The organism is Enterobacter cloacae complex sp. P15RS (assembly GCF_014895905.1).
GTDB lineage: Bacteria > Pseudomonadota > Gammaproteobacteria > Enterobacterales > Enterobacteriaceae > Enterobacter > Enterobacter quasihormaechei.
The window spans coordinates 1-57671 of record NZ_JADBQL010000023.1 but is presented as its reverse complement, the minus strand read 5'-3'; the positions used below and the strand labels follow the sequence as shown (position 1 = coordinate 57671).

The 57671-nt window shown below is 54.9% G+C and carries 49 protein-coding genes, 4 tRNA genes, 1 pseudogene and 1 other annotated feature (1 of these 55 running past the window's edge); of the genes and pseudogenes, 26 read left to right on the top strand and 28 right to left on the bottom strand.

What is annotated here, in order from left to right:
* Positions 1-265 carry the 3' end of a substrate-binding domain-containing protein gene (locus IM267_RS14750; protein ID WP_193033682.1) on the top strand. It extends 527 nt beyond the left edge of the window, so the window shows 265 of its 792 coding nt (coding positions 528-792); its start codon lies off the left edge, out of view; it ends in the stop codon at positions 263-265.
* Here the strand turns inward: IM267_RS14750 and IM267_RS14745 are convergent.
* A complete protein-coding gene (locus IM267_RS14745) occupies positions 237-1139 on the bottom strand; it encodes a LysR family transcriptional regulator (protein ID WP_063868391.1) in 903 nt (300 codons plus the stop codon). The two genes, IM267_RS14750 and IM267_RS14745, sit on opposite strands and share 29 nt — an antisense overlap.
* A 265-nt stretch (positions 1140-1404) precedes the next feature.
* On the opposite strand from IM267_RS14745, the gene mtfA reads away from it, so the two are divergent.
* Positions 1405-2202 (top strand): DgsA anti-repressor MtfA, encoded by a 798-nt coding sequence (gene mtfA / locus IM267_RS14740; protein ID WP_003859539.1) that lies wholly within the window; start codon positions 1405-1407, stop codon positions 2200-2202.
* A 3-nt stretch (positions 2203-2205) separates the two neighbouring features.
* On the opposite strand, the gene IM267_RS14735 is transcribed toward mtfA, so the two are convergent.
* A complete protein-coding gene (locus IM267_RS14735; protein WP_193033681.1) occupies positions 2206-3405 on the bottom strand; it encodes an MFS transporter in 1200 nt (399 codons plus the stop codon).
* 138 nt (positions 3406-3543) lie between these two features.
* Here IM267_RS14735 and IM267_RS14730 point away from each other — a divergent pair, with 138 nt between their 5' ends.
* From IM267_RS14730 to IM267_RS14705, 6 genes are all read left to right on the top strand, one after another.
* Positions 3544-5286 carry an IucA/IucC family siderophore biosynthesis protein gene (locus IM267_RS14730; RefSeq protein WP_193033680.1) on the top strand — a complete coding sequence of 581 codons (1743 nt, stop codon included), beginning with the start codon at positions 3544-3546 and terminating at the stop codon, positions 5284-5286.
* Positions 5286-6233: a GNAT family N-acetyltransferase gene (locus IM267_RS14725; protein ID WP_193033679.1), complete on the top strand. Its 948-nt coding sequence runs from the start codon at positions 5286-5288 to the stop codon at positions 6231-6233. The genes IM267_RS14730 and IM267_RS14725 overlap by 1 nt, the downstream gene beginning before the upstream one ends.
* Positions 6230-7972, top strand: coding sequence for an aerobactin synthase IucC (gene iucC / locus IM267_RS14720; protein WP_370551740.1), 1743 nt, complete (start codon positions 6230-6232; stop codon positions 7970-7972). The genes IM267_RS14725 and iucC overlap by 4 nt, the downstream gene beginning before the upstream one ends.
* The gene (locus IM267_RS14715; RefSeq protein ID WP_193033678.1) at positions 7969-9294 is read left to right on the top strand and encodes a lysine N(6)-hydroxylase/L-ornithine N(5)-oxygenase family protein; all 1326 of its coding nucleotides are present in this window, start codon (positions 7969-7971) and stop codon (positions 9292-9294) included. Before iucC ends, IM267_RS14715 begins: the two co-directional genes overlap by 4 nt.
* A gap of 26 nt (positions 9295-9320) precedes the next feature.
* Positions 9321-11510: a TonB-dependent siderophore receptor gene (locus IM267_RS14710; RefSeq protein ID WP_193033677.1), complete on the top strand. Its 2190-nt coding sequence runs from the start codon at positions 9321-9323 to the stop codon at positions 11508-11510.
* Positions 11511-11677: 167 nt separating this feature from the next.
* Positions 11678-11753, top strand: a tRNA-Asn gene (locus IM267_RS14705).
* Positions 11754-11852: 99 nt separating this feature from the next.
* Here the strand turns inward: IM267_RS14705 and cbl are convergent.
* Together cbl and nac are read right to left on the bottom strand one after the other, a co-directional pair.
* Complete coding sequence (gene cbl, locus IM267_RS14700; RefSeq protein ID WP_193033676.1) at positions 11853-12803, bottom strand: HTH-type transcriptional regulator Cbl; 951 nt, start codon at positions 12801-12803, stop codon at positions 11853-11855.
* A 96-nt stretch (positions 12804-12899) separates the two neighbouring features.
* Positions 12900-13817 carry a nitrogen assimilation transcriptional regulator NAC gene (gene nac / locus IM267_RS14695; protein WP_063450207.1) on the bottom strand — a complete coding sequence of 306 codons (918 nt, stop codon included), beginning with the start codon at positions 13815-13817 and terminating at the stop codon, positions 12900-12902.
* A gap of 320 nt (positions 13818-14137) precedes the next feature.
* On the opposite strand from nac, the gene IM267_RS14690 reads away from it, so the two are divergent.
* Positions 14138-14213 (top strand) — tRNA-Asn (locus tag IM267_RS14690).
* Positions 14214-14297: 84 nt separating this feature from the next.
* Here IM267_RS14690 and ldtA read toward each other — a convergent pair.
* The 3 genes from ldtA to IM267_RS14675 form a co-directional block, all read right to left on the bottom strand.
* Positions 14298-15230: a L,D-transpeptidase gene (gene ldtA / locus IM267_RS14685; RefSeq protein ID WP_193033675.1), complete on the bottom strand. Its 933-nt coding sequence runs from the start codon at positions 15228-15230 to the stop codon at positions 14298-14300.
* A gap of 63 nt (positions 15231-15293) precedes the next feature.
* Entirely contained in the window at positions 15294-17987 is a 2694-nt protein-coding gene (locus IM267_RS14680; RefSeq protein WP_193033674.1) for a cation-transporting P-type ATPase, read from the bottom strand.
* Between the two features lie 47 nt (positions 17988-18034).
* A complete protein-coding gene (locus IM267_RS14675) occupies positions 18035-18466 on the bottom strand; it encodes a universal stress protein (RefSeq protein ID WP_063868381.1) in 432 nt (143 codons plus the stop codon).
* A gap of 472 nt (positions 18467-18938) precedes the next feature.
* Between IM267_RS14675 and IM267_RS14670 the strand changes: the two genes are divergently transcribed.
* Genes IM267_RS14670 through IM267_RS14660 form a run of 3 tightly spaced genes read left to right on the top strand, consistent with a single transcriptional unit; the run spans position 18939 to position 24048 of the window.
* Complete coding sequence (locus IM267_RS14670; RefSeq protein ID WP_193033673.1) at positions 18939-20024, top strand: efflux RND transporter periplasmic adaptor subunit; 1086 nt, start codon at positions 18939-18941, stop codon at positions 20022-20024.
* Positions 20024-23086 carry an efflux RND transporter permease subunit gene (locus tag IM267_RS14665; protein WP_193033672.1) on the top strand — a complete coding sequence of 1021 codons (3063 nt, stop codon included), beginning with the start codon at positions 20024-20026 and terminating at the stop codon, positions 23084-23086. The genes IM267_RS14670 and IM267_RS14665 overlap by 1 nt, the downstream gene beginning before the upstream one ends.
* Positions 23083-24048, top strand: a complete 966-nt coding sequence (locus IM267_RS14660) for an acyltransferase (protein WP_063868378.1) — start codon at positions 23083-23085, stop codon at positions 24046-24048. Before IM267_RS14665 ends, IM267_RS14660 begins: the two co-directional genes overlap by 4 nt.
* On the opposite strand, the gene pagP is transcribed toward IM267_RS14660, so the two are convergent.
* Positions 24045-24620, bottom strand: coding sequence for a lipid IV(A) palmitoyltransferase PagP (gene pagP, locus IM267_RS14655; protein ID WP_193033671.1), 576 nt, complete (start codon positions 24618-24620; stop codon positions 24045-24047). The genes IM267_RS14660 and pagP overlap by 4 nt on opposite strands.
* A 256-nt stretch (positions 24621-24876) precedes the next feature.
* On the opposite strand from pagP, the gene shiA reads away from it, so the two are divergent.
* Positions 24877-26187, top strand: coding sequence for a shikimate transporter (shiA, locus tag IM267_RS14650; protein WP_063868376.1), 1311 nt, complete (start codon positions 24877-24879; stop codon positions 26185-26187).
* Positions 26188-26268: 81 nt separating this feature from the next.
* Complete coding sequence (locus IM267_RS14645) at positions 26269-27723, top strand: AMP nucleosidase (protein WP_063450216.1); 1455 nt, start codon at positions 26269-26271, stop codon at positions 27721-27723.
* 131 nt (positions 27724-27854) lie between these two features.
* Here the strand turns inward: IM267_RS14645 and IM267_RS14640 are convergent.
* A tRNA-Asn gene (locus tag IM267_RS14640) sits at positions 27855-27930 on the bottom strand.
* 103 nt (positions 27931-28033) lie between these two features.
* Positions 28034-29517: pseudogene (gene emmdR / locus IM267_RS14635) on the bottom strand (multidrug efflux MATE transporter EmmdR).
* A 161-nt stretch (positions 29518-29678) separates the two neighbouring features.
* Here emmdR and IM267_RS14630 point away from each other — a divergent pair.
* Positions 29679-29754 (top strand) — tRNA-Asn (locus IM267_RS14630).
* Positions 29755-29893: 139 nt separating this feature from the next.
* Here the strand turns inward: IM267_RS14630 and IM267_RS14625 are convergent.
* From IM267_RS14625 to dacD, 4 genes are all read right to left on the bottom strand, one after another.
* A complete protein-coding gene (locus tag IM267_RS14625; protein ID WP_063450218.1) occupies positions 29894-30229 on the bottom strand; it encodes a DUF496 family protein in 336 nt (111 codons plus the stop codon).
* Positions 30230-30376: 147 nt separating this feature from the next.
* Entirely contained in the window at positions 30377-31435 is a 1059-nt protein-coding gene (locus IM267_RS14620; protein WP_193033670.1) for an FUSC family protein, read from the bottom strand.
* A 91-nt stretch (positions 31436-31526) separates the two neighbouring features.
* On the bottom strand, positions 31527-32000 hold the full coding sequence (gene sbmC, locus IM267_RS14615) for a DNA gyrase inhibitor SbmC (protein ID WP_193033669.1): 474 nt from the start codon (positions 31998-32000) through the stop codon (positions 31527-31529).
* A gap of 117 nt (positions 32001-32117) precedes the next feature.
* On the bottom strand, positions 32118-33290 hold the full coding sequence (gene dacD, locus IM267_RS14610; protein ID WP_146024376.1) for a serine-type D-Ala-D-Ala carboxypeptidase DacD: 1173 nt from the start codon (positions 33288-33290) through the stop codon (positions 32118-32120).
* A gap of 191 nt (positions 33291-33481) precedes the next feature.
* Here dacD and sbcB point away from each other — a divergent pair, with 191 nt between their 5' ends.
* Complete coding sequence (sbcB, locus tag IM267_RS14605; RefSeq protein WP_370551738.1) at positions 33482-34918, top strand: exodeoxyribonuclease I; 1437 nt, start codon at positions 33482-33484, stop codon at positions 34916-34918.
* Between the two features lie 122 nt (positions 34919-35040).
* Here the strand turns inward: sbcB and plaP are convergent, their stop codons facing one another.
* The 4 genes from plaP to IM267_RS14585 form a co-directional block, all read right to left on the bottom strand.
* Positions 35041-36399 (bottom strand): putrescine/proton symporter PlaP, encoded by a 1359-nt coding sequence (gene plaP / locus IM267_RS14600; RefSeq protein WP_003859499.1) that lies wholly within the window; start codon positions 36397-36399, stop codon positions 35041-35043.
* A complete protein-coding gene (yoeI, locus tag IM267_RS14595; protein WP_099458931.1) occupies positions 36389-36451 on the bottom strand; it encodes a membrane protein YoeI in 63 nt (20 codons plus the stop codon). Before yoeI ends, plaP begins: the two co-directional genes overlap by 11 nt.
* Positions 36452-36670: 219 nt before the next feature.
* The gene (locus IM267_RS14590) at positions 36671-37600 is read right to left on the bottom strand and encodes a LysR substrate-binding domain-containing protein (RefSeq protein ID WP_193033668.1); all 930 of its coding nucleotides are present in this window, start codon (positions 37598-37600) and stop codon (positions 36671-36673) included.
* Positions 37601-37641: 41 nt separating this feature from the next.
* Positions 37642-38466, bottom strand: coding sequence for an SDR family oxidoreductase (locus IM267_RS14585; RefSeq protein WP_193033667.1), 825 nt, complete (start codon positions 38464-38466; stop codon positions 37642-37644).
* A 173-nt stretch (positions 38467-38639) separates the two neighbouring features.
* Between IM267_RS14585 and hisL the strand changes: the two genes are divergently transcribed.
* The 9 genes from hisL to hisIE all read left to right on the top strand — a co-directional run bounded on the left by hisL (position 38640) and on the right by hisIE (position 45856).
* Positions 38640-38690 carry a his operon leader peptide gene (gene hisL, locus IM267_RS14580; RefSeq protein ID WP_099516347.1) on the top strand — a complete coding sequence of 17 codons (51 nt, stop codon included), beginning with the start codon at positions 38640-38642 and terminating at the stop codon, positions 38688-38690.
* Positions 38666-38789 (top strand) — a sequence feature (His leader region). (Overlaps the previous gene by 25 nt.)
* Before the next feature lie 45 nt (positions 38790-38834).
* Complete coding sequence (hisG, locus tag IM267_RS14575; protein WP_006811208.1) at positions 38835-39734, top strand: ATP phosphoribosyltransferase; 900 nt, start codon at positions 38835-38837, stop codon at positions 39732-39734.
* 5 nt (positions 39735-39739) lie between these two features.
* Positions 39740-41044 (top strand): histidinol dehydrogenase, encoded by a 1305-nt coding sequence (hisD, locus tag IM267_RS14570; protein WP_193033666.1) that lies wholly within the window; start codon positions 39740-39742, stop codon positions 41042-41044.
* Complete coding sequence (gene hisC / locus IM267_RS14565; RefSeq protein WP_193033665.1) at positions 41041-42102, top strand: histidinol-phosphate transaminase; 1062 nt, start codon at positions 41041-41043, stop codon at positions 42100-42102. Before hisD ends, hisC begins: the two co-directional genes overlap by 4 nt.
* On the top strand, positions 42099-43166 hold the full coding sequence (gene hisB / locus IM267_RS14560; protein WP_193033664.1) for a bifunctional histidinol-phosphatase/imidazoleglycerol-phosphate dehydratase HisB: 1068 nt from the start codon (positions 42099-42101) through the stop codon (positions 43164-43166). The genes hisC and hisB overlap by 4 nt, the downstream gene beginning before the upstream one ends.
* Positions 43166-43756: an imidazole glycerol phosphate synthase subunit HisH gene (gene hisH, locus IM267_RS14555; protein WP_193033663.1), complete on the top strand. Its 591-nt coding sequence runs from the start codon at positions 43166-43168 to the stop codon at positions 43754-43756. The genes hisB and hisH overlap by 1 nt, the downstream gene beginning before the upstream one ends.
* Positions 43756-44493 carry a 1-(5-phosphoribosyl)-5-[(5-phosphoribosylamino)methylideneamino]imidazole-4-carboxamide isomerase gene (hisA, locus tag IM267_RS14550; RefSeq protein WP_193033662.1) on the top strand — a complete coding sequence of 246 codons (738 nt, stop codon included), beginning with the start codon at positions 43756-43758 and terminating at the stop codon, positions 44491-44493. Before hisH ends, hisA begins: the two co-directional genes overlap by 1 nt.
* Positions 44475-45251: an imidazole glycerol phosphate synthase subunit HisF gene (hisF, locus tag IM267_RS14545; protein ID WP_193033661.1), complete on the top strand. Its 777-nt coding sequence runs from the start codon at positions 44475-44477 to the stop codon at positions 45249-45251. Before hisA ends, hisF begins: the two co-directional genes overlap by 19 nt.
* Positions 45245-45856, top strand: coding sequence for a bifunctional phosphoribosyl-AMP cyclohydrolase/phosphoribosyl-ATP diphosphatase HisIE (gene hisIE, locus IM267_RS14540; RefSeq protein WP_193033660.1), 612 nt, complete (start codon positions 45245-45247; stop codon positions 45854-45856). Before hisF ends, hisIE begins: the two co-directional genes overlap by 7 nt.
* A gap of 38 nt (positions 45857-45894) precedes the next feature.
* Here the strand turns inward: hisIE and wzzB are convergent, their stop codons facing one another.
* Complete coding sequence (gene wzzB, locus IM267_RS14535; RefSeq protein WP_131637796.1) at positions 45895-46875, bottom strand: LPS O-antigen chain length determinant protein WzzB; 981 nt, start codon at positions 46873-46875, stop codon at positions 45895-45897.
* A 193-nt stretch (positions 46876-47068) separates the two neighbouring features.
* Here wzzB and IM267_RS14530 point away from each other — a divergent pair, with 193 nt between their 5' ends.
* Positions 47069-48073: an NAD-dependent epimerase gene (locus IM267_RS14530; protein WP_193033659.1), complete on the top strand. Its 1005-nt coding sequence runs from the start codon at positions 47069-47071 to the stop codon at positions 48071-48073.
* A 47-nt stretch (positions 48074-48120) separates the two neighbouring features.
* Here IM267_RS14530 and ugd read toward each other — a convergent pair whose 3' ends face one another.
* The 9 genes from ugd to IM267_RS14485 form a co-directional block, all read right to left on the bottom strand.
* A complete protein-coding gene (gene ugd / locus IM267_RS14525) occupies positions 48121-49287 on the bottom strand; it encodes a UDP-glucose 6-dehydrogenase (protein WP_003859477.1) in 1167 nt (388 codons plus the stop codon).
* Between the two features lie 239 nt (positions 49288-49526).
* The gene (gene rfbA / locus IM267_RS14520) at positions 49527-50408 is read right to left on the bottom strand and encodes a glucose-1-phosphate thymidylyltransferase RfbA (protein WP_193033658.1); all 882 of its coding nucleotides are present in this window, start codon (positions 50406-50408) and stop codon (positions 49527-49529) included.
* Complete coding sequence (gene rfbB / locus IM267_RS14515; RefSeq protein WP_193033657.1) at positions 50409-51494, bottom strand: dTDP-glucose 4,6-dehydratase; 1086 nt, start codon at positions 51492-51494, stop codon at positions 50409-50411.
* Positions 51495-51582: 88 nt separating this feature from the next.
* Positions 51583-52989: an NADP-dependent phosphogluconate dehydrogenase gene (gene gndA / locus IM267_RS14510; protein WP_063868360.1), complete on the bottom strand. Its 1407-nt coding sequence runs from the start codon at positions 52987-52989 to the stop codon at positions 51583-51585.
* Positions 52990-53162: 173 nt separating this feature from the next.
* The gene (gene pssE / locus IM267_RS14505) at positions 53163-53630 is read right to left on the bottom strand and encodes a PssE/Cps14G family polysaccharide biosynthesis glycosyltransferase (protein WP_193033656.1); all 468 of its coding nucleotides are present in this window, start codon (positions 53628-53630) and stop codon (positions 53163-53165) included.
* Complete coding sequence (gene pssD, locus IM267_RS14500) at positions 53627-54109, bottom strand: PssD/Cps14F family polysaccharide biosynthesis glycosyltransferase (RefSeq protein ID WP_226848103.1); 483 nt, start codon at positions 54107-54109, stop codon at positions 53627-53629. Before pssD ends, pssE begins: the two co-directional genes overlap by 4 nt.
* Position 54110: 1 nt before the next feature.
* The gene (locus IM267_RS14495; RefSeq protein ID WP_193033654.1) at positions 54111-55331 is read right to left on the bottom strand and encodes a hypothetical protein; all 1221 of its coding nucleotides are present in this window, start codon (positions 55329-55331) and stop codon (positions 54111-54113) included.
* Positions 55322-56383 carry a glycosyltransferase family 4 protein gene (locus tag IM267_RS14490; RefSeq protein ID WP_226848101.1) on the bottom strand — a complete coding sequence of 354 codons (1062 nt, stop codon included), beginning with the start codon at positions 56381-56383 and terminating at the stop codon, positions 55322-55324. Before IM267_RS14490 ends, IM267_RS14495 begins: the two co-directional genes overlap by 10 nt.
* Positions 56361-57671 (bottom strand): WzyE family oligosaccharide polymerase (locus IM267_RS14485; protein ID WP_226848100.1); only part of this gene is annotated, 1311 nt, incomplete at its 5' end. The genes IM267_RS14490 and IM267_RS14485, both read right to left, overlap by 23 nt.

Below are 57671 nucleotides of genomic sequence, written 5' to 3'. Positions count from 1 at the left end.
GGCGTCTGAGGTGGCGAAAGGGAAATACGACCTCGGCTTTCAGCAGGTCAGCGAACTTCTGCCGGTACCCGGGGTGACGTTTGTGGGCAAGCTGCCTGACGACATGCAGTACATTACTCGCTTCGCCGGCGCCGTGACCCAGAGCGCCGACCATCCTGAACGGGGGAAAGCGCTGCTGGCCTTTCTCTCTTCCCCGGATGCAGCACCGATCGTGACGGCAACCGGCCTACAGCCCGTTAGCGCAGATCGCGATACTGCTCGGTGATCAGCGCTTCCAGTTCGGCAGCAATATAGGACTGGATCCGCCCGCGACGGCGAATCAGCCCCACGGTCCGCCTGACCTCGGGCTCGGTTAAAGGGACCGACGTCAGGAGCGAATGCTCGGCGCGGGGCATCGACATGGCGGGAACGGCGGCAATGCCGATCCCGGCTTCAACCATCCCCAGCATGGTCGTCACGTGCCGCGTTTCGCAGATGCTGGGGCGCTCGGGTCGAATATGCCCGACCCGCTGGTCAAGAAGATTGCGGTTGCCGGACGTCTTATCCAGACCGATATAATCCTGCTGATAAAAAGCCTGCCACGTCAGGCTTTTTCTTTTGGCAAGCGGACTGTCGCGCCGGCAGGCGGCGACGTAGACGTCCTCCACCAGCGGGACACATTCGATGTCGGGCTGCAAATTCTGGGCGAAGCAGATACCAAAATCCGCCTGTCCGCGGGTGACGGCCTCGATAACATTCCCGGCGCTGCTGTCGATCAGCTTTATGCGCACGCGGGGGTAGCGAGACTGAAAGCGACGGATCACGTCCGGCATAAAGTAACACGCGGCTGACGGCACGGTCGCCACGGTGATCAGCCCCGTGCGCTCCTCGCTGGCTTTATCGATATCCGAAAGCATGGACTCCACGTCGGCAAGCAGTTGTCCGCACCGGTCGGCAAAGGTCTGACCATACAGGGTCAGCGTGACGCGCCGGGTGGTTCTGTCGAAAAGCTTTGCCCCCAGCGCAGCCTCCAGCTTTTCAATTCTGCGACTCAGTGCCGACTGGGAAAGGCAGATAGACTCTGCCGCAAGGCGGAAATTGCCATATTCCAGCAGCGCGCGGAAGGCGTAGAGATCGTTGAGGTCAAAATTGACGGGCATACGGACGAGATCCTTAAGCACATAGGGTGAGAAGAGGTTTATCATAGCCGCGCACGACATACTTCACAAAATGAAGGGGATACCCCTAAAGCGCTATCAACCAGACGGCACATAGTGATAGTTTATGCGGGCTGGATTCCTCTTAAACAGGCTGCCCGTCTGCAAACTGCCGAAGAGGAGTGTCATACTGCTATACAGAGTATGTTGGCATGCTAACAGCCCCTGACCTTTCCATTTTGTTCACGTGCGAGTAACGAGCAAAGCGATGATTAAGTGGCCCTGGAAAACGAACGACGCTGGTCGAAATATGGCGCTGCCCTGGGATGAGGCTCTGGCGATCCCCGTGCTGGCGAATCTCTTGCCTGAAGAGCAATCAAAGCTGATTCAGCTGGCAGAGCGTTTTTTACAGCAAAAACGTCTGGTACCGCTACAGGGCTTCGAGCTCGACCCGCTTAAAAATTCGCGCATCGCCCTGCTCTTCTGCCTGCCGGTGCTGGAGCTGGGCATCGAATGGCTGGATGGCTTCCACGAAGTGCTGATCTACCCGGCACCGTTTATCGTTGATGACGAGTGGGAGGATGACATCGGCCTGGTGCACAACCAGCGTATGGTGCAGTCCGGACAAAGCTGGCAGCAAGGGCCGATCATCCTCAACTGGCTGGATATTCAGGACTCGTTCGATGCCTCGGGCTTCAACCTGATTATTCACGAAGTGGCGCATAAGCTGGATACCCGCAACGGCGATCGCGCCAGCGGCGTGCCGCTGATCCCGCTGCGTGAAGTCGCAGGTTGGGAGCATGACCTGCACGCGGCGATGGAAAACATTCAGGATGAGATAGACCTGGTGGGTGAGAGTGCGGCCAGCATTGATGCCTATGCGGCGACCGATCCCGCCGAATGCTTTGCGGTGCTGTCCGAGTATTTCTTTAGCGCACCCGAGCTTTTCGCCCCTCGCTTCCCGGCGTTGTGGCAGCGTTTTTGCCAGTTTTACCAGCAGGATCCGCTCCAGCGTCTGCGGCAAAGCGAGGACGCTGCGAGCACGTCCTCACATCCGTTCCACTAATGTTTAAGGGGTACGATCCGTTGATCGTACCCACACGCTCACCGCGAGAAACAGCACCGCCATTCCCCATGCGGCAGTAATCAAAAACTGCTCACCGTACAAGCGCGTCACCACGGGCACCAGCAGCGCGCTCGCCCCGTACCCCAACGTATGGCTGGTGGCAATTACCCCTGCGCCTTTGCCCGTCGTCAGCCGATCGTTAAGCAAAAGCTGGTAACCCGGCGTGGCCATGGCGGCACCCAGCGAGGTGATGACAATGCCCACGTAGAACAGGGCTACGCTTGCAAGGCACATCAGCCCAAGCCCCGCCACCATCAGAACTGCGGCAATGAAGAGTAAAACCCTCGGGCTAAAATGCTGCGGGCGCACCACCAGAAACTGTGCCGCCAGGGTCGCCAGCGCGGCCAGGCTCAGCAGCATCGCGACATGATGGCTGATTTGCACGGCATCGCCATTGAAGAGCGGGTGGAGATGGGGCGATAAGCCAAGCTGCATCAGGCTGACCAGCGCCGCCAGCAGCAGCGCCAGCGCCAGGAAAGGCAGCATCGAGGCCTGTAACCGCGTCGACTGATGCGCCACCGGCGGCAGCGGCGGATCCGCGGCCTCGCGCAGCACCAGCAGCAGCGCGATAAGCGGTGCCAGCGCCATCAGCCAGAGCGGTGCGACCGGACTGACGCTGAGCATCAGCGCGGCCAGCGGCGGCCCCAGCAGACGCCCGAGACTAAGGCCAGAGCTTATCGTCGCCAGCGCCGCCATTCTTTTATCCAGCCCGGCACGTTGAATGGCCCACGTCTGGGCCGCAGGCACCAGCCCCGAGACCGTCAGGCCGTACAGCATGCGCGACAGAATCAGGCCCGCCATTCCCCAGAAGGCATTCAGCGCGCCGTGCGCCATCGCCCAGACCACCAGCGCCATCACCACGAAGCTCACCAGATAGCCGCCTAACGAGGCCAGCATAACGATCTTGCAGCCGCGCCGCTCGCTCTGGCGTCCCCACCAGGGCGATGCGGGTAAAAAGAGCATCGAGCCGAACATCAACAGCCCGGCCCAGACGGAGAGCGAAAAACCGGTCATTGATACCAGCTGCGGCAGCATGACCAGCAAACCGTTTTGTCCGATGCCCAGTAAACCGGCGCCCAGCGCCAGGGGCCAGTTGGCCTTCGGGGCAATATCATCAGTCAGATTATTAATAGAGGCGCGCATAGAATTGTGAAGATAATGTCAATAAATGTGTGGAAATTATGAAGTTTATGAAAACAAATATTGCAAAAATAGTTGCGGCTGTAAACAGAATGAATATCATAACGAGAATTATTATCAGTCATGGAATGAGGTACATCTATGCGTGCTCTGCCCCGCTCCGCCGGTACAGATGTTGCGGCCCAGTGTTTTTTGAACGCGCTGCTGCGCGAAACGAAGGACTGGCATTATCTTCCCGCAACCCGTGCGGATGAGTTATCGCAGATTCATATCCCGCTCTCCCCAACCCAGGCCATTCGGGTTCCGGTACGCTATTTCTCCCCCACGCAGCATCACCAGTATTGTTTCCCGGCCACGCTGATTCAGGCCGACAGCGACGGTGGTGACGCGGTCACATTTCATCAACTGATTGATTTCATTCTGCAAAAACCGTCGGTCAACGGATCTCTGGATGCCAATACGCTGGCGCGCTTCAGGCAGCGCGTGCTGGAAAGCCATACGCATACCTGGCAGGCCATTGATTTACGCCACAACTGGGCCAACCTGCGCGATAAGCCGCTGACCTTTGCCGAAGCGGAACAGGCGCTGCTGGTCGGCCACGCGTTTCACCCGGCACCTAAGTCGCACGAGCCGTTTAACGACGCCGAGGCGCGCCGCTATTTGCCGGATTTTGCCTCCCGCTTCCCGCTGCGCTGGTTCGCGGTTGAGAGTAAGCAGATTACCGGCGATAGCCTGAATGTCTCCCTGCGGGAGCGGCTGCTGCGCTTTGCGGCGCAGAGCGCCCCGGCGCTGCTTGGCCACTTCACCGATACCCGCTGGCTGCTGCCGATGCACCCGTGGCAGGCTGACTGTCTGCTGGAACAGCCCTGGTGCCAGCGTCTGGTCGAAAAAGGTGCCCTTCAGGACCTGGGCGAAGCGGGCGCGCAGTGGCTGCCCACCAGCTCCTCCCGCTCGCTGTACAGCGAAACCAACAGCGACATGATTAAATTCTCCCTGAGCGTGCGCCTGACCAACTCCGTGCGCACGCTGTCGGTGAAAGAGGTTAAGCGCGGAATGCGCCTGGCGCGACTGGCGAAAACGGAACGCTGGCAGGGGCTCCAGGCGCGCTACCCGACCATGCGCGTAATGCAGGAAGACGGCTGGGCGGGCCTGTGCGATGAGCACGGCGTCGTTCAGGAAGAGAGCCTGATGGCCCTGCGCGTCAACCTGCTGTTCCCTACCCCTGAAACGCAAACTAACGTGCTGGTAAGCCTGACGCAGGCCGCACCGGACGGCGGCGACAGCCTGCTGGCGGCGGCGGTTCGCCGTCTGAGCGCGCGTCTGGATCTCCCGCTTGCCCAGGCCGCGCGCTGCTGGCTGGATGCCTACTGCGACCGCGTATTACTCCCCCTGTTCAGCGCCGAGGCGGACTACGGCCTGGTGCTGCTGGCGCACCAGCAAAATATCCTCGTTGAGATGCAGCAGGATTTTCCCGTCGGGCTGATCTACCGTGACTGCCAGGGCAGCGCATGGACCGAAGGGGCCGACGCGTGGCTGAAAGAAGCGGGCGAAACCGACGTGGAAAACCGCTTTGGCGACAGCCAGCTGCTGCGCTACTTCCCGTACTACCTGCTGCTGAACTCCACCCTTGCCGTGACCGCCGCCCTCGCCGCTGCCGGCTTCGACAGTGAAGAGAGCCTGATGTCCCGCGTGCGGGACGCGCTGGCCGACCTGCGCAAAAGGGCGAAGCAGACCCGCTGCCTCGATTACGTGCTCGACAGCCCGACCTGGAACTGTAAGGGCAACTTCTTCTGCTACCTGCACGATCGCAACGAAAACACCATCGCCGATCCGGCGGTGATCTATTTCGACTTTAGCAACCCGTTTTATAAGGAGAAGGCGTGATGGCCATTGCGAATATCGTCCATTCCGGCTACGGCTTCCGCTGCACGTCTACGGAAAAAAACCTGCCGCTGACCCTGGGTCTTGACGGCAGCGCGGTCCTTGATCGTCTGGCCGGGATCCCGGACGGCTGGCTGGTGGAGGCGCTCGACCAGCTGTTTGTTGCCGCGCCCGCCCTGACGGGCATTACCCTGCCGTGGGCCGCCTGGCAGGATGAACCCCAGGCGCAGGCGCTGTTTAGCCTCGCAAGCGGGGATTATCTGGCGCGTGAACGTTTCTGGCAGCTGCCGCTGTGGCTGAAAGGGGAACGTCCGCAGGCGAGCGGCGGCATGCAGTTTGACGAGAGCCGCCAGCTTTATTTCCCGCTGCGCCCTCACCGCCCGCAGGGTGAAGTCTATCGCCGTTACGATTCGCAGATTAAGCGCACCCTGAGTTTCCGCGTGGCAGACGTGGCGCTGGACGGCGAGCGTTTTACCCGCTGGATGAATACCCCGCGCGTGAACGCCTTCTGGGAGATGGCCGGTCCGCAGGCCGAACAGGAAAATTACCTGCGTCGCCAGCTCGACTCGTCGTACTGCTATCCGGTGATCGGCTGCTTTGACGATGAACCGTTCGGCTATTTTGAACTCTACTGGGCGCCAGAAGACCGTATTGGCCGCCACTACCGCTGGCAGTCCTTTGACCGTGGGCTGCACATGCTGGTCGGGGAAGAGCACTGGCGCGGGGCGCAGTATATCCGCAGCTGGCTGCGCGGGCTGAGCCACTATCTGTATCTCGATGAACCGCGCACAACGCGTATTGTCGCCGAGCCGCGCTTCGACAACCAGCGTCTGTTCCGCCACCTGTCGTCCGCCGGTTTCGACACGGTGAAGGAGTTTGACTTCCCGCACAAGCGCTCTCGTCTGATCATGAGCGAGCGTCACCGCTTCTTTCATGAGGTGGAACTGTGAACGCGCTCTGGCAGAAAGTGAACCGCGAGATGGTGGCAAAAATCCTCGCTGAACTGGAATACGAACGCACCCTGCGCGCCGAGCCGGTTTCGGCGGACGGCTGGCGCATCGCCATGGGCAGCGCGTCATGGCAGTTCCGCGCCACGCGTGGGATCTGGGGCTGGCTGCATATCGACCCGGACACCCTGACCACCGCCAGCGGCGCGGCGGTCGAAGCGGAAAGCGCGCTGCTGCAACTCGCCACCGTGCTGGAGATGAGCGACGCGCAAACGGCGGAGCACATGGAAGATCTCTACGCCACGCTGCGCGGCGACATGCAGCTGGTGCAGGTGCGCGAAGCGCTGGATGCCGATGCGCTGATCCAGCTCGACCCGGACGAATTACAGTGCCTGATGCGCGGTCACCCAAAGTTTATCTTCAACAAGGGACGCCGCGGCTGGGGGCTGGATGCGCTACGCCAGTACGCGCCGGAATATCGTGGTCGCTTTCGCCTGCACTGGGTAGCCGTGCAGCGCGAGCGTCTGGTCTGGAGCAGCGACGCCGATTGCGACATTAACGCCCTGCTCGCCAGCGCCATGGACGATGCCGAGCGCGCCCGGTTCGACGCCTGCTGGCAGGCGCTGGAACTGGACGACCGCTGGCTGCCCGTGCCGCTGCATCCGTGGCAGTGGCAGCAAAAAATTGCCATTCATTTCCTGGCGCAGCTCGCGCGCGGCGAAATGGTCGAGCTGGGCGAGTTTGGCGATGAGTATCTGGCGCAGCAGTCCCTGCGCACGCTGACTAACGCCAGCCGTCGCGCACCGTATGACATCAAGCTGCCGCTGACCATCTACAACACCTCCTGCTACCGCGGTATTCCGGGCAAGTACATTGCCGCCGGTCCGCTGGCCTCGCGCTGGTTACAGCAGCAGTTCGCCAGCGATGCCACGCTGATTCGCTCCGGGGCGCAGGTACTTGGCGAACCCGCCGCCGGCTATCTGTCACATCCGGGTTATGCCGCATTGCCTGAGGCGCCGTACCGCTATCAGGAGATGCTGGGCGTGATCTGGCGCGAGAACCCATCCTGCTATTTACAGGACGGCGAACAGGCGGTGCTGATGGCGGCGCTGATGGAAACCGACAACCAGGGGCGCCCGCTGATTGACGCGTGGATCAAACGCTCGGGCTTAACCGCTGACGCATGGCTGGACAGGCTGTTTGAGGCGACGGTGATCCCCTTCTATCACCTGCTCTGCCGCTACGGCGTGGCGCTGATCGCTCACGGCCAGAACGTCACGCTGGTGATGAAAGACGACGTTCCACAGCGCATCCTGCTGAAGGATTTTCAGGGCGATATGCGCCTGGTAGACGAAGATTTCCCGCAGGCGCAGAGCCTGCCGGAACAGGTAAAAGCCGTCACCGCGCGCCTCAGTGCGGATTACATCATCCACGACCTGCAAACCGGCAACTTTGTTACGGTGCTGCGCTTTATTTCGCGCCTCACCCTGCAATGCGGCGTGAGCGAAACGCGTTTCTATCAGATCCTGGCGCAGGTGCTGCACCGCTATATGGCCGCCCATCCGGATCTTGCAGCGCGCTTCGCGAAGTTCGACCTGTTTAAGCCGCAGATTATTCGCGTGATCCTCAACCCGGTCAAACTGACCTTCTCTGAACACGACGGCGGCAGCCGCATGCTGCCGAACTACGTCTGCGATCTTGATAACCCTCTTTTTCTGGTCTCCCAGGAGTCAGCGCAATGAAAACGTATGATTTCATCGGCATCGGTATCGGTCCGTTCAACCTCAGCATCGCCGCGCTGGCAGAGGGGCTGGACGGTTTTAGCTCGCTGTTTCTTGAACGCAAGCCGCACTTCTCCTGGCACCCGGGGATGATGGTGCCGGACTGCCATATGCAGACCAGCTTCCTGAAGGATCTGGTCAGCGCCGTGGAGCCGACCAACCGCCACAGTTTCCTGAACTACCTCGTTCAGCGTAAGAAGTTCTACCGTTTTCTGACCACCGAGCAGCGCACCGTCTCTCGCGAGGAGTTTGCCGACTACCTGTGCTGGGCGGCGGATAACCTGACGAATCTGGCCTTCAGCCAGCAGGTGCAGCAGGTCAGCTTTGATGAGCAAAACGGCCTGTTTGAGGTGGTGACCCAGCGGGATCGCTTCCTTGCGCGCCACGTCTGCGTGGGGATTGGTAAGCAGATCAATCTGCCCGAGTGCGTCACCGCGCAGGATGATACCTGCTTCCACGCCAGCGAGATGATGCTGCGCACGCCGGATTTAGCGGGCAAACGCGTCACCGTTGTCGGCGGCGGCCAGAGCGGTGCGGATCTGTTTTTGAATATCTTCCGCGGGGAATGGGGCCAGCCGCTGAGCCTCAACTGGGTATCGCGCCGCAACAATTACAACGCGCTGGATGAGGCCGCGTTTGCTAACGAGTATTTCACGCCGGAGTATGTGGACAGCTTCTCCACGCTCGATGACGACGCGCGTCGTCAGATGTTGCAGGAACAGAAGATGACCTCCGACGGGATCACCACGGAGTCGTTACTGGCCATTTACCGCGCCATGTACCACCGTTTCGAAGTGTTGCGCGAAAAACCCTGGGCGCACCTGCTGCCGTCCCGCTCGGTGACGGCGCTGACGCGCCTGGAAAACGGGCAGCGCCTGAGCATACAGCATCATCTCGACGGCGGGCGTGAACAGCTGGAGAGCGACGTGGTGATTTTCGCCACCGGCTACCGCGCCGTGCAGCCCGCGTTTCTGGCCCCACTCTCTTCCCGACTGCGTCTGGATGAGGATGACGCCTTCTGCATCAACAACGATTTCACCCTTGAATGGGACGGCCCGCAGCGCAACCGCCTGTTTGCCGTCAACGCCGGGATGCACCGTCTCGGTATTGCCGAACCCCAGCTCAGCCTGATGGCCTGGCGCGCGGCGCGAATTCTGAATCGCGCTCACGATGACGAGCCGTTTGAACTGGCAACCACCCCCGGCGTTATCCACTGGCGAAGCACCACCAGCCCGGAGAGCAGCCAGGTTTTTAAATCATTAATGAAGACCACCGAGTACTGACACACACATTCAGGATCAACATAACAATGAAACGTTCTCATCTTTGGGTTTTAAATCCGTGCCTGCTTGCCATGCTTTCTACCTCTGCGTGGGCGGAAGAACAAAAGGAAGAAGATATTGTGGTCTCCGCCAGCCGTGCCCACCGCAGCGTGGCAGAGATGGCGCAGACCACATGGGTTATTGAGCGGGCGGAAATTGAGCAGCAGGTCCAGGGCGGGAAAGAGATTAAAGACGTGCTGGCCCAGCTGATCCCCGGCATGGACGTCAGCAGCCAGGGACGTACCAACTACGGCATGAACCTGCGCGGTCGCTCCATGATGGTGATGGTGGACGGCGTGCGCCTGAACTCATCCCGCAGCGACAGCCGCCAGCTCGACTCTATCGATCCGTTTAACATTGACCGCATCGAAGTGATCTCCGGCGCTACCTCGCTCTACGGCGGCGGCAGTACCGGCGGGCTGGTGAACATCGTCACCAAAAAAGGCCAGCCGGAGACCGAAGTCGAGTTCCAGACCGGAGCAAAAAGCGGATTTAACAGCCATAACGACCATGATGAGAACGTTTCTGCCGCCGTGAGCGGCGGTAACGATAACGCGTCTGGCCGTCTGTCGGTCTCGTATCAGCGCTACGGCGGCTGGTATGACGGCAACGGCGACGAAGTGATTATCGATAACACCCAGACCGGCTTGCAGTATTCCGACCGTATCGACGTGATGGGAACAGGCACCATCAACATCGACGATCATCAGCAGCTCCAGTTAACCACGCAGTACTACAAGAGCGAATCCGACGGGAAACATGGCCTGTTCCTCGGGGAGAATTTTGCTGCGGTCACGGGCGATGCCAAAGCCTATAACAAAGACAACCTGAACTCTGACCGTATCCCGGGCACAGAGCGTCACCTGATTAACCTGCAATACTCGAACACCGACTTCTGGGGCCAGGATCTGGTTGCGCAGATTTACTACCGTGATGAGAGCCTGACCTACTACCCGTTCCCGACGCTGAGCAAAGGCGCGGTAACCAGCATTGGCGCATCCCAGCAGAAAACCGATTTTTATGGCGGCAAGCTGACGCTGAACAGCAAGCCGATGGATGACCTGACGCTTACCTGGGGCGTGGATGCCGACCATGAAACGTTCGACGCCAACCAGCAGTTCTTCGACTTAAGCAAAGCGGCGGCGAGCGGCGGCATGGAGCTGGACAACGCCTACAACGTGGGCCGTTATCCGGGTTACAGCATCACTAACCTCGCGCCGTTCCTGCAAGCCAGCTATGACATTGACGCCATCACCCTGAGCGGCGGCGTGCGCTACCAGTACACCGAAAACAAGGTGGATGATTTTGTCGGTTACGCCCAGCAGCAGGCTATTGCCACGGGCAAAGCGACCTCCGCAGACGCGGTGCCGGGCGGGAAAACCGATTACAACAACTTCCTGTTTAACGCCGGGATCCTTGGACGTCTGACCGAACAGCAGCAGCTGTGGTTTAACTTCTCTCAGGGCTTCGAGATCCCGGATCTGGCGAAGTACTACGGTTCCGGCACCTATCAGCTGGTGGATGGTCACTATCGTCTGCAAAACAGCGTGAACGTGAACGACTCGACGCTGGACGGGATTAAGGTCAGCGCCTACGAGCTTGGCTGGCGCTTCACCGGCGATAACCTGCGTACGCAGGTGGCGGCCTACTACTCGCTCTCGGATAAAACCATCACCATCAACAAGAGCGACATGACCATCAACCTGGAAGACGACAAACGTCGTATCTACGGGGTTGAAGGCCAGGTGGACTATTTCTTCACCGACAGCGACTGGAGCACCGGGGCGAACTTTAACGCCATCAAGTCCGAAACGCGTGAAAACGGGAAATGGGAGAAGCTGACGGTCGACAGCGCCAGCCCGTCGAAAGCCAGCGCATGGGTCAACTGGGCGCCGGGCGACTGGGCCCTGCGCGTGCAGAGCACTCAAACCTTCGACGTGTCGGATGCCGACGGTAAGAAGATCGATGGCTATAACACCATTGATTTCCTCGGCAGCTACGCCCTGCCGGTGGGGAAAGTCAGCTTCAGCGTGGAAAACCTGCTGGACAAAGACTACACCACCGCCTGGGGCCAGCGCGCACCGGGGCTGTATAGCCCAACCTACGGCGCACCGGGTCTATATACTTACAAAGGCCGTGGACGTACGTTTGGTCTGAACTACTCCGTTCTGTTCTGATCCTTCGCGCCGCCTGCCTGCGGGCGGCGCAATTCGCTGTGCAATTTGAAAGCAAATTTGCTATTAAATCATCGGTTTGCTGAAATTGTCGGCAAACGAACAAAAACGTCGTTTTCCCCTTTGACAAGGCGCACGCAGGTCGATAATATTCGCCTCGTTCACACGATTCCTCTGTAGTTCAGTCGGTAGAACGGCGGACTGTTAATCCGTATGTCACTGGTTCGAGTCCAGTCAGAGGAGCCAAATTTGAAAAGCCTGCTTTTATAGCAGGCTTTTTGCTTTTGTGGGTTCGGTAAATTTGCCGGGTGGCGGCTGCGCCTTACCCGGCCAGCTGATTAGCGACTAAATCTGATAATCAATCGCCACTTCTTCCGGCTCCATCACCTGACGTTTGATCTCATCCACGGAGAGCCCCGCATTGCAGAGCTCGATAAATCGCCACACGTAGTTGCGCTGAAGTTGCCCGCGTTTCAGCCCCAGCCAGACGGTATTCGCGTCGAACAGGTGACGCGTATCCAGACGCACCAGATTGTCGGCTTCACGCTCTGCGCCAGACTGCTCGGCCACCAGGCCAATCCCCAGCCCTAGCTCGACGTAAGTTTTGATCACGTCTGAATCCTGTGCGCTCAGCACCACGTCCGGCGTGAGCCCTTTACGCTTGAACGCTTCATCAATGCGCGAGCGTCCGGTAATGCCCTGCCGGTAGGTAATCAGCGGCCATTTGACGATCTCTTCCAGCGTCAGTGGTGAAACCTGGTTCAGGGGGTGATCGGCGGGTAACAGCAGGCTGTGATGCCAGCGGAACCACGGGAATGCCACCAGCAGCGGGTCATTGCTCAGCCGCTCGCTGGCGATACCGATATCTGCCCCACCGTTATGCAGCAGCACTTCGATTTCCTGCGGCGTGCCCTGGATGAGTTCGAGCCGTACGTCAGGAAAGATTTCACGAAAGGCTTTGATCACCGTCGGAAGGCTGTAGCGCGCCTGCGTATGGGTGGTGGCGATGGTCAGCACCCCCGAAGCGTCGTTGGTAAAGAGATCCGCCAGCCGGCGAACGTTGCTGGCCTCGTTGAGAATGCGCTCAGCGATGGTCAGCAATGCCTTGCCTGGTTCCGTCATGCCCAGCAGGCGCTTGCCACGACGGATAAAAATCTCAATGCCTAACTCCTCCTCCAGCTCGCGGATATGCCGGCTGACGCCCGACTGGGAGGTGTAGAGCATGTTGGCGACTTCGGTCAGGTTGTAATCCCGCCTGGCCGCCTCACGAATAATTTTAAGTTGCTGGAAATTCACGATTCACTCCGGCGCATCTGACATAAGGCTATTGTTAGAGTCAGCCGGGCTGTAGAACAAATAATAAAAACCAGCATCTTATGCTTATTTGGAATATCAGCTCACCAGTTGCAGCTCGCGGTTTTCCAGCGACGGTTTACTGACCAGAGACATCAGGATCTCTTTCACCGCCTGCGCCTGCGGTGTCAGTGAACCGCGCGCGGACATATTCAAAGAGAGCGGTAAGCTCATGGATGGCGTAGTGATGCGGGCCATCCAGCCGTTCGCCGCGCTGCACAGTGAACGTGCGGCAGACTCGGGCAGTACCGTCACCCCCATACCGCTGGCAATGGCGGCAGTCAGCGTGGAGATGGAGTCAATCTCTCCGATAATTTTGGCCGTCAGACGACGCAGCGAGAACGCTTCGTCGACGCGCACGCGCACGGCGCTGTAGTCGCGCGGCAGGAACAGATTCATCTCCGCCACGGCGGTTAAATCAATGCTCTGCCCCGGGCAATCACGGGTCCCGACCAGATAAAGATCTTCCTTCAGCAGCGGCTGGCTGGTGATCCCGGCAACCGGTGAGCGGTCGTACAGCACGGCCATATCCAGCTGACCGTTGAGCAGTTTGTCATTGAGCACGGAACCGCTGTTCTCATGCAGATAAACCAGCACTTCCGGTAGCTCAGCGCGCACCGCCTGAAGCAGCGGCATGGTGACAGACGATGCGGCCGTCCCCGGCGCCAGGCCGATGGAGACATGCCCGCTCAGGGTCTGACCCACATTATGAACGGCCAGCTGCGCCTGTTCGCACTGACGCAGGATCGTCCGGGCGTGGGTGTATAAAATTTTTCCCGCTTCGGTAGGCGTTACGCCGCGCTTGGTGCGGATCAACAGTTGCTGGTCCATTTCGCCTTCCAGAGTCGCGACCTGCTGGCTCAGCGCAGGCTGCGCGATATGCAGCACTTCAGCCGCCTGGGTCAGGCTGCCGATATCGACGATTTTTACGAAGTATTTCAGTCGTCTTAAGTTCATGTTGCCCCCTGTTCGAAAATAGCGTGCCGGTAACGGCTGTGTTGTTAAACAGGTTTTGCAATATGGATGCCAGTTTTTGGCGGCGGGAAAATATCTGTGCTAAGCGGCTGAAAATAAGGAAAGCCAATCGCTAATGCCAGTTTTGAGTCCGGGACAGTGGTTTCCGATCTGCCCCATTCGGGGTATGTCTGCACAAAAATGGTGCATTACGTTGGCAAAAACGTCACTTTGCTGGTTTTGTCAGCAAACAGTTAAAAGTCAGCGATCCATCCTTTGACAAGGCGTACGCAGGTCGATAATATGCGCCCCGTTCACACGATTCCTCTGTAGTTCAGTCGGTAGAACGGCGGACTGTTAATCCGTATGTCACTGGTTCGAGTCCAGTCAGAGGAGCCAAATTTGAAAAGCCTGCTTTTAAAGCAGGCTTTTTGCTTTTCTGCGTTCGGTAAGTTTGTCGGGTGGCGGCTGCGCTTACCCGACCTACGGTCCTGTAGCCCCGGTAAGCGCAGCGCCACCGGGCATAGCAAGCCTCACCGGCATCCCCGACCGCCGATCCAGCTCAGCGGCCGCGCCCTCGCTCACGAGCTGCGACCGCAATGCAGGCGTAATCGGCAGCGGCACCTTGTTGGTCGATTCAAATTCAGCCCGATTGCGTGAAAGTGGCTCGTGGACCTCAACCCAGCGGCTGCCGTCCGGCTCGGTGGTCACTTTTACGGGCTGATCGATAAGCTGTACCCGCGTCCCCTCCGAAACGTTATCAAACAGGTATTTGATATCGTTATTACGCAGGCGAATGCAGCCCTGGCTGACGCGCAGGCCGATGCCGAAATTCGAGTTGGTACCGTGAATAGCGTACAGCCTGCCGATATAGAGAGCATACAGCCCCATCGGGTTATCCGGCCCGGCGGGAACGAACGCGGGCAACGTTTTCCCCTCTTTCGCGTAAGCGCGCCGCGTGTTGGGCGTCGGTGACCAGGTTGGGCCTTCATGCTTGCGCTCAACGGCGGTTACCCAGTTACGCGGCGTCTCGCGCCCGGCCTGACCAATGCCAATAGGCAGCACCTCAACCGTATTGCTGCCGGGTGGATAATAGTAAAGGCGCATTTCCGCGACGTTCACCACAATCCCCTCGCGCACCGTTGGCGGCAAAATTAACTGCTGCGGCACCACCAGCTGTGTACCGGCACGCGGTAAAAACGGATCTACCCCCGGGTTAGCTTCCAGCATATTGCTCAACCCCTGCCCGTGCTGCGCTGCAAACGCTTCGAGCGGCAGGGTATTGCCTTCAGGTACGGTGACGGTTATCGGCGCTCCCACCAGGCGGCTCCCCTCGGGAGGCAGCGGGTAAGTGACAGCAGATGCAGCGGGAACCAGCATACGAAGCGTAAAAACGAACGCGACAAATCGAATCATAGTGTTCTGTACTCATCCAAAAGAGAAAGCCTGCCGGTGGGCAGGCTTATCATACTCACGCAATCACTTTTTCGTCGTGCGCCATCTCCGGGTAAGGACTTTTTCCGCTTCAACGATCATGAACATCGCGAACCCGACCAGGAAAGTAATGATCCAGTAGCGGAACGGCAGCGCTTCGGTACCGAACAGCATTTGCATGAACGGCGCATAGACGATCAGAAGCTGAAGCGCCAGCAGCACGCCGCTCACAATCCATATCCCCTTGTTAGCCAGCAGACCTTTACTCAGGGAGAAGCCGTCGGTGACGCGGCAGTTGAGCATGTAAAACCACTGGGCAGTCACCAGCATTTGCAGCAACACGGTGCGGATGAACTCCGGCGAGTAGCCGCGCGGTTGCAGCCAGGCCTCCAGCACAAAGGCGCTGATGGCAATCATCAGGCCGACAAACACCACGCGCCAGATGGCGTAACCGTCCATCACGTGCAGGTTAGACTTACGCGGCGGCCGGTTCATGATGTCCTTTTCACCCGCTTCAAACGCCAGACCAAACGACAGCGTTGCCGAGGTTGCCATGTTCATCCACAGGATCAGTACCGGTGTTAGCGGGATCAGGTTCCCCGCCAGCAGGGCGATAATGATCAGCAGCGCCTGGGCGATGTTGCTGGGGATCACGAACAGAATGGTCTTTTTCAGGTTGTCGTAGACCCGACGCCCTTCATGTACCGCCCGGGCAATGGTGGCAAAGTTATCGTCCGTTAATACCATGTCGGCGGCTTCTTTGGTGACTTCAGTACCTTTGATCCCCATCGCGATGCCGACGTCTGCCCGCTTCAGCGCCGGCGCATCGTTCACCCCGTCCCCGGTCATCCCGACCACTTCCTGTTTACTTTGCAGCGCCTGCACCAGGCGGAATTTATCTTCCGGGCTGGTACGGGCAAAGATATCGTATTTTTGCGCCGCGTCGCTCAGCTGATGGTCGTCCATCGCCTCCAGCTCGCGTCCGGTGATGGCGCTCGCCGCGTTGCCAATACCCAGCATCTGCCCGATGCTCATCGCCGTTTGCGGATGATCCCCGGTGATCATTTTCACGCGAATGCCCGCCTGTAGGCAGTCGGCGATGGCCGTAATGGCTTCCGGGCGCGGGGGATCCATCATGCCCGCGATGCCGAGCAGAATAACGCCCTCTTGCAGATCGGCATGGGTCAGCTCCCGCTGGCCGCTGGCGGCCGGTTTCCAGGCCGCAGCCACCATACGCAACCCTTCGCGCGCATACTCTTCAATCTTCTCTTCCCAGTAGTGCAGGTTGAACGGCTCGAGCCCGCTGTGGGTCTGCTGGTGCTGACAAAGACGGAAAAGGACGTCCGGCGCACCGGTGATTAACATTACCTCTTCGTCGCCCAGACGATACAGGGTGGACATGTATTTGTACTGCGAATCAAAGGGGATTTTACTGCGCAACTCGGCATCAACTGCTGGCAGCGGAATTTTGGCCGCCAACACCTTCAGCGCGCCTTCGGTGGGGCCGCCGGTGATTTTCCATAACCCCTGCTCATCTTTGATCAGCTGGCTGTCATTACAGAGATCGACAGTGCGCAGATAGCGCTCCAGCACAGATCCCTGGGTCACGCTGACTGGCGTCGGATCGTCAACAGGGTGAATAGTGCCTACCGGCTCGTAGCTGTCGCCCTCCACGCGGTAGGTGGTATCCGCGGTAATCACCGCTTTTACCGTCATTTCATTCATGGTCAGGGTGCCGGTTTTATCCGAGCAGATAACCGTCATCGCCCCCAGGGTTTCCACGGTAGGCAGCTTGCGAATAATCGCCTTGCGGCGCGCCATCGCCTGCACGCCCAGCGAGAGGATGATCGAGATAATGGCCGGTAATCCTTCCGGCACCGCCGCCACCGCCAGGCTAATCAGCGACAGTACCAGCTCTGAAACGGGCATATCGCGGAAGATGAGGCTGAAAACAAACAGCACCAGCATCATGACCAGAATGGTGATGAAAATGGTCTTGCCGAGCTTGTCCATTTGCACCATCAGCGGGGTACGGTGTTTTTCGATGTCCGACATCATCTGGTTGATATGGCCGAGCTCGGTCTCGCCGCCGGTCGCCACCACCAGCCCTTTCCCCCCGCCGGAGCTGACCGTGGTGCCGGAATACAGCAGGTTGTAACGGTCGCCTAACGGCAGTTCACCGCTGAGCGCATCGCTGCTTTTCTCTACCACGGTGGATTCGCCGGTGAGGATAGCCTCTTCCACCCGCAGGTTGTGCGCCTCTATCACACGAAGGTCGGCAGGAATGCGATCTCCGGCGCGTATAACCACGATGTCTCCCGGCACCAGCGCCGTGGTGGGGATGGTTTCATGGCTGCCCTGCCGGATGACCACCGCCTCGCTGGAGAGCATATTGCGAATACTTTGCAGCGATTTCTCCGCATTGCTCTCCTGAATATGGCCAATCAGGGCGTTAATGACGGCCACCCCGAGAATGACAAACATATCCACCCAGTGTCCCATTATCAGCTTCAGCAGCGCCGCCACCAGAAGAACGTAAATGAGAACATCGTTGAAATGGGCCAGAAAGCGCAGCCAGCCGGGTTTACCCGGTTTTTGCGGTAAGGCATTTTCACCATATTTGTCCAGCCTGACGGTGGCTTCCGCACTGCTAAGTCCGTCCAGGCTGGATTGGATATTTGTCAGGGTTTCATCAACGGTCTGTTGATAATACGGACGGTGAGGCTTTTCTGTTATCATCGTTCCTTCCTCGGGTTCTTTTCAGAAATCACCTTGCTTTCATGCAATTAACGAATAACGAAAACAGGAACATGCGCATAACGAACGATACTCGCCGCCTCTGAACCTAATAAGTGGGTTTGAATATTTGGATTGCGCGACCCCACAATAATTGCGCCGGCGTTAAGTTCATCCGCCAGTTTGATCGCCTCATCACGTATATTCCCGCTGCGAACGTGAAGATGAACATTTTCTTCCGGCAGGTTGATTTTTTTTACCAGCGCGGCAAGTTTTTCTTTAGCATTATTAACCATATATTCATCCATCTTTCTCGCGTCTGCAATAAAACCGCGGGTCAGTTCAGCCGAGAACTTTGGCATAACGTACAGCAGATGAACGTCACCCGATGCGCTTTGCGCCAGGAACTGGGCATGCTGTAGCGCTTTATCTGACAGCGCTGTTTCGTAAACATCCACCGGCACCAGAATCGTTTTATACATATCAAGCATCCTTTTTATAACCAACACAGCTGTGAGTGAATCAGGAGAGATCGCATCAAACCAGGGGGTATATGCGCAAAGGCCTTTTCGGAAAAAAGGGATGAATGCTATTAAACGTAGCACAGGAATATCAGGTTGTTATTCAAAGCGAATACGCTATCGTCACACGTGTTTCGCCTTAGCCTGCCACGCCACTAATAATGGTTATTTAACATTTATTTATTCACCGACTATGCTCATAGTCAGGCATGCAATACGTTTATTCATATTTACCCTGCGCCACCTTCTACCTCATGGAGGAATGCATGTACGGTTTAAGCCTGATTCGCCTTGGTTTGTTTATCGCGCTTGCCATTATCGCCAGCACAGCAATCGGTTTATTTACCTATGTGGTCGTCTCGGCCCTGGCAGAATAGCGCCACCCCAGCATTGATGACGAAATAAATAAAACAATTATTATCAGGGGAATACTGTGAAGCGCTACGTCTCTCTTCTGCCCGCTGTGTTATTACTGCTGACGGCGTGCGATCCTAAACCCGATCGCGCCGCGCCCCTGCCGAAAATGGTAAAAGTCGCAGAGGTGGTGAAGGCCGGCAACGCGCAGCAGCGCGTCTTTCCCGCCCGCATCGAATCCGGCGACGCTACGGATCTCGCGTTCAAACGTGCCGGGCAGATTGAGGCACTGGACATTCGCCAGGGCGCCGTTGTCAAACAGGGGCAACGGCTCGCCAGTCTTAACGATCGCGAAGCCCGGCAGCGTCTGAACGACAGGCAAACGGCGGCAACCTTGGCGCAGAGGCAATTTGACCGCTTCCAGACGCTGGCGGGACGTCAGGCCGTGTCGAAGGCCGAGATGGATGTCCAGCGCGCCAGCCGCGATTCTGCAAACGCCGCGCTACAGATTGCGCGAGAAGAATTGAGCCAGATGACGCTCGTCGCCCCCTTTAGCGGGACAGCGGCCAGCGTCCATGTGCGAAATCATCAGGTCGTGTCAGCCGGCCAGCCCATCGTCACATTGACCCGTACAGACCTGCTGGACGTAGTTTTCAGCCTTCCGGAAAATCTGTTTAAAACCTTCGACATCCGCAATGCGCAGTACAGACCGGTGGTGAGGATCAATGCCCTGCCCGGGCGCGAGTTCACCGCAGTGTACAAAGAACACTCGGGCAGTAGCGACAGCAACACCCTGACCTGGCAGGTGATTTTAACCATGCCCCGCCCGGATGATTTTCCCGTTGTGGGCGGCGTCAGCGGGACGGTCACCGTCAATTTAACCGACCTTCCGGCGGGCGTGGGCAGCGAGGCGCTGGTGGTGCCGGTTGAGGCGGTCTTTAGCCCGGATAACCGCCCGCGCAATGAGCCGCACGTCTGGGTGGTAACGGGCGAAGGCGAAACGTTGCACCTGGAAGATCGAAAGGTCAGCGTGGGGCAAGTTAGCGCTGAGGGCATCGTCGTCGTCGACGGGCTTAAGGCCGGTGAACGCGTGGTGGCCGCAGGCGTGGGCGAGCTACACGCCAATCAGCCGGTACGCATCTGGACGCGTGAACGGGGACTGTAATGGATATCTCTCGTCAGTTTATCAGTAATCCGGTTCGCGTCTGGCTGACTATTCTGCTGCTGGGCGTGGGCGGCATTATTGCCCTGCTGAACATCGGCAGGCTGGAAGATCCGGCGTTTACCATCAAAACTGCGGTGGTGATCGCCCATTATCCGGGCGCGTCGGCGCAGCAGGTTGAGGAAGAGGTCACCCTGCCGCTGGAAAATGCGCTACAGCAGCTCCCTTACCTCGATAACGTCAGCTCCATCTCCTCCAACGGCCTGTCGCAGATCACGGTCAATATTGCCTCGCGCTACCACTCAGATGAGCTACCGCAAATCTGGGATGAGCTGCGCCGCCGGGTGGGAGATGCCGCCCGACAGTTTCCGCCGGGCGTAGTCACCCCGTTTGTGAATGACGATTTTGGCGACGTGTTCGGCTTTTTCTTTGCCATTTCCGGGGATGAATTCAGCAATCCGGAACTGGTGCGGTATGCCGAGCAGCTGCGCCGGGAGCTGGTCCTTGTGCCGGGCGTGGGCAAAGTCGCCATTGGCGGTGCCATCACCCAGCAGATTAACGTGGACATCTCTCTGACCAAAATGGCCGCCCGCGGGATAACGCTGAACCAGCTTTCCGCCCTGTTGAGCAGGCTGAACGTGGTCTCCAGCGCCGGAGACATTCCCGCCGGGACCGAGTCCATTCGCCTGCATCCTACCGGGGAATTCGAGAATATTGACGAGCTTGCCGATCTGATCGTGACCCCGCCCGGCGCTGGGGCGGCTACCCGCTTGCGGGATATTGCCACCCTGTCGCGCGGGCTGGATGCCTCCCCTTCCAGCATCTACCATGCTAACGGCAGAAAAGCCGTCACCATGGGCGTCTCCTTTATCCCCGGCGTAAACGTGATCGACGTGGGACATGCGCTGGAGGCGAAGCTTGAGCAGATGTCAGCCGAAAAGCCGGCAGGCATCCATATCGACCTGTTTTACGATCAGGCAGCGGAGGTCGGTGATTCCGTTAACGGATTTATCATTAATTTCCTGATGGCGCTGGCGATTGTTGTCGGTGTGTTGCTGATCTTTATGGGCGTACGCAGCGGGATCATTATCGCCTTTTCCCTCGCGCTCAACGTGCTGGGCACGCTGCTGATCATGTATCTCTGGGGCATTGAACTTCAGCGCATTTCGCTGGGGGCGCTGATCATCGCCCTCAGCATGCTGGTGGACAATGCCATCGTGGTTGTCGAAGGGGTACTGATCGCCCGGCAGCAAGGCTCGCCCCTGCTGAGCGCCATTAACCACATTATTCGCCGTTCTGCGCTGCCGCTGCTGGGCGCGACGGTCATCGCCATCCTGGCCTTCGCGCCCGTCGGGCTGTCGCAGGACTCCACCGGCGAATACTGTAAGTCCCTGTTCCAGGTTCTGCTGATTTCGCTCATGCTGAGCTGGTTCTCTGCCCTCACCATTACGCCGGTGCTGATCAAATGGTGGCTGTTTAAACACGACGCTGCGCCGCCAGAGGTCGACAAAACGGACCCCTACGACAAACGCATCTATCGCATTTACCAGGGTTTGCTCAGGGCACTGTTGCGGCGTAAAGCGCCAACGCTGGTAGTGATGGCCGCGCTGCTGGCAGCCGCCATCTGGGGCTTTGGCTCGGTGCGGCAAAATTTCTTCCCCTCCTCCAGCACGCCGATTTTCTTCGTCGACCTCTGGCTCCCTTACGGTACCGACATTAAATGGACCGAGAAGATGACCGGCGATATCGAGAAAACCATCAACGGCCAGCCAGGCGTGGAAACCACGGTCTCGACGATCGGTCAGGGAAGTATGCGTTTTATTTTGACCTACAGCGGGCAGCGCCAGTACAGCAACTATGCGCAAATCATGGTGCGGATGGACGACCAGCGTAACATCTCCGCCCTGACCCGCCACGTTGATGAGTACATCGCCCGGAACTATCCGCAGGTTAACGCCAGCACGAAACGGGTGATGTTTGGTCCTTCCGGCGACAGCGCTATTGAAGTGCGTATTAAAGGCCCTGAGCCGGACAGGCTGCGCCTGATCGCCAGCCAGGTAGACAACATCCTCACGCGCGATCCGGCCACGGACAGCGTCAGGAACGACTGGCAAAACCGCAGCAAAGTGATCCGCCCACAGTACGTTACCGCGCTGGGCCGCGAGCTTGGCGTGGATAAGCAGGACGTGGATAACGCACTGGAGATGAATTTCTCCGGCAGCCGGGCGGGGCTGTACCGTGAAGGCAGCGATCTGCTGCCCGTGGTGGTGCGCCCGCCGGAAAGCGAGCGGCTGGACGCCAATCACCTGAATAACGTCCTGGTCTGGAGCCAGACCCGGCAGCAGTATATCCCGCTGAGCAACGTCGTCAGCGGCTTCGCGCTGGAGTGGGAAGATCCGCTGATCCTGCGTCGCGACCGCTCCCGCGTGCTGACCGTGCAGACCGATCCCGACCCGCTAAGCCAGCAAACCTCCGGCGATATTCTCGCCCGGGTGAAGCCGCAAATTGATGCGCTCCCCCTGCCCCACGGCTACAGCATCGAGTGGGGCGGGGACGCGGAGAACTCCAGCGAAGCGCAGCAGGGGTTGTTCACCACGCTGCCGCTCGGTTATCTGGTGATGTTTGTGATCACGGTGCTGATGTTCAGCTCGGTGAAAAACGCCGTCGCTATATGGCTGACCGTGCCGCTGGCGCTGATCGGCGTGACGCCGGGGTTTTTACTGACCGGGATCCCCTTTGGCTTTATGGCGCTGATTGGCCTGCTGAGCCTGAGCGGGATGCTGATCCGCAACGGCATTGTGCTGGTAGAGGAGATTGAACAGCAGAAAGCGCAGCAGGATCAGCACAGCGCGATCGTTTACGCCGCCACCTCGCGCCTGCGCCCCATCCTGCTCACCGCCTTTACCACCGTGCTCGGGCTCGCTCCTCTGCTGCTGGATGTGTTCTTCCAGAGCATGGCCGTTGTGATTATGTTTGGACTTGGGTTTGCTACAATCCTGACGCTGCTGGTACTCCCGGTAATTTACGCGTGTTTCCATCGTAAGGACGAAGCTGAACAACAATGAATGCGACAGGGCTGAACATCATCAAGACGCTGGGCTGTATGACGGCGGTGACTTTCTTCACCATCTACAATACCTGGGATCGGTATGATTATGACTATCACTGGATCCTCGGCTTTTTAACGTTTATCTCGACCATCGCCACGCCGCTGTTTTTTGTGGTGGCAGGCTATCTGGATGGGCAATCCCGCCACGGCACCCGCTGGCAGCTTGATAAGATCAAAAGCCTGGTGATCGTCTTTCTGTTCTGGGTGACCATTTACTACCTGTGGGAGCCCTATCAGCGCGGGTATCTGATCCAACCCTGGTTCGTGTTCGCGTTTATCGTGATTTACACATTTCATCCGGTGGTGGAGTGGCTCAGCCAGCGGCGAACGCTTTTCGTTGGGGTAATTGCCGCCCTGCTGCTTTTCTCCTACGGGTACGATTTGCTGTCAGCGCTCTATCCTGACGTCCATGTCCTTTCGCTGTCGCCGCAGTATCGCCTTTGGACGTGGCTGCTGTTTTATCTGACGGGACAACTCTTTTGCGATCCGCACATCGCGGCGTGGATCGGCCGCAAAAACGTGGTCAGGGCAGCGGTGATTGCCATCCCGTTTATCTATCTGTTCACGTGGTTTTACGAGCGGCACTTCTTTTTTGCCCTGTTTAAAGCGGACAGAAACGCCTTTATCCTCACCGGATCACAAATCTACATTCTGATTATCGCCCTGGTGATCGCGGCCAACGGCGTACGCTTTCGCCGCAATGCGGAGTTTAAAGAGTCCGTGCTGGCCGCCATTAGCAAAACGATGACCGGGGTCTATATTATGCACTACTCGGTGTTTCACCTGCTGACGGCACTCATTCCGGTGACCTCTCTGAGCATCAAGCTGGCCCTGATTGTGCTCACCTTTATTACGTCGGTCCTGTTTTCGCTGCTCATCCTCTCCAACGCGGTGGCCAAAAAGGTCATTACCCTTTAAAAGCCCAGGCGCAGCCAGGCAAACAGCACGTTGCCGTTGTTGTAGGTGCCGGGGATATAGGTGAACTGGACGGTAACGCGCTTGTATCCGGCTGAGAACAGGGGAAAGATAAACGGCAGCGGTACGTAGTTAGCAAAGTCGTCGCGCGCGGTAATCCCCGCCGCGGCGCCCAGCCCCAGACGGAAATCTTTCGCGTTATCCAGATACCAGCCCTTCTCCCAGCCGTAGCCCATCGCGGGCTGCCACTCGTTGTGGGAATCTTTAAACATCATGGCGAAGAGCGCGCTCCAGTTGCCCTCGTTGTTGTAACGAGACACGCCCAGCCCACCGCCCCACGGCATTTCGTTGTAGTTGTCCGTTTTCTCTTTGTCATACATGAATCGGGCGTGCCAGCTCAGAAACGGCAGGTAGAGATCGTAACGCTCCGGCTGTTCCCAGGTCTGGGAAATATCGTCCGTTACCGCATCCCACCAGCGGTGAATGCGCTGTTCACCATAGACTTTCGGCTCCGCATACAGCGGCGAAGCCACCAAAAACAGGACTACCCAGAGTGCAGGAAAGAGGCGTTGCATCGTTATTCCCTCAGCTTACGTCACGCAGCGATCACTATTACTGTAAACCATTCAGCCCTAACCGGAGCCAAACAGGCTGATTTATATTGGGCCCGGGTAAGATGAAATTTATTTATTCAGCGCTTTCAGGAAAGATAAAAACGTTTTCTCTGGCCGCCCGTCGCGGTAGTCTCATACCTTCCGTCACGATGACGGCCGCAATGTGAGTGACCTTTTCTTATACCAATAATTAAAAATCAGTACAGACAGGACAACTATGGACTCCACCCTCATCTCCGCTCGCCGCAGCGAGGAGACGCCTTCGCTGAACCGCGCCCGCCGCGCCGCTTTAGGTAGCTTCGCAGGCGCCGTCGTCGACTGGTATGACTTTCTGCTCTACGGTATTACCGCTGCGCTGGTATTTAACCGCGAATTTTTCCCCCAGATTAGCCCCGCCATGGGCACGCTCGCCGCATTTGCCACCTTTGGCGTCGGTTTTCTGTTTCGTCCGCTGGGCGGCATCATTTTCGGCCACTTCGGTGACCGCCTTGGCCGGAAACGGATGCTGATGCTCACCGTCTGGATGATGGGTATTGCCACCGCGCTTATCGGTATTTTGCCTTCCTTTGCGTCGATTGGCTGGTGGGCCCCGGTGTTGCTGGTGACATTGCGCGCCATTCAGGGCTTTGCCGTCGGCGGTGAATGGGGCGGCGCGGCATTGCTGTCCGTGGAAAGCGCACCGAAGCACAGGAAGGCGTTTTACAGCAGCGGCGTGCAGGTGGGTTATGGCGTGGGGCTACTGCTTTCCACCGGGCTGGTGTCGCTCATTAGCCAGCTCACGACAGACGAGCAGTTTCTGAGCTGGGGCTGGCGCATTCCGTTTATTTTCAGCATTGTGCTGGTCATCGCGGCCCTGTGGATCCGCAACGGCATGGAAGAGTCGGCTGAGTTTGAGCAGCAGCAGCGCGAAAAACCGGTCGCGAAAAAAAGGCTGCCGGTGATGGAAGCGCTGGTGCAGCACCCTGGCGCTTTTCTGAAAATCATCGCCCTGCGCCTGTGCGAACTGCTGACCATGTATATCGTCACCGCCTTCGCCCTGAACTACTCCACCCAGAACCTCGGCCTGCCGCGTGAGCTGTTTCTGAACATTGGCCTGGTGGTGGGCGGGATCAGCTGCCTGACCATCCCCTGCTTCGCCTGGCTCGCAGACCGGTTTGGCCGCCGCCGGGTTTACATCACGGGCGCGCTTATCGGCACGCTCAGCGCCTGGCCGTTCTTTATGGCGCTGGAGGCGCAGTCGGTGTTCTGGATCGTCTTCTTCGCCATCATGCTCGCCAACATCGCCCACGATATGGTGGTGTGCGTGCAGCAGCCGATGTTTACCGAGCTGTTCGGCGCCAGCTACCGTTATAGCGGCGCGGGCGTGGGATATCAGGTGGCGAGCGTGGTCGGCGGCGGGTTTACGCCGTTTATCGCCGCCGCGCTGGTGACCTTCTCCGGCGGAAACTGGCACAGCGTGGCAATTTATCTGCTGGCAGGCTGCCTGCTCTCCGCCGCGACCGCCCTGTTCATGAAGGAAACGCGCTAGGCCGATCTCCTCACTTTAGTTTCACGGGCGTGTGACATACTATCGGGTATTGCCGCACACCTGTGGAACAAGGAGACAGACATGAATAATAAGGGCTCCAGCCTGACCCCGGCTCAGGCGCTGGAAAAACTCGACGCGTTGTATGAGCAGTCCGTCAACGCACTGCGCAGCGCCATCAGTGAATATATCGAAACAGGGAAACTTCCCGATGAAAAGGCCAGAACTCAGGGCCTTTTTGTTTATCCATCGCTCTCTGTCACCTGGGACGGCAGCGCCAGCAGCAATCCGAAAACCCGCGCCTATGCACGTTTTACCCACTCCGGCTGTTACAGCACGACCATCACCCGCCCTGCGCTGTTCCGCCCCTACCTGGAAGAACAGCTCACGTTGCTGTATCAGGATTACGGCGCGCATATATCCGTGGAACCGTCGCTGCACGAAATCCCTTACCCGTACGTGATTGACGGCTCGGCGCTAACGCTGGACCGCTCCATGAGCGCGGGGCTGACGCGCCACTTCCCGACCACCGAGCTTTCGCAGATTGGCGACGAGACGGCGGACGGAATTTATCACCCGGCAGAATTTTCACCGCTCTCGCACTTTGACGCCCGTCGCGTGGATTTTTCGCTGGCGCGCCTGCGCCACTACACCGGCACCCCAGCCGAGCATTTCCAGCCGTTCGTGCTGTTTACCAACTACACCCGCTACGTGGACGAGTTTGTTCGCTGGGGCTGTAGCCAGATCCTCGATCCGGACAGCCCTTACGTCGCCCTCTCCTGCGCGGGCGGGATCTGGATCACCGCTGAAACCGAAGCGCCGGAGCAGGCCATTTCTGACCTGGCGTGGAAAAAGCACCAGATGCCGGCCTGGCACCTGATCACCGCCGACGGGCAGGGCATTACGCTGATTAATATTGGCGTTGGGCCGTCGAACGCGAAAACCATCTGCGACCACCTGGCGGTTCTGCGCCCGGACGTCTGGCTGATGATTGGCCACTGCGGCGGCCTGCGCGAAAGCCAGCTGATTGGGGATTACGTTCTCGCCCACGCGTACCTGCGCGACGACCACGTCCTTGACGCGGTTCTGCCGCCGGACATTCCTATCCCGAGCATCGCGGAAGTCCAGCGCGCCCTGTATGACGCCACTAAAGAGGTGAGCGGTATGCCGGGTGAAGAGGTGAAGCAGCGCCTGCGCACCGGCACGGTGGTCACTACCGACGATCGTAACTGGGAACTGCGTTATTCCGCCTCCGCGCTGCGCTTTAACCTCAGCCGCGCGGTGGCGATCGATATGGAAAGTGCCACCATTGCGGCGCAGGGCTACCGCTTCCGCGTGCCTTACGGCACGCTGCTGTGCGTGTCCGATAAACCGCTGCACGGCGAGATCAAGCTGCCGGGCCAGGCGAACCGTTTTTACGAAGGGGCGATCTCAGAGCATCTTCAGATTGGTATTCGCGCTATAGATTTACTGCGTGCCGAGGGGGATAAACTGCACTCCCGCAAGCTGCGCACCTTTAATGAGCCACCGTTCCGCTGATAACAAGGACACATCACGCACACCACTCACCCGGCCTGGGATTCGTAGGTCGGGTAAGCGGAGCGCCACCCGACAAGTTTACCGAACGCAGAAAAGCAAAAAGCCTGCTTTAAAAGCAGGCTTTTCAAATTTGGCTCCTCTGACTGGACTCGAACCAGTGACATACGGATTAACAGTCCGCCGTTCTACCGACTGAACTACAGAGGAATCGTGTGAACGGGGCGCATATTATCGATGCGCCCTGAGGATGTCAAAGGGTGAATGCAGATTTTCAATCGTTTGCCGATTTATTCTCCACTTCGCGCATTTGTCAGGCGTTTGCGGTTTCCGAAACCGCCTGTTCCGCTTTTTTTCGCGGATATTTCCACAGCCAGCGTCCGCTCACCATACGCCAGTAGAACAGCGCGCCGCGCACGGCCCAGTCAAGGAACATCCCCAGCCAGACGCCGACCACGCCCATGCCTAGCATCACCCCCAGCGTGTAGCCCGCCACGACGCGGCAGCCCCACATGCCGAGCATAGAGACCCACATGGCAAAGCGGGCGTCGCGCGCCCCTTTCAGCCCGGCAGGAAGTACCCAGGACGCGGCCCAGATCGGCATAAACGCCGCGTTGAGCCAAATCAGCACCTTCACCACCTCTTTTACGTCGTTTTCGTGGGTATAAAACGAGGCCATCAAACCGGCAAACGGCGCGGTGCCCCACGCAATCGCGGTCAGCCCGATGGTTGAAAGCCAGAAGACGTGGCGAAGCTGCCGTTCCGCCTGCCCTATCTGCCCCTTGCCGAGGCGTTTACCGGTAATGATGGTCGACGCCGAGCCCAGCGCGTTACCCGGCAGGTTAATCAGCGAGGCGATGGAGAAGGCAATAAAGTTGCCGGCGATGACGTCGGTGCCCATCCCGGCAACAAACATCTGCGTCAGCAGTTTCCCGCCGTTAAACAGCACGGATTCGATGCTGGCCGGGATCCCGATGCCCATCACTTCCCAGATAATGGCGAAGTTAAGCGGACGGAAATAGCTTTTCAGCGTCAGGCGCAGCGACGGCGTGATGCCCGCCATCAGGACGCCAATGATCGCCGCCGCACCAATATAGCGGGAAATCGTCAGCCCTAAACCAGCACCGACAAAGCCCAGGCCATCCCAGGAGAAGACGCCGTAAATCAAAACGCTGCTGATGATAATGTTCAGGATGTTCATCCCACCGTTTATCAGCAGCGGAATTTTAGTATTGCCTGCGCCACGAAGCGCGCCGCTGCCAATCAGCGCGATGGCTGCCGCCGGATAGCTCAGCACCGTCATTTCAAGGTAGGTGAGCGCCAGCGCCTTCACCTCACCGGTCGCTTCGCCGGCGACGATGTCTATGATCTCTTTCCCGTAGTAATGAATGACCGCCGCGAGAACGATCGAGAAAATCGTCATGATCATCAGCGACTGTCTGGCCGCTTCCCGGGCGCGTTTCGGATCGAGTTTGCCGAGGCTAAACGCTACCACCACCGTCGTCCCAAGATCGATGGCGGCAAAGAAGGACATCACCACCATGTTGAAACTGTCCGCCAGCCCTACCCCGGCCATCGCTTCTTTGCCGAGCCAGCTCACCAGGAAGGTGCTGAGAACGCCCATCAGCAGGACGCAGGTATTCTCCAGGAAAATAGGCACGGCAAGGGGGGTGATTTCACGCCAGAACAGAACTCGATAACTTTTACGTTTGGCATACCAGGGCGTGCGCATAATCGCCTGGCGTATGGGTGCGGTGACGTTCAAAATGGACCTTAGCGAGAAAGTTGAAACTCCATTTCAAATGATGGGGCAGAAATGCATATCCTGCAAAGTATTTTCCATTAAATTATGTCTGAAATGGCAACAAAATGACGACAGAATCATCAATCAGTCACTTTTGCCTAAGATGAGGTTTGACAAAAGTTTTTTCGCCGCTAAGATAAGCCTCCACAACGATTCCTCTGTAGTTCAGTCGGTAGAACGGCGGACTGTTAATCCGTATGTCACTGGTTCGAGTCCAGTCAGAGGAGCCACATTTAAAAAGCCTGCTTTCAAAGCAGGCTTTTTGCTTTTCTGCGTTCGGTAAAATTGTCGGGTGGCGGCTACGCCTTACCCGACCTACGGAATCGCAGACCCGGTAAGCGCAACGCCACCGGGCAACAGATTGCGCGATTACTCGCCTTTAGCGTCGACGTTTTTGATTTCGCCCATCACCTTCAGCTTTTTGGAGATATCGCGACGCTCTTTGGACAGCTCAGCATTTTTGATGATGTAGTCATCAACGCGATCTTCGTAATCGCTCTTCATGCTGGCAATGATGCCCTGAATAGCTTCAACGCTCATCCCCGGCTTGATGTAGTCGCTCAGGTTGTCCAGCAGCAGGACACGTTTCTGGTTGTCACGGATCTTCTTCTCTACGTCCTGGATTTCACGCTGTAGCTTGTTTTTGCGGCGGAACAGGCGGACGAACTCCAGAACATCCTGGAACGAAGGCTTAATAGTTTCCATTTTTACACCCCTGATAATGTGAGATTCGGATTCGTTAAGGCAACCGTTTTAACAGACAGCGGCTGCGAATGACAATGAGTATATCGTTTAAAACCATCATAACCCTAATTGCTGCTGAATCGAAGCAGCAGGCATCACGTACGCTTTTTATTTGCGCAGTGCCCGGCAAATCAGCTGCGATAATAATTCCAGCTGTCGTGCCAGCTCCATACTCAGCCAGACATAGCCGTGGATGGGCGTTTCCGCCACATTGTCGGCCTGACGCTCATTCATCAGCTGTTTCAGCTCGACGACGATTTCGTTCAGCCGCTCGCTGTTTGCCCGTATCGGCTGTGGATTCCCTTCGTAGAGCGCATGGGCGATGGTCAACAGGGTTTGTTGCGTCATCTGCTGCGTCTCTTTCAGCGTATGCGCGTTGAGCATCAGAAAGTGGCTGGGGCGTGAAGCCCAGTGGGCATTGATTTGCAGTTCAAGCATACAGACCAGATTACGGCTCACCGTCTGAATGGCTTCAAAAATGGCTTTCTGGATATGCGTTTCTTTGCTTGCCGGGGTAATCAACCCGCGCATTTTGACCACGTCATTGAGGATTTTTTGCAGGTGCTTTTCCAGCCGCGGGCGTTCGATCAGATTCGGCGAAAACCCGGCCTGATAGACGCGGTTAAATGCTGTGACGTAGTTTGCCATCTGAATGCGCCAGTGCAGGAAGGCGCGCTGCGGCCAGATGCCGGTAAACAGCATGGCGAGCAACGAACCGAGGATAACGTCCCCGCTTCGCCACAGTGCGGTAGTCATATCGCCCGCCGGCGCGCCGACCACAACCGCAAGCGTTATGCCAATCAGCAGCGCCTGATACGGCCTCTTGCCCAGCGCCAGCCACCCGCAAAGAAACATCGCCCCCGCGCACCACAGCAACATGATCGGGAATGAAATCAGCTCCAGCTTCAGGGCGATAAGCCCAAGCGCCGAGCCTAGAACGGTGCCGCCTATGCGTTCGAGGGCACGAGGAACCACGTTCCCCCAGAATGAGATCGGCCCCATCACCACCACCAGCGTGATCAGCGGCCACGTTCCTTCCGGAATATCCAGCAAACGAACCAGTACGAAGGTCAACACAAACGCCAGCGCAATGCGGCAACCGTGCACCACGCGATAATGTTTGTATAACCGAATTTCAAATGGGGTTAATGACTTGTCGGGGCGCACACCCGTCTCCAGCTTTACGGCAAACCACAATTGTACTGTGTTTTGAGGCGGGTGGATCGCACCCGCCTCAAAAACCCTGCGTTTCGCAGGTTTATCCCACCTTGTGTTCTACCGGTACAAACATCTCAATGTCCCAGTAGCCGTCTGCATTGCCATCATTCAGATAACGTTCGAAGCACGGTTTTGGCGCAATCTGGTAGGTGTTGTCCTGGAGAAGGGAGTTGAAGAACTGGTTCCAGGGGGTGGCAAAATCATGATTTTCCACACGGGCAGCGGCGATAGCATAGTCCCCGGCAGCGATTTCGGTCATCATCACCCCTTCGCTGTTCTCAGGAACAGTGAAATCATCAGGGACCGTGACGGCGGTATCGCAGCGGAGCTTTTCCGCCGGCACGTCATCCGGGTTGTCGTAATAAACGGCTACCCATTCCTGCGGCTGAATATGACGCCCATCTACCCACATCACGAGCTGTTCGAACCCCTGCTTGACCGTTTTTTCCCACGGCCCCACGAGATGAAAGCCTGCGATTTTACGTTTCTGTTGCTGCCTGACGCTGTAGTCCATGCTGCCTCCATTTATCACTGTATATACATACACCATAAAGCAGAATCGCGATTATCGGCAAACCGGGAATGTTGATTATGCGAGCAGACTCGCAACACTGCCAGTCTGCCCGAAAGGTTAGAGCTTATGATGCAGATAATCGCCGAGACGGGAGAAAAGGCCGCCCTTTTCAACGCTTTCCAGCGTAACCAGAGGCCAGTGCGCAACCACCTTGTCGCGATCGTACAGCTGGATCTCCCCTACCCGCTGGTGCGCGGCAATCGGCGCTTCCAGCTCTTTTTTGTCCATCACGTATTTTGCCTTGATATTCGGCACTTCCGTTTTGGGCAAGGCCAGCCAGAAGTCCTGATCCGTGCCCAGCGCGATCTGCTCTTTATCGCCGTACCAGATACGTTCGGTACCCACTTTTTTGCCGTTATGCAGGATCTGCACCGTATCGAAATTTTGCTGTCCCCAGTGCAGCAGCTTGCGTGCCTGATCTTCACGCCCTTTCGGGCTGTCTGCGCCCATCACCACCGCAATCAGCCGACGCTGACCGTCCACCGCGGAGGCAATCAGGTTGAAGCCCGCGCCCGACGTGTGCCCCGTTTTCAGGCCATCCACGTTCATGGTCTTATCCCACAGCAGCCCGTTACGGTTCTGCTGGGTGATGCCGTTCCAGGTCAGGCTTTTCTCGCTGTACATGTGGTAGAACTCAGGTTCGCCGTGAATGATGGCACGGGAAAGCACGGCGAGATCGTAAGCGGAGCTGTGCTGACCCGGTGCATCCAGCCCGTGTACGGTTTCGAAGTGAGTATCGCGCAGGTTCAGCTTTTCGACGTAGTCATTCATCATCCTGACGAACTGCGGCTGACCGCCCGCCACGTGATCCGCCAGCGCTACGCAGGCGTCATTGCCGGAATCAACAATCAGGCCGCGGCTGAGATCGCGCACGGAAACCCGGTCGCCCTCCTTCAGAAACATCAACGATGAACCGTCAAAGACCGGATTGCCTTTCGCCCAGGCGTCACGTCCGACCGTCACAATGTCATCGGGGCTGATACGGTGGCTATCAATGGCGCGATCGACAACGTACCCCGTCATCAGTTTGGTCAGGCTCGCCGGATTGCGCTGCTGATGTTCGTTGCCCGCCGTTAAGATTTGACCCGTGGTGTAATCCATCAATACCCAGGATCCTGCCTGAATGGCAGGCGGCTGAGGTGAAAAATCCAGCGGCTCGGCGGCCAGCGCGGATGAAATACTCGAAGCGAGTAAAGAAACAGCAATAAACAGACGGCGTTTCAACGGTATATCCTCAGGTCAGTAAAAATCGATGACCTTTTTACGGCAGTTCTGATGTCGTTACCTGCCTTAATTGCAAAAAAATGTGACAACGCGCAGATTTTTCTGGAACAAATCTCGCAAATTTCTTGCCTGACCGTGCTTTTTATTCGGACTGCTCACCCCAATCGTTTACCATAGAGACGTCAATTTTTAACAGGATGAGATTACTGGTGTCTGACTCTGCCGCGCGCCCGACTTTTTTGTTCCACGATTACGAAACCTTTGGCACCCATCCGGCGCTGGACCGACCGGCGCAGTTTGCGGCTATCCGTACCGATGACGAATTTAACATCATCGGCGAACCCGAGGTGTTTTACTGCAAGCCCGCCGATGACTATCTACCGCAGCCGGGCGCGGTGATGGTGACGGGCATCACTCCTCAGGAAGCGCGGGATAAAGGCGTTAGCGAAGCGGAATTTGCCCGTCGCATCCACGATCTGTTCACGGTGCCCAATACCTGCGTGGTGGGTTACAACAACATCCGCTTTGACGATGAAGTGACGCGTAATATCTTCTACCGCAACTTCTACGATCCGTACGCCTGGAGCTGGCAGAACCGCAATTCACGCTGGGATTTGCTGGATATTATGCGCGCCTGTTATGCGCTGCGCCCGGAAGGGATTCACTGGCCGGAGAACGACGACGGATTACCGAGCTTCAGGCTCGAGCACCTGACGCGCGCCAACGGCATCGAGCACAGCAATGCCCACGATGCGATGGCAGACGTTTACGCGACCATCGCTATGGCGAAACTCGTTAAAACCGCGCAGCCGCGCCTGTTTGAGTATCTGCTGAGCCACCGCAGCAAGCAGAAGCTGATGACGCTGATTGATGTGCCGCAGATGAAACCGCTGGTGCATATTTCAGGGATGTTCGGGGCGTGGCGCGGGAACACGAGCTGGGTGGCGCCCCTCGCCTGGCACCCGGATAACCGTAACGCCGTCATCATGGTGGATCTTGCCGGGGATATCTCCCCGCTGCTTGAGCTTGACAGCGACACCTTACGTGAACGGCTGTATACGCCGAAAGAGGCGCTGGGTGACCTGCCCGCTGTACCGGTTAAACTGGTGCACATCAATAAATGTCCGGTGCTGGCCCAGGCCAATACGCTGCGCCCGGAAGACGCCGACCGGCTGGGGATTAACCGGCAGCACTGCCTCGATAACCTGAAAGTGCTGCGCGACAACCCGCAGGTGCGCGAGAAAGTTGTCGCCATTTTTGCCGAAGCAGAGCCGTTCGTGCCGTCTGAAAACGTGGATGCGCAGCTTTATAACGGCTTCTTCAGCGACGCCGACCGCGCGGCGATGAATATCGTGCTGCAAACCGACCCGCGGAATCTGCCCGCGCTGGATATCACCTTTGCGGACACGCGCATTGAGAAGCTGATGTTTAACTACCGGGCGCGCAACTATCCCGGCACGCTGGATGAGGCTGAGCAGGAGCGCTGGCTACAGCATCGACGCAACGTCTTTACCCCGGAATTTCTCAACAGCTACGCTCAGGAGCTGGAGATGCTTTACGGCCAGTATGAAGGGAATGCCGAGAAACAGGCGCTGCTGAAAGCGCTATACCAGTATGCGCAAGAGCTCATCTGAAATGCAGAGATAAAAAAACCGGAGACCATCGTCTCCGGTTTTTTTTGCCCGGTGGCGCTTCGCTTACGCGGGCCTACGGGGTATTTAGGTCGGGTAAGGCGTAGCCGCCACCCGACACAGTCTTACGCGACGTCTTCGTACTGAGGAACCGGGTTGCGGAAGCTCTTCGTCACACAGGCCAGGTAAACCAGGCCGATACCTGCCCAAATCAGGCCAAGCACCATTGAGCTCTCTTCCAGGTTAACCCACAGCGCGCCCACGGTCATAGCACCACACATCGGCAGGAACAGATACTGGAAGTGGTCTTTCAGCGTCTTGTTACGCTTTTCACGGATCCAGAACTGAGAGATCACCGACAGGTTAACAAAGGTGAACGCCACCAGCGCACCAAAGTTAATCAGCGCCGTTGCCATCACCAGGTCAAAGTTAATCGCCAGAAGCGCGATCGCACCGACCAGAATGATGTTCATCGCCGGGGTACGCCATGTTGGATGCACGTAGCCGAAGAAGCTTTTCGGGAATACGCCATCGCGACCCATAACGTACATCAGACGCGCAACGCCTGCATGCGCGGCCATACCGGACGCCAGTACGGTGATGGTGGAGAAGATCAGCGCGCCAACCTGGAACGCTTTACCCGCCACATAGAGCATAATTTCCGGCTGAGAAGCATCCGGATCTTTGAAGCGAGAGATATCCGGGAAGTACAGCTGGAGGAAATAGGTCGAGAAAATAAAGATCAGGCCACCAATCAGCGCCGTCAGGAAGATTGCACGCGGAATCACGCGCTCTGCATCTTTCGTTTCTTCAGACAGGTTGCTGATACCGTCAAAACCGGTAAAGGAGAAGCACAGAATCGTCGCCCCGGTAATCATCGGGATCACATGCGCATCACCAGACCAGAACGGCTTGCTGCTCGCCAGAGTGCCCGCGCCTTCGCCGTGGAACACACCGTAAATCACCATGCCGAGGATCACGGCAATCAATACAACCTGAAGCACAACGATAACGGAGTTAAAGTTGGCAACGGACTTGATGCTGCGCAGGTTAAAGGCCGTCATAAAGGCCACCAGCGCCACGACGAACATCCAGGATGGAATCGATGGCACCAGCGCTTCAAAATAGATTTTTGCCAGCAGAATGTTGATCATCGGCGCGAACAGATAGTCGAGCAGCGAAGACCAGCCCACCATAAAGCCGACCGTCGGGCTGATGGATTTCTGGGCATAGGTGTAGGCGGAACCGGCAGACGGATAGCGGCGCACCAGTTTACCGTAGCTGAGCGCGGTAAAGAGGATCGCAATCAGTGCAAAGCCGTAAGCCGTCGGCACATGACCGTCCGTGAGGCCTGATACGATACCGAATGTATCGAACAGCGTCATCGGTTGCATATAGGCAAGGCCCATCATGACAACCGGAATCAACGTAAGCGTTTTACGTAATTCCACGCGAGAGGTGTTTGGAGTTGCGTTATGCGACATAGTTATTCTCCTTTACGGTGATAACCGCCACGTAAGCGAAAAATTGCCCCATTTCTTTCTTCCTCAGCGACAACAACTGTCGGATTTTAGTAAGTATCTATCCGGTACGAAGCCCGGCCTCTTGGTTTTTAGTTTCGTTTCGTACATGCAAAAAAAAATAACCGACGCCTTTTATATCGTCGATTATTTATTTGTTTGCAGCGGCGGCATTTTGCCCTATTCAAGATACAAAAGGCAATACATTGAGAAACGAGCCCATAAAATAATTTTTCTAACTGATTGATTTCCCATCATCTGCCTGAGTGTAAACTGTCGCGATAGCACTATTTGCTAAAATTTCGTCTCGCCACCAGGCGCTGGCAAGCCCGGCGGTCTGTTCATTCCAGCCTACCCATACCGATTCGTTACTGCTCTGCGCTAAAACCTGTTTTTCAACCAGCGCGCCGCTTTCTATAAACCGCTGAGCTAAATAACGGGGAAGGTAACCGCAACCGAGGCCGCTTATTTGCAGCTCCAGCTTGGTTTTAAAATCAAAAACGGTGATGGCCTCCTGCTCATCCAGAAGCTGCGATGAAATACCGCACTCGGGACGCGAGCTGTCTCCCACCACAATAGCGCGATGGTTTTTGATGACGCGTCTTGAAACTGGCTCCGGTTCATTTGCCAGCGGATGATGAGGCGCAACGGCAAAAATTTGCTCCAGCACGCCCAGCCGGGCGAAACCAAATTCACTTAGCTGAGGAGGCTCGTGCAGGGCTCCAACGATAATATCCGCCCTGCCCTGCGTCAGGGCGTCCCATGAACCGCCCAGCACGCCGTTGATAAAAACCAGGCGCGTGACGCTATGGCGCTGATAAAACGCCTCGATAAGCGGGGTAAGCAGTGAAAAAGGGAAAGTATCATCAACCCCAATCACCAGCTCATTTTCCCAGCCCTGGTGAAGCTTAACGGCCTGCTTTTCCAGCTCGCGCACCGCATGCAGCACGTCACGCCCTTTTTCCAGCAGCATTTGCCCTGTACGGGTGAATCGTGCGCGATGTCCGGAACGGTCAAGGATTTGGATATTAAGATCGCTCTCGAGCTTTTGCACGGTATAGCTCAGAGCTGAAGGCGTTTTATAGAGCTTCGCCGAGGCGGCGGCAAAGCTCCCTTCTTTTTCAAGCGCATCCAGAATAACAAGAACATCCAGCAGCGGTTTCATCTTCGCCCCCTTGCGGTGTGCGATTGTCTCCGCTGATGCAGTTATTCCATGGGCATAACCAGCGGATCGGGATACTGATACTCAAATCCCAGTTCATGGCAAATACGATTGCCATCAATAATTTTGCCTTTGCGTTCCCCCTGCGCATCACTGAACACCGGCGGCGCCAGGCCAAGCTGGCGGGCCATCAGCGGATAAAAGGTGCTGCGCGCCGGGTGCGAAGGCGCACATATATTATAGATGTGCCCCCCTTTCGGAGCCTGTAAAAGCAGTTCTATTGCGCCGACAACATCTTCAAGATGCACAAGGTTAACCCCGTGCTGACCATCCGGCGCGGATTTACCGGCAAAGAAGCGCCCCGGATGGCGCCCCGGCCCCACGAGTCCGGCCAGACGTAAAATATCCACCTGCGTGCCGGGCAGATTGTGCAGCCAGTCTTCCAGCTCTTTCAGTACCCGACCGCTGGCGGTCACCGGACGGCGCTCGGTGTTCTCCTTCGCCTTACCGTCGATATCGCCATAGACGGAGGTCGAGCTGGTAAAAATGATACGCGGAATATGATGCGCCAGGGCGCTGTCGACAATCTCCTGCACCGCCTGCAAGTAAAACGTCTCGCCCGGCCCGCTGCGTCGCGCCGGTAAGGTTATGACCAGCGCATCCACATTCATCAGTTCGTCCAGCTCGTCGGTATCGCAGATAAGCTCGGGTTCGAGGCGCAGCTCGACACCGTCAATGCCGCACATGCGTGCCGCTTCAACCCCATCTCGGGTGGTCTTACTCCCTGTCACCTGCCAGCCTTTCGCGGCTAATGACATCGCCAGCGGCATTCCTAACCACCCTAACCCGACAATCGCGACCTTTTTCATGTACATTCTCCGCTTAACTACCCCTGTTATAAGGCTACGCCAGCCTGGTGGAACGCACAATTCATACCATCAATATGAAATGAATTAATGATCAAAAAAAGCCCTTGCTTTATGGCGTATAACTGGTTTAGGTTAAAAGACATCAAATGCATAAGCATTCAACGAGAATTTATATGACACGCGTTCCTTTTAAAAACCACCATCATCACCATCATCCTGACTAGTCTTTCAGGCGATGTGTGCTGGAAGACGTTTGGATCTTCCAGTGGTGCATGAACGCATGAAAAAGCCCCCGGAAGATCATCTTCCGGGGGCTTTTTTTTGGACCGCATTCAGACAGGTTAAAACAGGTTAACGAGGAACACAGAATGTTAGATAACTCACGTTTACGCATAGCTATTCAGAAATCAGGCCGTTTAAGCGACGATTCACGCGAACTGCTGGCCCGCTGCGGGATTAAAATCAACCTGCACACCCAGCGCCTGATTGCCCTGGCTGAAAATATGCCGATCGACATTCTGCGCGTACGTGATGACGATATCCCGGGCCTGGTGATGGATGGCGTCGTTGACCTCGGCATCATCGGCGAAAACGTACTGGAAGAAGAGCTATTAACCCGCCGCGCGCAGGGCGAAGATCCCCGCTACTTTACCCTGCGTCGTCTGGACTTCGGCGGCTGCCGCCTGTCGCTGGCCACGCCGGTCGATGAAGCCTGGGACGGCCCGGCCGCGCTGAACGGCAAACGTATCGCCACCTCTTATCCTCACCTGCTGAAGCGTTACCTCGATCAAAAAGGCGTGCAGTTTAAATCCTGTCTGCTGAACGGCTCCGTTGAAGTGGCGCCGCGCGCGGGCCTGGCCGATGCCATCTGTGACCTCGTCTCTACCGGCGCCACGCTGGAAGCGAACGGCCTGCGCGAAGTGGAGGTGATTTACCGCTCCAAAGCGTGCCTTATCCAGCGCGACGGTGAGATGGCCGAGGCCAAACAGCAGCTCATCGACAAACTGCTGACCCGCATTCAGGGCGTGATTCAGGCGCGTGAATCCAAGTACATCATGATGCATGCGCCAACCGAGCGCCTCGAGGAAGTCATTGCCCTGCTGCCGGGCGCAGAGCGCCCCACCATTCTGCCGCTGGCGGGTGACCAACAGCGCGTGGCGATGCACATGGTCAGCAGCGAAACCCTGTTCTGGGAAACCATGGAAAAACTGAAGGCGCTGGGCGCAAGCTCCATTCTGGTGCTGCCAATTGAGAAGATGATGGAGTAACGACCATGAGCTTTAACACAATCATCGACTGGAATACCTGTAGCGACGCGCAACGGCGCGAACTGCTGATGCGCCCGGCAATCTCCGCCTCGGAGAGCATCACCCGCACCGTGGCGGAGATCCTCGATAACGTCAAGGCCCGTGGCGATGACGCCCTGCGTGAATACAGCGCGAAGTTTGATAAAACCGAAGTCGGCGCTTTACAGGTGACCGAGCAGGAAATCATTGATGCCAGCAATCGTCTTGGTGATGACATCAAGCAGGCGATGGCCGTCGCGGTGAAAAATATAGACACCTTCCACACCGCGCAGACATTGCAGACGGTGGATGTGGAAACCTTGCCCGGCGTGCGCTGCCAGCAGGTGACGCGCCCGGTGGCGTCCGTCGGCCTGTATATTCCCGGCGGCTCCGCCCCGCTGTTTTCGACCGTATTAATGCTGGCCACCCCGGCGCGCATTGCCGGCTGTCAGAACGTGGTGCTCTGCTCTCCGCCACCGATCGCCGATGAGATCCTCTACGCGGCAAAACTCTGCGGCGTGCAGGCGGTGTATAAAGTCGGCGGCGCGCAGGCGATTTCCGCCCTGGCGTTCGGGACCGAATCCATTCCAAAAGTCGACAAAATTTTTGGTCCGGGCAACGCGTATGTGACCGAAGCGAAGCGCCAGGTCAGCCAGCGTCTGGACGGCGCGGCCATTGATATGCCTGCCGGGCCGTCTGAGGTGCTGGTGATTGCCGACAGCGGCGCCACGCCGGATTTCGTCGCCTCTGACCTGCTCTCGCAGGCCGAGCACGGACCGGACTCGCAGGTGATTTTACTGACGCCGGATGCCGATATGGCGAAACGCGTGGGCGAAGCCGTTGAGCGCCAGCTGGCCGACCTGCCGCGTGCGGAAACAGCGCGTCAGGCGCTGTCTGCCAGCCGCCTGATTGTGGCCCGCGATCTCGACCAGTGCATCGCCATCTCTAATAAGTACGGCCCCGAGCACCTGATCATTCAGACCCGCAACGCGCGCGATCTGGTCGACAGCATTACCAGCGCAGGCTCGGTGTTCCTCGGCGACTGGTCGCCAGAATCCGCCGGGGATTACGCCTCCGGCACCAACCACGTGCTGCCGACGTATGGCTATACCTCAACCTGCTCCAGCCTGGGGCTGGCGGATTTCCAGAAGCGCATGACCGTGCAGGAACTCTCCCGTGAAGGGTTTGCCTCGCTGGCGTCGACCATTGAAACCCTTGCCGCCGCCGAGCGCCTGACTGCCCATAAAAATGCCGTGACGCTGCGCGTTGCCGCCCTGAAGGAGCAAGCATGAACATCGAAGAATTAGCCCGCGAAAATGTCCGTCGCCTGACGCCCTATCAGTCTGCGCGTCGTCTGGGCGGTAACGGCGACGTCTGGCTGAACGCTAACGAATATCCCACGGCGGTGGCCTTTGAGCTGTCGCAGCAGACGCTGAACCGCTACCCGGAGTGTCAGCCGAAAGCGGTGATCGAGAACTACGCGCAGTACGCGGGCGTGAAGCCTGAGCAGGTGCTGGTCAGCCGCGGAGCGGATGAAGGGATTGAGCTGCTGATCCGCGCGTTCTGCGAGCCGGGTAAAGATGCGGTGATGTACTGCCAGCCGACCTACGGCATGTACAGCGTCAGCGCCGAAACCTTCGGCGTGGCCTGCCGCAACGTGCAGGCGCTCGACAACTGGCAGCTGGATTTGCAGGTCATCGCCGATAACCTCGACGGGGTGAAGGTGGTGTTTGTCTGTAGCCCGAACAACCCGACCGGGCAGATTATCAATCCGCAGGATATTCGTGCCCTGCTGGAAATGACGCGCGGCAAAGCGCTGGTCGTGGCCGACGAAGCCTATATTGAGTTTTGCCCGCAGGCCACGCTTGCCGGCTGGCTTGAAGAGTATCCGCATCTCGTCGTGCTGCGTACCCTGTCGAAAGCGTTCGCCCTTGCCGGCCTTCGCTGCGGGTTTACGCTGGCAAATAAGGCGATTATCGATCTGCTGCTGAAAGTAATCGCCCCGTATCCGCTCTCGACGCCGGTGGCCGATATTGCTGCACAGGCGCTGGCTCCGCAGGGCATCAGCGCGATGCGCGAGCGCGTGGCGCAAATCCTGGAAGAGCGTCAGTATCTTGTCGAGGCCCTGAAAGCGATTCCGTGCGTGGAGCAGGTGTTCGACTCGGAAACCAACTACATCCTGGTGCGCTTCACCGCCTCAAGCGCGATATTTAAATCGTTGTGGGATCAGGGCATTATCTTACGAGACCAGAATAAACAACCTACCTTGAGCGGCTGCCTGCGTATTACCGTCGGCACCCGCGCGGAGAGCCAGCGCGTGATTGACGCCCTGAAAGCGGAGAAAGTATGAGTCAGAAGTATCTCTTTATCGATCGTGACGGCACCCTCATATCGGAGCCACCCAGCGATTTTCAGGTCGATCGTTTCGACAAGCTGGCGTTTGAACCCGACGTGATCCCGGTGCTGCTGAAGCTTCAGCAAGCGGGCTATAAGCTGGTGATGATCACCAACCAGGACGGTCTGGGCACCGACAGTTTTCCGCAGGCAGACTTTGACGGCCCGCACAACCTGATGATGCAGGTGCTGACCTCTCAGGGCATCGCCTTCGACGAGGTGCTGATCTGCCCGCACATGCCTGCCGACGAATGCGACTGCCGTAAGCCAAAAGTGAAGCTTGTTGAACGCTATCTGGCGGAAGAGGCGCTGGATAAAGCCAACAGCTATGTGATTGGCGATCGCGTCACGGACATCACGCTGGCGGAAAACATGGGCATTGCGGGCCTGCGCTACAGCCGGGACGCGCTTAACTGGGCGATGATTGGCGAGCAGCTGACCAAACGCGACCGCTATTCGCACGTGGAACGCAACACGAAAGAGACGCAGATCGACGTGAAGGTCTGGCTCGATCGCGAGGGCGGCAGCAAGATCCACACCGGCGTCGGTTTCTTCGACCACATGCTGGATCAAATTGCCACCCACGGCGGTTTCCGCATGGAGATCGCCGTTAAGGGCGACCTGTATATCGACGATCACCACACCGTAGAAGATACCGGCCTGGCGCTGGGCGAAGCCCTGAAGCTGGCGCTCGGCGACAAGCGCGGCATCAACCGTTTTGGATTTGTCCTGCCGATGGACGAGTGCCTGGCGCGCTGCGCGATGGATATCTCCGGGCGTCCGCACCTGGAATACAAAGCCGACTTTACCTACCAGCGCGTGGGCGATCTCAGTACCGAAATGGTAGAGCACTTCTTCCGCTCGCTTTCCTACACCATGGGCCTGACGCTGCACCTGAAAACCAAAGGCAAAAACGATCACCACCGCGTCGAGAGCCTGTTCAAAGCCTTTGGCCGCACCCTGCGCCAGGCGATCCGCGTTGAAGGTGATGCCCTTCCCTCGTCGAAAGGAGTGCTGTAATGAACGTGGTGATTCTGGATACCGGATGCGCCAACCTGAACTCCGTACGGTCGGCGATTACGCGCCACGGCTACGAGCCGGTAGTGAGCCGCGACCCGGACGTGGTGCTGCGCGCGGATAAACTTTTTTTGCCGGGCGTGGGCACCGCTCAGGCGGCGATGGATCAGATCCACGCGCGCGAGCTGGTGGATCTCATCAAAGCCTGTACTCAACCGGTGCTGGGCATTTGCCTCGGCATGCAGCTGCTTGGCCGCCGCAGCGAAGAGAGCAACGGCGTCGATCTGCTGGGCATTATAGAAGAAGACGTGCCGAAAATGACCGACCACGGCCTGCCGCTGCCGCACATGGGCTGGAACCGCGTTTATCCGAAAGCGGGCAACAGGCTGTTCCAGGGTATTGAAGACGGCGCGTACTTCTACTTCGTCCATAGCTACGCCATGCCCGTAAATACCTACACTATCGCCCAGTGCAATTACGGCGAAGCGTTCACCGCTGCGGTGCAAAAAGATAACTTTTACGGCGTGCAGTTTCACCCGGAACGCTCTGGCGCTGCCGGCGCGCAGCTGCTGAAAAATTTCCTGGAGATGTGATGATAATTCCCGCTTTAGATTTAATTGACGGCACGGTTGTTCGTCTCCATCAGGGCGATTACGGGCAGCAGCGCGACTACGGTAACGACCCGCTGCCGCGCTTACAGGCTTATGCCGCCGAGGGCGCTGAGGTGCTGCACCTGGTCGATCTCACCGGCGCGAAAGATCCGGCGAAGCGCCAGATCCCACTGCTTAAAAAGCTGGTGGCTGGCGTGGACGTCCCGGTGCAGGTGGGCGGCGGCGTACGTACGGAAGCCGATGTTGCAGCCTTACTGGACGCGGGCGTAGCGCGCGTGGTGGTCGGCTCGACTGCTGTAAAAGATCCTGAGATGGTCAAGGGCTGGTTCCGCCGCTTCGGCGCGGACGCGCTGGTGCTGGCGCTGGATGTGCGCATCGACGAGCAGGGTAACAAGCAGGTCGCGGTCAGCGGCTGGCAGGAAAACTCCGGCGTCACGCTGGAAGAGCTGGTCGAAATTTATCTCCCCGTGGGGCTGAAGCACGTGCTGTGCACGGATATTTCACGCGATGGTACGCTCGCAGGCTCGAACGTCTCGCTGTATGAAGAGGTTTGCGCGCGTTATCCGCAGGTGGCGTTTCAGTCCTCTGGCGGTATCGGCGACCTGGCGGATATCGCCGCTCTGCGCGGAACCGGCGTGCGCGGCGTGATCGTAGGTCGCGCGCTGCTGGAAGAGAAATTTACGGTGAAGGAGGCGATTCAATGCTGGCAAAACGGATAATACCCTGCCTGGACGTGCGCGACGGTCAGGTTGTAAAAGGCGTGCAGTTCCGCAACCATGAGATCATTGGCGACATTGTTCCGCTGGCTAAACGCTATGCCGATGAAGGCGCAGACGAGCTGGTATTTTACGATATCACCGCCTCCAGCGATGGCCGCGTGGTGGACAAAAGCTGGGTAGCGCGTGTGGCAGAGGTGATTGATATTCCCTTCTGCGTGGCGGGCGGAATTAAATCTGCTGACGATGCGGCGAAAATTCTCTCTTTCGGTGCGGATAAAATTTCCATTAACTCCCCTGCCCTGGCCGACCCGGAGCTGATTACGCGTCTGGCGAATCGCTTCGGCGTGCAGTGCATCGTCGTCGGGATCGACACCTGGTTTGATGCCGCGACGGGCAAATATCACGTCAACCAGTACACCGGCGACGAAAGTCGCACGCGCGTAACCCAGTGGGAGACGCTGGACTGGGTGCAGGAAGTGCAAAAACGCGGCGCGGGTGAGATTGTGCTGAACATGATGAACCAGGACGGCGTACGTAACGGTTACGACCTGGAGCAGCTGCAAAAAGTGCGTGCGGTGTGCCAGGTTCCGCTGATTGCCTCCGGCGGCGCGGGCACCATGGAACACTTCCTGGAAGCCTTCCGCGATGCGAACGTGGACGGCGCGCTGGCGGCTTCCGTGTTCCACAAACAGATTATCAATATTGGTGAGTTAAAAACGTACCTGGCCGACCAGGGCGTGGAGATCAGGGTATGTTAACAGAACAACAACAGGCGCAGCTGGACTGGGAAAAAACTGACGGATTACTGCCGGTGGTTGTACAGCATGCCGTCTCAGGCGAAGTGCTGATGCTGGGATACATGAACCAGGAGGCACTGGCGAAAACCATCGACAGCGGCAAGGTGACGTTTTTCTCGCGCACCAAACAGCGCCTGTGGACGAAAGGGGAAACCTCCGGTCACTTCCTGAACGTGGTCAGCATTACGCCAGACTGCGACAACGACACCCTGCTGGTGCTGGTCAACCCGATTGGGCCAACCTGCCATAAAGGTACCAGCAGCTGCTTCGGCGAGGCGAGCCACCAGTGGCTGTTCCTCTATCAGCTGGAACAATTGCTGGCAGAGCGTAAATCAGCGGATCCTGAGAGCTCGTACACGGCGAAGCTGTACGCCAGCGGAACCAAACGGATTGCGCAGAAAGTGGGTGAAGAAGGCGTTGAAACGGCGCTGGCGGCCACCGTGCATGACCGGGAGGAGCTGACGAACGAAGCGTCGGATCTGATCTATCACCTTCTGGTGCTGCTTCAGGACCAGGAGCTGGATTTAACGACGGTGATTGAGAATTTGCGGAAACGGCATAAATAAAAAAGACCGGGGAAACCCGGTCTTTTTTTGTCTTTAAATCAGGATCTTGGCTTGTAGTTTCTCAGCGCGTTACGGCCAAGGACGACACCAGAACCGATAATCCCACCGAGGAGAACGGCAAGGATGAGGGTAATAGCAATTTTCGGGCTGTCGCGTCGGATAGGCAGATTTGGCTTCATAACGTAACGATAGACGTGAATAGTCTCTGGGTTAACGTTGAGGTTCTGAATATCCAGCAAATTCTGTTTCGTTTGGTAGTAAGCGCCTGAGAACACCAGGGGGCGAGACGCTTCGTTATCAACCATTGATTTCAGCGCTACGGTACCCAACAGGAACATGGTTTCCTGAGTAACATCCTGAGTCTGCTGAAGCTGCGGGGTGCTGATCTTCGCAGCTTCTGCATTCTTCAGCGCCTCGGTAATCTGCTTGATACGCAGGTCTTTTTGCTCCTGTGCGACCTTCTCCTGGTTCTGGAGGGAGTCGTTCAGGGTGGTAATCTGCTGCTTGAGATTGTCTCTGAGGTCAAGCGTCAGTTCTTTTGCCGTCTGCTCGTCAACCTGCTGGATGTATTGCGCTAATTGCTTTTGAGCGGCTTCAGCGGATTCGCCCTGATAGCTAACGGTTAAAGGCAAACTTTGTCCTTTAACGGTAGGCTCAATAGTCAGTTTTTCCGGATCTTCCTGATTCTCCAGCGCCTGAGCTAATGCCGAGAAGGAGGAATTAAAACGTCCAATAGCACGATTCTGAATGTCCAACATGGAAGGTGCTGCCCCGCCATAGAGGATATTCAATGCATTGGAATAGGTGGCAATTTGAGCCGCATCAGGCTGGGCTATGATGGCAGATGACGTCCATTTCTCTTTGGCTACAGTGATGTAAACGCCAGCAAGAACGATAAAAGCAGCAATAAAAGCCCCTATCACCCACTTACCACGCCACAGCTGTAACATTACATCAAGTAAATCAATTTGCTCCGGGTCATTGTTACGTGCGACCAGGTTATTGTTGTTTTGCGTCATACAATCCCTAACAGATGAAAAAAGGGCAAAAATAATCTTGTTCCCTTAGTGTATCTGTTGCTGAAGAATTTTCTATAAGAATCCGATGAGTTATATCGGAAAGATGGGTTATGTAAGTTCAAGGCGACGCGCTATCATAGTCGCATTCTGATGCTCTGGGGCATCAACAAGAACACTGTGAATGAGGGAAGCTATGAAATTTCTGGTAACTGGCGCGGCGGGCTTTATCGGTTCTCATGTCAGCAAGCGCCTGCTTGATGCAGGACATAAGGTTGTTGGGATTGATAACCTGAATGATTACTATGATCCGAACCTCAAGCTCGCTCGCCTCGAACTGCTCAAATCCGAGAATTTCACCTTCCATAAGCTGGACTTAGCGGACCGCGAGGGCATGGCAAACCTCTTCGCTGATGAGAAGTTTGACCGCGCGATCCATCTTGCTGCACAGGCGGGTGTGCGTTACTCGCTGGAAAACCCGCATGCCTACGCGGATGCTAACCTGGTCGGTCACCTGAACGTGCTGGAAGGCTGTCGCCACAACAAGGTTCAGCATCTTCTGTATGCGTCATCCAGTTCCGTTTACGGCCTCAACCGTAAGATGCCGTTTTCTACTGACGACTCCGTAGACCATCCGGTATCCCTGTATGCGGCAACCAAAAAAGCCAATGAGCTGATGTCGCATACCTATTCGCATCTGTACAACCTGCCGACCACTGGCCTGCGCTTCTTTACCGTCTATGGCCCGTGGGGACGCCCGGATATGGCGCTGTTCAAATTCACTAAAGCCATGATTGAAGGCAACAGCATCGACGTATACAACTACGGTAAGATGAAACGTGACTTCACCTATATCGATGATATTGCAGAGGCAATTATTCGCTTGCAGGACGTCATTCCTCAGGCTGATGCCGACTGGACAGTCGAAACCGGTTCGCCGGCAACCAGCTCTGCCCCGTATCGCGTGTATAACATTGGTAACAGTTCACCTGTCGAACTGATGGATTACATCACCGCGCTCGAAGAGGCGCTGGGCAAAGAAGCCGTGAAAAATATGATGCCGATCCAGCCGGGTGACGTACTGGAGACCAGCGCGGATACTAAAGCGCTGTACGACGTCATTGGGTTTAAGCCACAGACCTCCGTTAAAGAAGGCGTGAAAAACTTCGTCGACTGGTACCGCAACTTCTATAACGTTTAAAACAAAAAACCCGGCAAAATGCCGGGTTTTTTAAATCACAGTTTAAATCAGTCACTGCCAAACAAATCGCGGGTATAGACTTTATCCTTCACGTCCGCGAGCTCTTCCGCCATACGGTTGGAGATAATGACGTCCGCTTCTTTCTTGAACGCATCCAGATCGCGAATGACGCGAGAGTGGAAGAACTCGTCTTCCTGCATCGCCGGTTCATAAATAATGACCTGCACGCCCTTCGCCTTGATACGCTTCATGATGCCCTGAATCGAAGAGGCACGGAAGTTATCGGAACCGCTCTTCATGATCAGGCGATACACGCCAACCACTTTCGGCTGACGCGCGAGAATGGAATCCGAGATGAAGTCTTTACGCGTGCGGTTCGCGTCCACAATGGCGGAAATCAGGTTGTTCGGGACCGCCTGATAGTTTGCCAGGAGCTGCTTGGTATCTTTAGGCAGGCAGTAACCGCCGTAGCCAAATGACGGGTTGTTGTAATGGTTACCGATACGCGGGTCAAGACACACGCCTTCGATGATCTGACGGGTGTTCAGCCCTAAGCTCTCAGCATAGCTGTCCAGCTCGTTGAAGTAGGCCACGCGCATAGCCAGATAGGTGTTAGCGAAAAGCTTAATGGCCTCTGCCTCGGTGGAATCGGTGAACAGCACCGGAATGTCTTTTTTGATTGCGCCTTCCTGAAGCAGTGCAGCAAAACGCTCCGCACGCTCGGAACGCTCGCCAATCACGATACGGGATGGGTGCAGGTTATCGTATAACGCCCTGCCCTCGCGAAGAAACTCCGGCGAGAAGAAGACATTATCAATACCCAACTCTTCTTTAATCGATTTGGTGAAGCCCACTGGAATCGTCGACTTGATGATCATCACTGCGTTAGGGTTGATTGCCGTCACGTCTTTGATCACCGCTTCAACGGTGGAGGTATTGAAGTAGTTGGTTTTAGGATCGTAGTCTGTTGGGGTGGCAATGATGACGAAATCCGCATCGCGGTATGCGTCTTCTTTGTCCGTGGTAGCGCGGAAGTTCAGCGGTTTGGTCGCCAGGTATTCTTCAATCTCTTTATCGACGATTGGGGACTTCTTCTGGTTAAGCATGTCCACTTTTGCCTGCACGATATCCAGCGCAACCACTTCATGGTTTTGTGCAATCAGGATACCGTTTGAAAGACCAACATAGCCTGTTCCGGAGATAGTTATTTTCATTTGTTTGACTTTTACACGTTTGAGTTTTTGATGGCCTTATTCCGGCCACCACAATGATTAACTAGGAGTTTTTTAGCGCTAATACTCATTCACTGTCAAGGTTTCAGGATTTTTGAAAAATGTTTTTGCTCATCATAACGGCTTATCGCCACACTAAGCAAAGTGCCTGTTTTTCAGCGACAATAAGACCTTAAAGGGCACTCGCCAGTCCGCAAATGAATACTGCTTACTGCGTCAAATCAGACTAATCCCTTGGTAAGATTCAGCAGATATTGACCATATCCGGTCTTCTTCAGTGGCTCAGCAAGCACACGAAGTTGTTCAGCATCGATAAAGTCTCGACGAAATGCGATCTCTTCAGGGCAAGAAACCTTGAGACCCTGTCGCTCTTCGATAGTGGCAATAAAATTGCTCGCCTCGATCATACTTTGGTGCGTGCCGGTATCCAGCCAGGCGTAACCGCGTCTCATCATCGCGACGGACAATCGTCCCTGCTGCATATAGATGCGGTTGATGTCGGTAATTTCCAGTTCACCACGATCGGACGGGCTTAAACTTTTGGCCATCTCAATAACATCGTTGTCGTAAAAATAGAGACCGGTTATTGCATAATTACTCTTGGGCTGTTGAGGTTTCTCCTCAAGGCCAATCGCGGTGCCGTCTTTATCAAACTCAACGACGCCATAGCGTTCCGGGTCGCTGACGTGATAGGCGAAGACGGTCGCCCCCTCTTGCTGGCTTGCTGCGCCTTCAAGCAGGCGAGGAAGATCGTGTCCGTAGAAAATGTTATCGCCTAATACCAACGCACAATTATCCTCACCGATGAACTCTTCACCCAGAATAAACGCCTGAGCAAGGCCATCCGGGCTCGGCTGCACTTTGTACTGGATATGCAATCCCCACTGGCTACCGTTTCCGAGCAGTTGTTCAAATCGGGGAGTGTCCTGAGGCGTGCTGATAATCAGAATATCCCGTATACCTGCCAGCATGAGCGTAGAGAGTGGATAATAGATCATTGGCTTATCGTAAATTGGCAACAATTGCTTACTTACGGCCATTGTGACGGGATAAAGACGTGTACCCGATCCACCAGCTAATATAATACCTTTACGTTTCGTCATTCAGTTCCGCTCCCCATAATTTTGCTCGATCCAGCTCTTATAGGCGCCGCTTTTCACGTTCGAAACCCACTCTTGGTTATTCAAATACCACTCAACCGTTTTACGAATGCCGCTGTCAAAGGTTTCCAGAGGAGTCCATCCGAGTTCGTCGCTAATTTTATGGGCATCAATTGCATAACGTCTGTCGTGTCCAGGACGGTCCGCCACATAAGTAATTTGCGCGCGGTAAGATGTTTCTTTCGGTACCATTTCATCTAACAGATCGCAAATGGTCTGGACGACCTCAATATTTTTCTTCTCGTTATGACCGCCGATATTATACGTTTCTCCCGGTTTACCCTTGGTGAGAACCGTATACAACGCACGAGCATGATCCTCAACGTATAACCAGTCACGGATTTGTTCGCCCTTACCGTAAATCGGTAATGATTTATTTTCCAGCGCATTCAAAATGACGAGAGGAATCAGCTTTTCAGGAAAGTGGAAGGGTCCGTAGTTATTTGAACAATTCGTTACAATCCCGGGTAAACCATAGGTGCGTATCCAGGCACGAACTAAATGATCGCTGGACGCTTTTGACGCTGAATAAGGGCTGCTTGGCTGGTACGCTGTTTTCTCGGTAAACAGTGGTAAAGGGGAAGAATCATGACATTCATCGGGATGAGGCAGATCGCCGTAAACTTCATCAGTTGAAATGTGATGGAAACGGAAGGTAGATTTTGCTGCCTCGTCCAGTGAAGACCAGTAAGCACGGCTTGTTTCTAACAGGATATACGTGCCAACGATATTGGTTTCAATAAACGCAGCGGGCCCGGTAATAGAACGATCGACATGGCTCTCGGCAGCCAGGTGCATTACCGCATCAGGCTGATGGGTAGCAAAAATACGCGCCATTGCCTCTTTATCACATATATCTGCATGCTCAAAAACATAGCGCTCGCTATCACTCACTTCGCGCAAGGATTCCAGATTACCGGCATAGGTCAATTTATCAACGTTAACAACGCTATCCCGAGTATTGCTAATAATATGTCGGATAACCGCGGAACCGATAAAACCGGCGCCGCCAGTAACTAGAATTTTCACGCAATCTATTCCATTAAACAGTAGGTGGACGGGCAAGATAAAAAAGCCCGGTATCGCTACCGGGCTTGATGGCATGGCTAACCGTATATTAATCCAGCCATTCGGTGTGGAACACACCTTCTTTATCGGTACGCTTATAGGTATGCGCGCCAAAGTAGTCACGCTGTGCCTGAATCAGGTTTGCTGGCAGTACGGCAGCACGATAGCTGTCATAATACGCCACCGCAGCGGAGAAGGTTGGAACCGGGATACCGTTCTGCACGGCGTAGGCAACGACATCACGCAGCGCCTGCTGATAGTCGTCTGCAATCTGCTTGAAGTAAGGCGCCAGCAGAAGGTTGGCGATACCCGCATTTTCAGCATAGGCATCGGTGATTTTTTGCAGGAACTGAGCGCGAATGATGCAGCCGGCACGGAAGATCTTCGCGATCTCACCGTAGTTCAGATCCCAGTTGTTCTCGTCTGACGCTGCGCGCAGCTGAGAGAAGCCCTGCGCGTAAGAGACGATTTTACCCAGGTACAGTGCACGACGGACTTTTTCAACGAATTCAGCTTTGTCACCGGCTGGTTTAGCCTGCGGGCCGGACAGCACTTTGGATGCCGCAACGCGCTGCTCTTTCAGAGAAGAGATATAACGCGCGAAAACGGATTCAGTGATCAGGGACAGCGGCTCGCCGAGATCCAGAGAGCTCTGGCTGGTCCATTTACCTGTGCCTTTGTTCGCGGCTTCATCCAGAATCACATCAACCAGGTATTTACCCTCTTCATCTTTCTTGGTGAAGATATCTTTGGTGATGTCGATCAGGTAGCTGTTAAGCTCGCCTTTGTTCCACTCGGTGAACGTCTCTGCAAGTTCCTCGTTAGAGAGGTTCAGGCCGCCTTTCAGCAGCGAGTATGCCTCAGCAATCAGCTGCATATCGCCGTATTCGATGCCGTTGTGAACCATCTTCACATAGTGACCAGCACCGTCAGGACCGATGTAGGTCACGCACGGCTCGCCATCTTCAGCAACGGCTGCGATTTTGGTCAGGATTGGCGCGACCAGTTCGTACGCTTCTTTCTGTCCACCAGGCATAATGGATGGACCTTTCAGGGCACCCTCTTCACCGCCGGATACACCGGTGCCAATAAAATTGAAGCCTTCAGCAGACAGTTCACGGTTACGACGGATGGTGTCGTGGAAGAAGGTATTACCGCCATCAATGATGATGTCGCCTTTATCCAGATACGGTTTCAGGGAGTCGATGGCTGCATCGGTACCTGCGCCCGCTTTCACCATTAACAGGATACGACGAGGTGTTTCCAGAGACTCAACGAACTCTTTAACCGTGTAGAAAGGAACCAGTTTCTTGTCTGGATTCTCAGCAATGACTTCTTCGGTCTTATCACGGGAGCGGTTGAAAACGGAGACGGTATAACCACGGCTTTCGATGTTGAGCGCCAGGTTGCGCCCCATCACTGCCATACCGACAACGCCGATCTGTTGCTTGGACATTACATACTCCTGTCAGGTGTGGTCGCCGCGAATGATAGCGGCTTGGGAATCACTTCTCATAACTCTAAACAATACTAAAGTCGTTATCAAATAATTTCAAAAAGCATTAACTATTTTTTATGATCAAAAGTTACCTGCAAATTTTATTAAATGACTGTAGCGAACGAGCACTATCACGCGTTATTTATATGGTCAATAAACTCATCATTTTTGAAAAATCGTACTAGCTCAAATTTCTTTGGCTGGAAGGAACTTGCATTAATGATTAGATTTTCGAGATCGTCGATATCCCAACAAATCATTGCAAACTCTTTTTCACCCATATACTTAGCAATATCAGACTGATGCTTATCTAAACGATCTAAATTTGGGGCAATGATGATTTTCTTCTCGTGATCTAATAGAGAAAATATTGATCCAGCGCCTGCATGACTGATTACAAGATCATATTTAGAATATTCATTTTCAATAGATTGAATAAATTCAACTTCCTTGTAATTTTTCGTTTCCGGGTTTGACAGGCCATTCGCCTTTTGACACATAAAAAAATGGTTGGCCATATGTGGAAGCGCTGAAAGTGATGCAATTTGCTTGATAAGTTTATCAAACCGAGTGGTGCCTACGGTCACTAAAATTTTCATAGCACTCCGGAAAATTTGGCTTTTTTATACTGTTTTAAAAGCGTCTTATGCTGAACATAAAACTCATCCGCAATTAAAGACATGATTCTACCAGTGAAGGACTTCGTTTCGAATCTGGACCATGTTTCGAGATGGATTATTTTTGCGCCGACGATATATTTAAAATAAAAAGCGGGAATAAGAGCTACACCGGGTCCAGTTGAAACCACCACTTTTATTCGATGAGTTTTGTGGATCTGTAGACAGACCTTGATCTGATGTAACTGATTGAAGCGAAGCACACTAGTAAACGTTGAGTATTTATTTCTAAATTCACGAGTGACATAATGCTTATCAGACCACTCTTCCTTAATTTTATAATCTGAGAGACTGATTTTATTTTTATTTATATCTCCACCAATTCTTTTCATCAATCTGTTCATCTGGGCTCGGTGTCCTCCCTCGCCGTAAATGAATAAAGCGCTATCCTCTTTGTTCATGTTAAACTGCTTCTCCATTCTTAAAAGCCGTCCTGATCAGGGTTCTAAAATAAGCGTATCTGATTAAATATAAAACCATCAGGAATAAAGACATTACTGGGATAAGATATATCACCGAAATAGTAATGAAGTATTGCCATACTAAAAACAATGACAAAACCACAATAAATACAAAAAAGTTAAATATCAGTGAGATTTTTTCTTTGCCAAGGAATAAGATTATATTTGACTGCACTAATGATAGTTGCGAAGAGAGAGTAAAAAGCATTACAGGCACGACGATTGCCATTATTTCATTAAAGGTAACGTAGGAAAGCGACATTTTAACATAAAAGATTAATGGCAGAATGCTACCAAAGCATACAAGCGCTGATATGATGATAACTTTTTTATTGATCGCGCGATAAACTTTTTCTTCTTTGGACTTAGCACACTCTACCAACTCTCGATAAAAGTAGTTCATGTATGCACGTGAGAAGACAGATATAATCCCAATTATGCTAATAGTGAGCCCCAGAACCGACATTGATTCATCGGAAAGTATCTCTCGCGAAAAGTAAGGTAAAAGAAAAACGATCCCTGTAGAAATGAGCCCCACGAAGCCAACATTTAGGGAGAACTTCCAATCCAGTCTATTAAAAGCCTTGCTATCAGATACGGTTATCCACGCTCGCTTAACATATACATGGTAAATAATTTGATTAATGATTGTCGCGATAAAGTAAGCCAGGAAGAAAATATCAAGAGGTTTTAAAGAGACAAGATGTAGTTTGCATAGCAGCATACCTACCGCGAAAAGAACCAACGCAAGCGAATCATAAATTAAGCCGGGCAGTGCTTTTTTATAATAAATATAATAATAACGAAAGATTTGGTTGATAGCCAGGCATGCAAGAGAGCCGGCGAATATTAAAGTATCAATTGAATTTAAGTCTAGCGTTGGAGTCGCCAACGCTAAGGTAATAATCGAGGCTGCTGCAATACTAAGGAGTAAAACGTAATTAAAGTATTTCATGCTCACTTCAGAGCCGTCTTTAATAAGCGTTGTACCAAGTCCCTGGCCGAGGAAAATCACTGCAACAGTTAAAAATGAATAATAAACAGCAAAGAGCGCGATGTCTTTTTGGACAAACACAAGAGTCAATAAGAAGAAGATCACAACCCTTGCTGCTCCAGAAGATACAGTATATCCAAGCCAAATCAATTTATTAATTATAGACATTTAAACGCCTCAAGCAGCTTTGTTTGCGCTATTTCATTCGTATAGCTGTTCAAGACCGTTTGCTGAGCCTGATGAGACATCGCTTGAAGCGTTTGTGATGACATATTGAGCATTTGCTCAATTTTATTTTTATAGTGTCCATCCTCATAAACAATAAAACCGTTTTGGTTATTATCGACAAACTCGTTGAAAGAGGGGATATTACTTAAAAGTGGAATCATCCCCGTAGCCATCGCCTCTAAAGGAACCAGTCCGAGGCTTTCACTTTCTGAAGGATAGATTAGCACATCATGTTCCTGAAAAATTTCAGCCAAGCGAACGTGCCCTACGGCAGGAGAAAATTGAATATTTGGTAAATGAGCTGCACTTTTAACTAACGAACTCAGTTCTGGACCATCACCAACAATAGTTAAATGAATTTTACTTTTATCGTGGTCGGACAGGTTTTCAATTGCCTGTATTGCCAGATCCACACGTTTACTCTTGATGAGTCGTCCAGCAAAAAGCAGTTTAAGCGGAACACCGAATTCACGGTTTTTGAACGTAAAGAGTTGGGTATTAACGCCGCCAGAGGGGCTTATTGCACATTTAAGTTCATCGAGTTGATACTCTTTTTTGGTAAAGTCCAGATAAGACTTTGAGGGAAACACTATTTTTACTGCGTTTTTCAACGCGTTGGACACAATAGCCTTTTTTATACGAAAGAACATGCCGCTGGTTCCGTTAAGCCGCTTAACGTCACCACCGTGTACGTGCACCACAATTTTTTTTCTTCTTACGCAATTTCCAATTTTTACCGGCAGATAGCAATGAGACGCATAGTGTAAATAAAGACAATCACTTTTGGTCAAAAGAACTTTAGCCAAAATGGAGATATAAAAAACAAGGTAGTTATAAATTTTAGTAACTTTGCTTTTAGAAATTTTATTAAGAACACACAATTCAATTTCATGTCCATTATTACGCAACGAATCAGCTGCGTTTTTAACGAACCCGCCCAGATGTGGCGTATCCGGACCTGGATACATATTACTTATGAGCAAAATTTTCATTCGAAGGCCTTTTCAATAAACAACCAACTATCGTGCTAATCGCTTTAATGATCATTACGCATAAAAAGAATTTAAATGAGATATACATAAACACTTCTAAACCGTCACGCACCCAAAAGAAGCAGTAGCCAATGCAGGTTATAAAGGTAATCTTTATCGTAATCATCCTGGTTTTTTTGGTTACTGCGTCAATGAGTTTTAATGTACTTCCTGTAATAAGTCCCCAAAGCCAAAACCAAGTTGTGCCAAACATAATGATAAAGCTACCTACAATCGTTGGTGATATGGTCAACTGCGTATCCATATTTAGGATATAGGTTGTATAAAAATAGCCGTTATTCAAAAAGTTAATCGGTTTTGACTCCCATAAAAAACGAGGAACAATAATCGCAAACTCATTGAAGAAGGTAGAAAAGTACTGAATATTCCCTGTTTTATCAATATATTCAATAATATCTTTTATTGCATAAATCGGAGAGAAAGAATCCAGGGCGAATGAAATCATGACCGATGAACCAGACAGGATCATACTAATGACGTCATCAAGACTGGACCCATAACGTAAAGCACCTAATACAATTAAAGCTACACAGCAACATGCTGATAGGATTGCTATTTCATTTATACGAAGTACTTTTCTCTCATAGGCAAAATAAGTTATAGCAAGAACCGCCGCGCCCATTACATTTCTTGAGCCGCCTATAACATAATAGTAAACAGAACCACAGAAAATAGCCAATGCGGTTGCCAATATAAAGCGTAGCTTAGTTGGTTTACGAAGAAAGAATACAATTGAGGAAGGCACAAATGCGTACATTAGAATAATCGAAAGGCCGCCACCAGAATTTTGTTCAAGACGAGCTTCGTAACCACCGCCAAATGCCACACCATTATTTTTTACATAGATCATCAAAGCAAAAATATATAAAATCAGACCGCAAACGACAAATATTCTTGAGTTAATACTTCTGAACCATAAGTTAGATAAATCATCTGAATGATTATACCGTGAGGACACTTTTATTGGTGTTATAAAATACGATAAATGGATTGCGAATAAGCTTAAGAATGAGAACCAGAATACCTGAGTATATCCCTCCTCTAGCGGAATACCCTGTATCCAGACAGATAGATAATATACAAAATTCACCACAAAGTAGAAAATAGTAAAAACGCGAATATATACGCCTTTTATAAAGTATATGGTGCAAATAATATATAAAAGAGGAAGAAAAAAATACAGAGATGCCATCAATCTGCATTTAGGTAAAATATTAGAATTACTAAT

Bases quoted from the DNA above. Each gene is read 5' to 3' on its own strand.
- rfbA (WP_193033658.1), bottom strand. From the start codon at position 50,408: ATGACGAAACGTAAAGGTATTATATTAGCTGGTGGATCGGGTACACGT.
- plaP (WP_003859499.1), bottom strand. From the start codon at position 36,399: ATGTCGCATAACGCAACTCCAAACACCTCTCGCGTGGAATTACGTAAA.
- IM267_RS14585 (WP_193033667.1), bottom strand. From the start codon at position 38,466: ATGAAAAAGGTCGCGATTGTCGGGTTAGGGTGGTTAGGAATGCCGCTG.
- hisD (WP_193033666.1), top strand. From the start codon at position 39,740: ATGAGCTTTAACACAATCATCGACTGGAATACCTGTAGCGACGCGCAA.
- IM267_RS14660 (WP_063868378.1), top strand. From the start codon at position 23,083: ATGAATGCGACAGGGCTGAACATCATCAAGACGCTGGGCTGTATGACG.
- IM267_RS14725 (WP_193033679.1), top strand. From the start codon at position 5,286: ATGGCCATTGCGAATATCGTCCATTCCGGCTACGGCTTCCGCTGCACG.
- pagP (WP_193033671.1), bottom strand. From the start codon at position 24,620: ATGCAACGCCTCTTTCCTGCACTCTGGGTAGTCCTGTTTTTGGTGGCT.
- hisG (WP_006811208.1), top strand. From the start codon at position 38,835: ATGTTAGATAACTCACGTTTACGCATAGCTATTCAGAAATCAGGCCGT.
- sbmC (WP_193033669.1), bottom strand. From the start codon at position 32,000: ATGGACTACAGCGTCAGGCAGCAACAGAAACGTAAAATCGCAGGCTTT.
- wzzB (WP_131637796.1), bottom strand. From the start codon at position 46,875: ATGACGCAAAACAACAATAACCTGGTCGCACGTAACAATGACCCGGAG.
- hisH (WP_193033663.1), top strand. From the start codon at position 43,166: ATGAACGTGGTGATTCTGGATACCGGATGCGCCAACCTGAACTCCGTA.
- gndA (WP_063868360.1), bottom strand. From the start codon at position 52,989: ATGTCCAAGCAACAGATCGGCGTTGTCGGTATGGCAGTGATGGGGCGC.
- IM267_RS14710 (WP_193033677.1), top strand. From the start codon at position 9,321: ATGAAACGTTCTCATCTTTGGGTTTTAAATCCGTGCCTGCTTGCCATG.
- nac (WP_063450207.1), bottom strand. From the start codon at position 13,817: ATGAACTTAAGACGACTGAAATACTTCGTAAAAATCGTCGATATCGGC.
- IM267_RS14625 (WP_063450218.1), bottom strand. From the start codon at position 30,229: ATGGAAACTATTAAGCCTTCGTTCCAGGATGTTCTGGAGTTCGTCCGC.
- hisC (WP_193033665.1), top strand. From the start codon at position 41,041: ATGAACATCGAAGAATTAGCCCGCGAAAATGTCCGTCGCCTGACGCCC.
- hisA (WP_193033662.1), top strand. From the start codon at position 43,756: ATGATAATTCCCGCTTTAGATTTAATTGACGGCACGGTTGTTCGTCTC.
- shiA (WP_063868376.1), top strand. From the start codon at position 24,877: ATGGACTCCACCCTCATCTCCGCTCGCCGCAGCGAGGAGACGCCTTCG.
- ugd (WP_003859477.1), bottom strand. From the start codon at position 49,287: ATGAAAATAACTATCTCCGGAACAGGCTATGTTGGTCTTTCAAACGGT.
- IM267_RS14715 (WP_193033678.1), top strand. From the start codon at position 7,969: ATGAAAACGTATGATTTCATCGGCATCGGTATCGGTCCGTTCAACCTC.
- sbcB (WP_370551738.1), top strand. From the start codon at position 33,482: ATGAGATTACTGGTGTCTGACTCTGCCGCGCGCCCGACTTTTTTGTTC.
- IM267_RS14665 (WP_193033672.1), top strand. From the start codon at position 20,024: ATGGATATCTCTCGTCAGTTTATCAGTAATCCGGTTCGCGTCTGGCTG.
- IM267_RS14495 (WP_193033654.1), bottom strand. From the start codon at position 55,331: ATGTCTATAATTAATAAATTGATTTGGCTTGGATATACTGTATCTTCT.
- hisIE (WP_193033660.1), top strand. From the start codon at position 45,245: ATGTTAACAGAACAACAACAGGCGCAGCTGGACTGGGAAAAAACTGAC.
- IM267_RS14645 (WP_063450216.1), top strand. From the start codon at position 26,269: ATGAATAATAAGGGCTCCAGCCTGACCCCGGCTCAGGCGCTGGAAAAA.
- IM267_RS14490 (WP_226848101.1), bottom strand. From the start codon at position 56,383: ATGAAAATTTTGCTCATAAGTAATATGTATCCAGGTCCGGATACGCCA.
- IM267_RS14590 (WP_193033668.1), bottom strand. From the start codon at position 37,600: ATGAAACCGCTGCTGGATGTTCTTGTTATTCTGGATGCGCTTGAAAAA.
- IM267_RS14530 (WP_193033659.1), top strand. From the start codon at position 47,069: ATGAAATTTCTGGTAACTGGCGCGGCGGGCTTTATCGGTTCTCATGTC.
- hisF (WP_193033661.1), top strand. From the start codon at position 44,475: ATGCTGGCAAAACGGATAATACCCTGCCTGGACGTGCGCGACGGTCAG.
- mtfA (WP_003859539.1), top strand. From the start codon at position 1,405: ATGATTAAGTGGCCCTGGAAAACGAACGACGCTGGTCGAAATATGGCG.
- hisB (WP_193033664.1), top strand. From the start codon at position 42,099: ATGAGTCAGAAGTATCTCTTTATCGATCGTGACGGCACCCTCATATCG.
- ldtA (WP_193033675.1), bottom strand. From the start codon at position 15,230: ATGATTCGATTTGTCGCGTTCGTTTTTACGCTTCGTATGCTGGTTCCC.
- IM267_RS14730 (WP_193033680.1), top strand. From the start codon at position 3,544: ATGCGTGCTCTGCCCCGCTCCGCCGGTACAGATGTTGCGGCCCAGTGT.
- IM267_RS14680 (WP_193033674.1), bottom strand. From the start codon at position 17,987: ATGATAACAGAAAAGCCTCACCGTCCGTATTATCAACAGACCGTTGAT.
- pssE (WP_193033656.1), bottom strand. From the start codon at position 53,630: ATGAAAATTTTAGTGACCGTAGGCACCACTCGGTTTGATAAACTTATC.
- IM267_RS14735 (WP_193033681.1), bottom strand. From the start codon at position 3,405: ATGCGCGCCTCTATTAATAATCTGACTGATGATATTGCCCCGAAGGCC.
- IM267_RS14745 (WP_063868391.1), bottom strand. From the start codon at position 1,139: ATGCCCGTCAATTTTGACCTCAACGATCTCTACGCCTTCCGCGCGCTG.
- pssD (WP_226848103.1), bottom strand. From the start codon at position 54,109: ATGAACAAAGAGGATAGCGCTTTATTCATTTACGGCGAGGGAGGACAC.
- IM267_RS14675 (WP_063868381.1), bottom strand. From the start codon at position 18,466: ATGTATAAAACGATTCTGGTGCCGGTGGATGTTTACGAAACAGCGCTG.